The 55,121-nt window shown below is 70.1% G+C and carries 54 protein-coding genes and 1 pseudogene (2 of these 55 only partly in view); 20 read left to right on the top strand and 35 right to left on the bottom strand.

The genetic code is table 11. From position 1 onward, the window contains the following. Positions 1-717, top strand: the 3' portion of a protein-coding gene (locus QTI68_RS02965) for a c-type cytochrome (protein WP_286519576.1). 444 nt of this gene lie to the left of the window's left edge; only the last 717 of its 1,161 coding nucleotides appear in the window; its start codon lies beyond the left edge, outside the window; the stop codon is at positions 715-717. A gap of 41 nt (positions 718-758) precedes the next feature. Further along, positions 759-1,721, top strand: a complete 963-nt coding sequence (locus QTI68_RS02960; protein WP_286519575.1) for an ABC transporter substrate-binding protein — start codon at positions 759-761, stop codon at positions 1,719-1,721. On the opposite strand, the gene QTI68_RS02955 is transcribed toward QTI68_RS02960, so the two are convergent. The 16 genes from QTI68_RS02955 to QTI68_RS02880 all read right to left on the bottom strand — a co-directional run bounded on the left by QTI68_RS02955 (position 1,718) and on the right by QTI68_RS02880 (position 16,751). Beyond that, positions 1,718-2,344: a GntR family transcriptional regulator gene (locus tag QTI68_RS02955; protein ID WP_286519574.1), complete on the bottom strand. Its 627-nt coding sequence runs from the start codon at positions 2,342-2,344 to the stop codon at positions 1,718-1,720. The two genes, QTI68_RS02960 and QTI68_RS02955, sit on opposite strands and share 4 nt — an antisense overlap. A gap of 69 nt (positions 2,345-2,413) precedes the next feature. Next, positions 2,414-3,235 (bottom strand): HpcH/HpaI aldolase/citrate lyase family protein, encoded by an 822-nt coding sequence (locus QTI68_RS02950; protein ID WP_286519573.1) that lies wholly within the window; start codon positions 3,233-3,235, stop codon positions 2,414-2,416. Beyond that, on the bottom strand, positions 3,232-3,813 hold the full coding sequence (locus QTI68_RS02945; RefSeq protein WP_286519571.1) for a cysteine hydrolase family protein: 582 nt from the start codon (positions 3,811-3,813) through the stop codon (positions 3,232-3,234). Before QTI68_RS02945 ends, QTI68_RS02950 begins: the two co-directional genes overlap by 4 nt. Before the next feature lie 60 nt (positions 3,814-3,873). Beyond that, positions 3,874-5,079: a CaiB/BaiF CoA transferase family protein gene (locus QTI68_RS02940; protein ID WP_286519570.1), complete on the bottom strand. Its 1,206-nt coding sequence runs from the start codon at positions 5,077-5,079 to the stop codon at positions 3,874-3,876. Then, on the bottom strand, positions 5,076-6,242 hold the full coding sequence (locus QTI68_RS02935; RefSeq protein WP_286519568.1) for a CoA transferase: 1,167 nt from the start codon (positions 6,240-6,242) through the stop codon (positions 5,076-5,078). The genes QTI68_RS02940 and QTI68_RS02935 overlap by 4 nt, the downstream gene beginning before the upstream one ends. Before the next feature lie 35 nt (positions 6,243-6,277). Beyond that, a complete protein-coding gene (locus QTI68_RS02930) occupies positions 6,278-7,498 on the bottom strand; it encodes an FAS1-like dehydratase domain-containing protein (protein ID WP_286519567.1) in 1,221 nt (406 codons plus the stop codon). A 98-nt stretch (positions 7,499-7,596) separates the two neighbouring features. Beyond that, complete coding sequence (locus QTI68_RS02925) at positions 7,597-8,592, bottom strand: Bug family tripartite tricarboxylate transporter substrate binding protein (RefSeq protein ID WP_286519566.1); 996 nt, start codon at positions 8,590-8,592, stop codon at positions 7,597-7,599. 23 nt (positions 8,593-8,615) lie between these two features. Further along, a complete protein-coding gene (locus QTI68_RS02920) occupies positions 8,616-9,539 on the bottom strand; it encodes an SMP-30/gluconolactonase/LRE family protein (protein ID WP_286519565.1) in 924 nt (307 codons plus the stop codon). 17 nt (positions 9,540-9,556) lie between these two features. After that, the gene (locus QTI68_RS02915) at positions 9,557-10,312 is read right to left on the bottom strand and encodes an ABC transporter ATP-binding protein (RefSeq protein WP_286519563.1); all 756 of its coding nucleotides are present in this window, start codon (positions 10,310-10,312) and stop codon (positions 9,557-9,559) included. Further along, a complete protein-coding gene (locus QTI68_RS02910) occupies positions 10,305-11,087 on the bottom strand; it encodes an ABC transporter ATP-binding protein (RefSeq protein ID WP_286519556.1) in 783 nt (260 codons plus the stop codon). The genes QTI68_RS02915 and QTI68_RS02910 overlap by 8 nt, the downstream gene beginning before the upstream one ends. Then, positions 11,084-12,076 (bottom strand): branched-chain amino acid ABC transporter permease, encoded by a 993-nt coding sequence (locus QTI68_RS02905; protein ID WP_286519555.1) that lies wholly within the window; start codon positions 12,074-12,076, stop codon positions 11,084-11,086. Before QTI68_RS02905 ends, QTI68_RS02910 begins: the two co-directional genes overlap by 4 nt. Then, positions 12,069-12,947 carry a branched-chain amino acid ABC transporter permease gene (locus tag QTI68_RS02900; RefSeq protein WP_286519554.1) on the bottom strand — a complete coding sequence of 293 codons (879 nt, stop codon included), beginning with the start codon at positions 12,945-12,947 and terminating at the stop codon, positions 12,069-12,071. The genes QTI68_RS02905 and QTI68_RS02900 overlap by 8 nt, the downstream gene beginning before the upstream one ends. Positions 12,948-12,951: 4 nt before the next feature. Further along, entirely contained in the window at positions 12,952-13,878 is a 927-nt protein-coding gene (locus tag QTI68_RS02895) for an NAD(P)-dependent oxidoreductase (protein ID WP_286519553.1), read from the bottom strand. Between the two features lie 13 nt (positions 13,879-13,891). Continuing rightward, positions 13,892-14,638: an SDR family NAD(P)-dependent oxidoreductase gene (locus QTI68_RS02890; RefSeq protein WP_286519551.1), complete on the bottom strand. Its 747-nt coding sequence runs from the start codon at positions 14,636-14,638 to the stop codon at positions 13,892-13,894. A 51-nt stretch (positions 14,639-14,689) separates the two neighbouring features. After that, complete coding sequence (locus tag QTI68_RS02885) at positions 14,690-15,529, bottom strand: HTD2 family dehydratase (protein WP_286519550.1); 840 nt, start codon at positions 15,527-15,529, stop codon at positions 14,690-14,692. A 10-nt stretch (positions 15,530-15,539) separates the two neighbouring features. Continuing rightward, positions 15,540-16,751 carry an ABC transporter substrate-binding protein gene (locus tag QTI68_RS02880; protein ID WP_286519549.1) on the bottom strand — a complete coding sequence of 404 codons (1,212 nt, stop codon included), beginning with the start codon at positions 16,749-16,751 and terminating at the stop codon, positions 15,540-15,542. Positions 16,752-16,925: 174 nt separating this feature from the next. On the opposite strand from QTI68_RS02880, the gene QTI68_RS02875 reads away from it, so the two are divergent. From QTI68_RS02875 to QTI68_RS02860, 4 genes are all read left to right on the top strand, one after another. Beyond that, on the top strand, positions 16,926-18,155 hold the full coding sequence (locus QTI68_RS02875; RefSeq protein ID WP_286519548.1) for a CaiB/BaiF CoA transferase family protein: 1,230 nt from the start codon (positions 16,926-16,928) through the stop codon (positions 18,153-18,155). A gap of 41 nt (positions 18,156-18,196) precedes the next feature. Then, positions 18,197-19,177 carry a Bug family tripartite tricarboxylate transporter substrate binding protein gene (locus tag QTI68_RS02870; protein ID WP_286519546.1) on the top strand — a complete coding sequence of 327 codons (981 nt, stop codon included), beginning with the start codon at positions 18,197-18,199 and terminating at the stop codon, positions 19,175-19,177. A gap of 277 nt (positions 19,178-19,454) precedes the next feature. Beyond that, the gene (locus tag QTI68_RS02865) at positions 19,455-19,871 is read left to right on the top strand and encodes a GFA family protein (RefSeq protein WP_286519544.1); all 417 of its coding nucleotides are present in this window, start codon (positions 19,455-19,457) and stop codon (positions 19,869-19,871) included. Between the two features lie 152 nt (positions 19,872-20,023). Continuing rightward, complete coding sequence (locus tag QTI68_RS02860; RefSeq protein ID WP_286519542.1) at positions 20,024-20,476, top strand: hypothetical protein; 453 nt, start codon at positions 20,024-20,026, stop codon at positions 20,474-20,476. A 42-nt stretch (positions 20,477-20,518) separates the two neighbouring features. Here QTI68_RS02860 and QTI68_RS02855 read toward each other — a convergent pair whose 3' ends face one another. Together QTI68_RS02855 and QTI68_RS02850 are read right to left on the bottom strand one after the other, a co-directional pair. Next, positions 20,519-21,964 carry a coniferyl aldehyde dehydrogenase gene (locus QTI68_RS02855; protein WP_286519540.1) on the bottom strand — a complete coding sequence of 482 codons (1,446 nt, stop codon included), beginning with the start codon at positions 21,962-21,964 and terminating at the stop codon, positions 20,519-20,521. Continuing rightward, positions 21,961-22,866, bottom strand: a complete 906-nt coding sequence (locus tag QTI68_RS02850; RefSeq protein WP_286519539.1) for a sterol desaturase family protein — start codon at positions 22,864-22,866, stop codon at positions 21,961-21,963. Before QTI68_RS02850 ends, QTI68_RS02855 begins: the two co-directional genes overlap by 4 nt. A 115-nt stretch (positions 22,867-22,981) precedes the next feature. Between QTI68_RS02850 and QTI68_RS02845 the strand changes: the two genes are divergently transcribed. Beyond that, positions 22,982-23,926 (top strand): LysR family transcriptional regulator, encoded by a 945-nt coding sequence (locus QTI68_RS02845; RefSeq protein WP_286519538.1) that lies wholly within the window; start codon positions 22,982-22,984, stop codon positions 23,924-23,926. Here QTI68_RS02845 and hmpA read toward each other — a convergent pair. Beyond that, on the bottom strand, positions 23,890-25,080 hold the full coding sequence (hmpA, locus tag QTI68_RS02840) for an NO-inducible flavohemoprotein (RefSeq protein ID WP_286519537.1): 1,191 nt from the start codon (positions 25,078-25,080) through the stop codon (positions 23,890-23,892). The two genes, QTI68_RS02845 and hmpA, sit on opposite strands and share 37 nt — an antisense overlap. Positions 25,081-25,228: 148 nt before the next feature. Here hmpA and norR point away from each other — a divergent pair, with 148 nt between their 5' ends. Further along, positions 25,229-26,812: a nitric oxide reductase transcriptional regulator NorR gene (gene norR / locus QTI68_RS02835; RefSeq protein ID WP_286520206.1), complete on the top strand. Its 1,584-nt coding sequence runs from the start codon at positions 25,229-25,231 to the stop codon at positions 26,810-26,812. A gap of 4 nt (positions 26,813-26,816) precedes the next feature. Here the strand turns inward: norR and selD are convergent, their stop codons facing one another. Further along, positions 26,817-27,896, bottom strand: a complete 1,080-nt coding sequence (gene selD / locus QTI68_RS02830) for a selenide, water dikinase SelD (RefSeq protein WP_286519535.1) — start codon at positions 27,894-27,896, stop codon at positions 26,817-26,819. Positions 27,897-27,979: 83 nt separating this feature from the next. On the opposite strand from selD, the gene QTI68_RS02825 reads away from it, so the two are divergent. From QTI68_RS02825 to mnmH, 5 genes and pseudogenes are all read left to right on the top strand, one after another. Beyond that, the gene (locus QTI68_RS02825; protein WP_286519534.1) at positions 27,980-28,837 is read left to right on the top strand and encodes a putative selenate ABC transporter substrate-binding protein; all 858 of its coding nucleotides are present in this window, start codon (positions 27,980-27,982) and stop codon (positions 28,835-28,837) included. 97 nt (positions 28,838-28,934) lie between these two features. Further along, positions 28,935-29,603 (top strand): annotated as a pseudogene (locus QTI68_RS02820) (phosphonate ABC transporter ATP-binding protein); the annotation flags it as partial. Further along, entirely contained in the window at positions 29,600-30,427 is an 828-nt protein-coding gene (locus tag QTI68_RS02815; protein WP_286519531.1) for a PhnE/PtxC family ABC transporter permease, read from the top strand. The pseudogene QTI68_RS02820 and the gene QTI68_RS02815, both read left to right, overlap by 4 nt. Continuing rightward, positions 30,424-31,224: a phosphonate ABC transporter, permease protein PhnE gene (gene phnE, locus QTI68_RS02810; protein WP_286519529.1), complete on the top strand. Its 801-nt coding sequence runs from the start codon at positions 30,424-30,426 to the stop codon at positions 31,222-31,224. The genes QTI68_RS02815 and phnE overlap by 4 nt, the downstream gene beginning before the upstream one ends. Further along, entirely contained in the window at positions 31,217-32,296 is a 1,080-nt protein-coding gene (mnmH, locus tag QTI68_RS02805) for a tRNA 2-selenouridine(34) synthase MnmH (protein WP_286519528.1), read from the top strand. Before phnE ends, mnmH begins: the two co-directional genes overlap by 8 nt. A gap of 18 nt (positions 32,297-32,314) precedes the next feature. On the opposite strand, the gene QTI68_RS02800 is transcribed toward mnmH, so the two are convergent. Genes QTI68_RS02800 through QTI68_RS02780 form a run of 5 tightly spaced genes read right to left on the bottom strand, consistent with a single transcriptional unit; the run spans position 32,315 to position 38,448 of the window. Next, a complete protein-coding gene (locus tag QTI68_RS02800; RefSeq protein WP_286519527.1) occupies positions 32,315-33,127 on the bottom strand; it encodes an enoyl-CoA hydratase in 813 nt (270 codons plus the stop codon). Between the two features lie 11 nt (positions 33,128-33,138). Next, positions 33,139-34,575, bottom strand: coding sequence for an aldehyde dehydrogenase family protein (locus tag QTI68_RS02795; RefSeq protein WP_286519525.1), 1,437 nt, complete (start codon positions 34,573-34,575; stop codon positions 33,139-33,141). Positions 34,576-34,581: 6 nt separating this feature from the next. After that, positions 34,582-35,376, bottom strand: a complete 795-nt coding sequence (locus tag QTI68_RS02790) for an enoyl-CoA hydratase/isomerase family protein (protein ID WP_286519523.1) — start codon at positions 35,374-35,376, stop codon at positions 34,582-34,584. Beyond that, positions 35,363-37,489 (bottom strand): acetate--CoA ligase family protein, encoded by a 2,127-nt coding sequence (locus tag QTI68_RS02785; RefSeq protein WP_286519522.1) that lies wholly within the window; start codon positions 37,487-37,489, stop codon positions 35,363-35,365. Before QTI68_RS02785 ends, QTI68_RS02790 begins: the two co-directional genes overlap by 14 nt. 8 nt (positions 37,490-37,497) lie before the next feature. Further along, complete coding sequence (locus QTI68_RS02780; RefSeq protein WP_286520204.1) at positions 37,498-38,448, bottom strand: tripartite tricarboxylate transporter substrate binding protein; 951 nt, start codon at positions 38,446-38,448, stop codon at positions 37,498-37,500. A gap of 129 nt (positions 38,449-38,577) precedes the next feature. On the opposite strand from QTI68_RS02780, the gene QTI68_RS02775 reads away from it, so the two are divergent. After that, positions 38,578-39,480: a LysR substrate-binding domain-containing protein gene (locus QTI68_RS02775; protein ID WP_286519520.1), complete on the top strand. Its 903-nt coding sequence runs from the start codon at positions 38,578-38,580 to the stop codon at positions 39,478-39,480. On the opposite strand, the gene QTI68_RS02770 is transcribed toward QTI68_RS02775, so the two are convergent. From QTI68_RS02770 to QTI68_RS02745, 6 genes are read right to left on the bottom strand one after another with little or no spacing between them, the layout of a single operon-like run. After that, complete coding sequence (locus tag QTI68_RS02770; RefSeq protein WP_286519519.1) at positions 39,477-40,100, bottom strand: N-carbamoylsarcosine amidohydrolase; 624 nt, start codon at positions 40,098-40,100, stop codon at positions 39,477-39,479. The genes QTI68_RS02775 and QTI68_RS02770 overlap by 4 nt on opposite strands. Continuing rightward, positions 40,090-41,145 (bottom strand): 2,5-dihydroxypyridine 5,6-dioxygenase NicX family protein, encoded by a 1,056-nt coding sequence (locus QTI68_RS02765; protein ID WP_286519518.1) that lies wholly within the window; start codon positions 41,143-41,145, stop codon positions 40,090-40,092. Before QTI68_RS02765 ends, QTI68_RS02770 begins: the two co-directional genes overlap by 11 nt. 25 nt (positions 41,146-41,170) lie before the next feature. Then, positions 41,171-41,992 (bottom strand): alpha/beta fold hydrolase, encoded by an 822-nt coding sequence (locus QTI68_RS02760; RefSeq protein ID WP_286519516.1) that lies wholly within the window; start codon positions 41,990-41,992, stop codon positions 41,171-41,173. Positions 41,993-42,006: 14 nt separating this feature from the next. Further along, on the bottom strand, positions 42,007-42,759 hold the full coding sequence (locus QTI68_RS02755; RefSeq protein ID WP_286519515.1) for a maleate cis-trans isomerase family protein: 753 nt from the start codon (positions 42,757-42,759) through the stop codon (positions 42,007-42,009). A gap of 31 nt (positions 42,760-42,790) precedes the next feature. Beyond that, entirely contained in the window at positions 42,791-43,762 is a 972-nt protein-coding gene (locus tag QTI68_RS02750; protein WP_286519514.1) for an amidohydrolase family protein, read from the bottom strand. 41 nt (positions 43,763-43,803) lie between these two features. Then, entirely contained in the window at positions 43,804-44,511 is a 708-nt protein-coding gene (locus QTI68_RS02745) for a pirin family protein (RefSeq protein WP_286519513.1), read from the bottom strand. Between the two features lie 137 nt (positions 44,512-44,648). On the opposite strand from QTI68_RS02745, the gene QTI68_RS02740 reads away from it, so the two are divergent. After that, positions 44,649-45,122 carry a MarR family winged helix-turn-helix transcriptional regulator gene (locus QTI68_RS02740; protein ID WP_286519512.1) on the top strand — a complete coding sequence of 158 codons (474 nt, stop codon included), beginning with the start codon at positions 44,649-44,651 and terminating at the stop codon, positions 45,120-45,122. 20 nt (positions 45,123-45,142) lie between these two features. On the opposite strand, the gene QTI68_RS02735 is transcribed toward QTI68_RS02740, so the two are convergent. From QTI68_RS02735 to QTI68_RS02720, 4 genes are read right to left on the bottom strand one after another with little or no spacing between them, the layout of a single operon-like run. Beyond that, positions 45,143-45,667: an aromatic-ring-hydroxylating dioxygenase subunit beta gene (locus tag QTI68_RS02735; protein ID WP_286519511.1), complete on the bottom strand. Its 525-nt coding sequence runs from the start codon at positions 45,665-45,667 to the stop codon at positions 45,143-45,145. Positions 45,668-45,672: 5 nt separating this feature from the next. Continuing rightward, positions 45,673-46,962, bottom strand: coding sequence for an aromatic ring-hydroxylating dioxygenase subunit alpha (locus QTI68_RS02730; protein ID WP_286519510.1), 1,290 nt, complete (start codon positions 46,960-46,962; stop codon positions 45,673-45,675). A 13-nt stretch (positions 46,963-46,975) separates the two neighbouring features. After that, positions 46,976-48,256 carry an NAD(P)/FAD-dependent oxidoreductase gene (locus tag QTI68_RS02725; RefSeq protein WP_286519509.1) on the bottom strand — a complete coding sequence of 427 codons (1,281 nt, stop codon included), beginning with the start codon at positions 48,254-48,256 and terminating at the stop codon, positions 46,976-46,978. Positions 48,257-48,266: 10 nt separating this feature from the next. Further along, complete coding sequence (locus QTI68_RS02720; RefSeq protein ID WP_286519508.1) at positions 48,267-48,572, bottom strand: non-heme iron oxygenase ferredoxin subunit; 306 nt, start codon at positions 48,570-48,572, stop codon at positions 48,267-48,269. Between the two features lie 261 nt (positions 48,573-48,833). Between QTI68_RS02720 and QTI68_RS02715 the strand changes: the two genes are divergently transcribed. The 5 genes in view from QTI68_RS02715 to QTI68_RS02695 are tightly spaced (at most 53 nt apart) and all read left to right on the top strand, a layout consistent with a single transcriptional unit that may run on beyond the window. After that, positions 48,834-49,928 carry a TRAP transporter substrate-binding protein gene (locus QTI68_RS02715; RefSeq protein WP_286519507.1) on the top strand — a complete coding sequence of 365 codons (1,095 nt, stop codon included), beginning with the start codon at positions 48,834-48,836 and terminating at the stop codon, positions 49,926-49,928. Between the two features lie 53 nt (positions 49,929-49,981). Further along, positions 49,982-50,545: a TRAP transporter small permease subunit gene (locus QTI68_RS02710; RefSeq protein WP_286519506.1), complete on the top strand. Its 564-nt coding sequence runs from the start codon at positions 49,982-49,984 to the stop codon at positions 50,543-50,545. After that, entirely contained in the window at positions 50,542-52,029 is a 1,488-nt protein-coding gene (locus QTI68_RS02705) for a TRAP transporter large permease (RefSeq protein WP_286519505.1), read from the top strand. Before QTI68_RS02710 ends, QTI68_RS02705 begins: the two co-directional genes overlap by 4 nt. A 26-nt stretch (positions 52,030-52,055) precedes the next feature. Beyond that, positions 52,056-54,431, top strand: coding sequence for a xanthine dehydrogenase family protein molybdopterin-binding subunit (locus QTI68_RS02700; protein WP_286519504.1), 2,376 nt, complete (start codon positions 52,056-52,058; stop codon positions 54,429-54,431). A 10-nt stretch (positions 54,432-54,441) separates the two neighbouring features. Further along, positions 54,442-55,121 carry the 5' portion of an FAD binding domain-containing protein gene (locus QTI68_RS02695; RefSeq protein ID WP_286519503.1) on the top strand. The gene runs 160 nt beyond the window's last position, so 680 of the gene's 840 nt are visible here — the first part of the coding sequence; its start codon is at positions 54,442-54,444; the stop codon falls past the right edge of the window.

Raw genomic sequence — 55,121 nt, 5'->3', positions numbered from 1 at the left:
GACGGGCGCGGCCAGGGCCCGCTCGCGGCGGCGCAGCCGGTCTGGCCGCCGGACCTGGCCGGCCCGCTGCTCTGGCGGCGCGCCGATGGCGAGCTGCTCTGGCATCTGCTGCACGGCATGAAGGATCGCCACGGCGCCGCGACCATGCCGGCCTTTGCGCAGCTCGGCGACAGCGACGCCTGGGCGCTGATCGACTTCATGAAGGCCCAGGCCGCCGGCCAGAGCCTGCGCGCCACCGGCGCCTGGGCCGGGCCCATCCACCTGCCCGATGTCGAGGTGCGCTGCGAATCCCGGCCGCCGCGCCGGCTGTCGGGCTGGCGCGGCCAGCGGCTGCGCATCGTGGCGGCCGGCACGCCCCAGGCCGCGCTGCGCGAGGACCCGCGCGTGGTCACCGTGCTGCTGCGCCGCGAGGACGAGAGGGCGTCAAGCCCCGCTGGCGAATGCGTCGCCGAGTCGACGGCCGCCTGGAACGCGTTCGCGTTGATCGCCGGCACCGACCAGCTGGCTGGCACGCAGTGGCTGGTCGATCGCGACGGCTGGCTGCGCGCCCTCGGTTCACCGGGCCAGGCGGCCTGGTCGGAAGACGACCTGCTGTGCCGCACCGAGGCCGGCGACCGCGGCGCGCCGACGGCGCCGCCGGACGACAGCCTAGGCGCGCTCATCGCGCGCATGGATGCCGAGCCGGTGCGCTTCCTCAAGGGCGGTTTCGTCCGCTGAGTCCCTTCATCCGCGTTCCAACCTTCAAGGAGTTTTTCATCATGATCCGCGCACCGCGCCGCCAGTTCATCACCCATTCGCTCGCGACCGCTGCCGCGCTGGCCTTGCCGGCCGCCGCCCTGCGTGCGCAGCCGCGCCCCGTGCTCAAGGCCGGCGACCAGAAGGGCGGTCTGCGCGCGCTGCTCGAGGCCGCGGGCGGACTGGAGGGCCTCGGCTACGACATCCAGTGGTCGGAGTTCCCGGCCGCCGCGCCGCTGGCCGAGGCGCTCAATGCGGGCGCCGTCGACTCGGGCCCGATCGGCGACGCGCCGCTGGTGTTCGCGCTGGCGGCCGGCACGCGGGTCAAGGCGATCGGCGCGAACCGCTCCGATGCCTACGGCACCGCGGTGCTCGTGCGCCCCGATTCGCCGCTGAAGTCCGCGGCCGATCTCAAGGGCAGGAGCATCGCGACCAACCGCGGCTCGATCGGCCACTACGTCACCCTCAAGGCCATCACGACGGCCGGATTGAAGCCGGAGGACGTGACCCTGCGCTTCCTCGCTCCGGCCGATGCCAAGCTGGCCCTGACCCAGGGCGCGGTCGACGCCTGGGCCACCTGGGAGCCCTACACCGCCATGGCGGAAACCGGTGGGCATGCGCGGGTGCTGGTGAGCGGGCGCGGGCTGTTGCCCGGCCTGAGCTACCTGGCGGCGACCGATGCCGCGATCGCGGCCAAGCGGCCGCTGCTGCAGGACTTCCTGCGCCGCGTGGTGAAGGCCCAGGACTGGTCGTACCGCAACGTCGACGCGTTCTCGGCCACGCTGGCGAAGATCATCGGCATTCCGCCCGAGGCCGCCAAGCTGCAGTTCGAGCGGCGCCAGCAGAAGTGGGTGCCGATCGACGCCAAGGTGATCGTCGACCAGCAGCGCACCGCCGACTTCTACCACCAGGTGGGGCTGATCCCGCGGCCGCTGGATGTGCGGCCGACCTTCGATACCGGGTTCGCGCTCGAGGATCGGGCTTAGACCGACTTCAGCACCGTCCACCCCGACTCGATGTGCTTGCGCATCGCGAACATGGCGGCCGATGCGTCGCCGGTCGTGAGCGCCTGCAGGATCTCGTCGTGCTCCTTGACCGCCTCCTGGCCGCGGCCTTCGACCGCGTTGATCAGGTCGAAGGGATAGCGCGCCCACAGGATCTGCACGAAATGCAGGGTCTGCGGCATGTTGGCGCAGTCGTACAGGCGCCGGTGGAAACGGTAATTGACGCCGCGGGCCGTGGCCCGGTCGCCGGTCTCGAAGGCCTGGGCGAATTCGTCCGCCAGCGCGCGCAGCTCGGCGATGTCCTTCGAGGTGACTTTCTCGACCGCGCCGCGCACCAGTTGCGCTTCGAGCATCAGCCGCAGGTTGAGGATCTCGCCGGAGGCCGCGGCATCGAAGGGCACGACACGCGAACCGCGGTAGGAATCGCCGCTGACATAGCCCTCGGCCGCCAGCAGCTTCAGGGCCTCGCGCACGGGCGTGATGCTCAGGTGCAGCTGTTCGGCGATCTCCGCCTGCTTGAGGCGCGAGCCACGCGAGTACACGCCCGAGATGATCCTCTCGCGCAGGTAGTCCGCGACCTGCTCTTCTTTGGTTCGATATTCCATCTGCTGCAGCCTGACTGGAGCTGCCGGGCAGGCCGCCCCGGGCAAGCAACCCCTCCTGGTGGGCGGATTCTAAGCGGCCCCGCCGGCCTGGCTGTCGGCCACGATCCGCTGCGCGCGCTCGACCACCGGCTTGTCGATCATCTGGCCGGCCAGCGAGGTCGCGGCGCCACCGCTGGCCTCGAAGGCGGCCAGCACCTCCAGCGCCCACTGGTGCTCTTGCGGCGTGGGCAGGAAGGCCGCGTTCACGGCGCCGACCTGGCGCGGATGGATGCACAGCTTGCCGCCGAAGCCGAGCTGGCGCGAGCGCAGCGCGTCCGCCCGCATGCGGGCCTCGTCGGTGAAGGCCAGGCTCACGCCGTCGACCGGCGCCGCCAGCCCGGCATGGCAGGACTGCAGCACGATCTGGATGCGCACGGGCGTCAGTGCCTCGCCTTCGTCGGCGATGCCGCTCTCGGTGGCGAAGTCGACGCTGCCGAAGGCGAAGCGCTCGAGGCCGGCGACTTGCGCCATGGCCGCCAGCGACAGCCAGCCGGCCACGGTCTCGACCAGCGCGATGACCCGGCGCCCGGGCAGGGCCCGGACCGTGCGCGCCAGCGAATCCGGATCGGCCTTGGGCAGCATCAGGCCCGCCGCCGGTGCCGCCTGCAGCATGCGCAGGTCGTCCGCGTGCCATTCGGTCGGCAGGGCGTTGACGCGCACGAAGGCCTGGCGGCCGCCCGCCAGCCAGGCGGCGACATGGCCACGCGCCTGCGCCTTGTCGGCCGGCGCGACGGCGTCCTCGAGATCGAGGATCAGCGCGTGGCTGCCGCTGTCCGCGGCCTTGTCGAAGCGCTCCGGGCGGTGGCCCGGCACGAACAGCAGGCTGCGGTCGATGCGCACCGCGGACCTCACTCGAACACCACGTCCTGCGACGTCGTCAGGCGGCAGAAGCGGCGCAGGCCCTGGATGGCGCCGTCGTGCTCCTCGGCCGACAGCGCGCAGCAGCAGTCCTCCAGCACGACGATCTCGTAGTCGCGGTCGTGGCCCTCGCGCACGGTGGCCTGGACCACCGCGTTGGTGGAGATGCCGGAGCAGTAGATCCGCCGGATGCCCCGGGCGCGCAGGATCGCCTCCAGGCTGGTGCTGTAGAACGGGCTGACCCTGTGCTTGACGATGTCGAAGTCGCCGGGCTGCTGGCCGAGGTCGGGGTGGACCTCGGTGCCCCAGCTGCCGAGCTTGAAGATGCCGTTCTTGCGGGCGCCCGAGAAGATCGGTGAGTCGGGCGGGCATTCGCGGTAGTCCGGCGAGAAGCCGACCCGCACGAAGCCGACCGGCACGTTGGCGGCCCGGGCCTTGTCCAGCGCCGCGCGGGTGTTCTCCAGGATGCGGCGGCCGCGCACCTGCTCGCCGTAGGCGGCCTTGCCATTCGGCCCGTCCGCGTGGACCAGGTCGTTCTCCATGTCCAGCACGAGATAGATGGACGAAGTCATTTCTTGCATTCCTCGGGTTCGTTGAAAGAGGGCGCACGAGCGCCGCGCGCCAGGCGGTTTCTACAGGATCACCTCGCGCTCCACCAAGTCGGCGCGCCGGGCCGAGTCGATGCCCAGCAGTTCGCCGAAGACATAGTCTTCGTCCTGCCCCAGCGTCGGCGTCAGGCGTCGGATGCCGACGCCGTCCGAAGCAGAGAAGCGTCCGGGCGCGCCCACGGCCAGCCGCGGCTGGATGTCCGGCGCACTGACCTCGACCAGCGCGCCGCGCTCGCGCAGGTGCGGATCGTCCGCCACGTCCTGCATGGTCCATGACACATGGGCGCAGACACCGGCCTGCTGCAACTGAGCTGCGGTCTGGTCGGCGTCGCGATCGGCCAGCCACCGGGTGAGCAGGACGTCGATCTCGGCGCGCCGGGCGCGGCGTGCCGGCGCGGTGGCGAAGCGCGGGTCGCGCGGCGGCACCTCCGGTGCGAGCACCCCCAGCAGCGCGGCCCATTCGGGGTCGTCGCGCACCGCCAGGGTCAGCCAGCGATCGGGCTGGCCGGTGGGGTAGACGCCGTGCGGCGCCATCGCCGGGTCGCCGTTGCCGGGCCGCAGCGGTGTGCTGCCGCGGCTGGCCTGCACCAGCGCGTCGCCGATCATGGCCGAGGCCACCTCGCGCGCCGCCAGGTCCACATGCTGCGCGCGGCCGGTGCGGCGGCGCTGGTGCAGCGCGGCCAGCGTGGCTGCCGCCGCATGGACGCCGGCCGAGTGGTCCATCACGTGGCGCATCTCCATCGGCGGCCCGTCGCTGTAGCCGCTCATCCAGCCCAGCCCGCCCCAGGCGCCGAACAGCGGCGCGTAGCCCGCGAAGTGCGAGTCCGGGCCGCTCTGGCCGCAGGACGACAGCGACAGCAGCACGATGTCCGGCCTGGCCTCGCGCAGGGCCTCGAAGTCGAGGCCCAGGCGCTTCATCACGCCGGGCCGGAAGCTTTCGGCGGCGATGTCGGAGAGGGCGACGATCCGCTTGGCGATCGCCACCGCCTCGGGATGCTTGAGGTTGAGCCGCACCGACAGCTTGTTGGCCGACACCTGGTCGAAGGTTGCTGCCTGCATGCGGCCGTAGACCGCATGCGGCTTGCGAAAGGCGTCCGGCCGCGTGCGGCTCTCGATCTTGATGCACTCGGCGCCGAGCTGGGACAGCAGGTGGGTGCAGAAGGGCCCGGCCGCGTGGATCGTGAAGTCGGCGATCCGCACGCCGGCCAGCGGTGCTTGCGGGCGCGTCATGCGGTCGCCTCCGCCGCCATCTCGCCCAGCGCCGGCACCCGGCCGCTTCGCTGCAGGGGCGTGCAGCGGAACTGGAACGGCGCCAGCAGCACGTCGACCGGCTCGCCGCTTTCGAGCATCGCCGGTGCGAACAGGCCGCGCGCGCGCTCGTGCTCGCCTTCGCTCACCTCCACCGGTGTGCGGTACTTGGCGGCCGGCACGCCGAGCTCCTGGGCCCGCCGCACGATGTCCTCGACCCGGTGCGCCGCCATCCACGCGCGGATGTGGCCGTTGATCTCGGCGCCGCGCCGGCTGCGTTCGAGCGGGTCGCGCAGGGCCTCCTCGCCGGCCCAGGCGGGGCGGCCGAGCAGCTCGACCAGCGCACCCCACTGCCGGTCTTCCAGCGTGAGCAGCTCCAGGTAGCCGTCGAGCGTCTCGAACACGCCGCCGTAGCGGAAGCTGCGGGTGGTCCGGTGTTCGAGCGAGCCGTCGCCCAGGCGCTGCAGCGCGAAGGCGCCCACCGAGAGCACGGCGTCCTGCACCGACACGTCCACGTACTGGCCGCCGGCCTCGGGCACCGTCCACCAGGCGGCGAGCGCGCAGGTGACCGCGGTGCTGCCCGCCTGGTAGCCGGCGAAGTGGCCGTAGATCTTGAGCGGCGGCCGGTCCGGGAACAGCTCGTGTGACAGGCCGTTGGGCAGCAGGAAGCCCTCGCCCCCAGCATGCAGCAGGTTCACCTCCTCGCCGTCCCAGTGCGCCTTCGCGCCGCTGGCGCCGAAGGGCAGCACGCTGACGTGGACCAGGCTGGGGAAGCGCCTGCCGATCGATTCCGGGTCGACGCCCGCGGCAGCCCGCAAGCGCACCGGCGTGTCGTCGATCAGGATGTCGGCCCCGTCCAGCTCGCGCGCCAGCACCGCCTGCCCCTCGGGCGTGAGCGGGTCGCAGACCAGGCTGCGCTTGCCGACGCCGAGGTAGGCGAACAGCGCGCTCTCGCCCGTGTCTTCCAGCAGCGGGGGCGCCTGCCGCAGCGGCGAACCCGCCTCGGGCTCGAGCATGACGACCTGCGCACCCATGGCGGCCAGCAGCCGGCCGGCGTAGGCCGCCGCCACGGTGCGCGACCGTTCCACCACGCGGCAGCCCGCCAGGGGCAGCCCCGCGGATGGCGACGCTTCTTCGAACAGCATGTGAGGTCTTTCGCGGATGTTGCGGGGCCTGGCGCTCAGCGGATCACCGGCAGCTCGAGGTCGATGCCGGAGCCGTCGATGAAGGCCGGCAACCGGACGTCGCGCGACGGCAGCGCCACGGTGGCGATGCCCGGCGTCGTCACTTCGCCGCGCTGGTTTTCGGCGGCGATCTCGATGTCGACCAGCGCCGTCTTGTCCTTCACATACTTGCGCACGACCTTGGCCTTGCAGAAGGTGGTGTCGCCCACGATGTTGAAGCGCCGCATCTCGGTGCGCACACGCTTGATGACGCCGGCGTCGCCCATCCAGTTGGTGACCAGCGTGCACATCCACGACGAGCGCTGCGGACCGTAGTCGTAGGTGCCGGGCACGCCGACCTCCTTGGCCACCGATTCGCGGTGGTGGCCGATGCCGGTGTACTCGACGCCGCCGCCGGCCTCGGGGTTGCGGAAAAAATGGCCCGGGTGCTTGACCGCCGCCTGCAGCACCACGCCGTGCGTGTGGCCGCGGCCGCAGCCGACCAGGAAGCCCATCGTGTCCATCAGCGACAGCGGGCCGCGCGCGATGGTCGGCAGTTCCTCGCCTTCCTGCACCTCTTCCCAGTAGCGCACGTTGGCGCCGCGGATGTTCTTGGGCTCGTCCAGCACCATCTGGTCGATGCGGTCGTGCATCTCGTTGCTGTATTCGTGCTGGACGATCTCCTTGTACTTGCCGGTGTCGCGCGCCGCCTTGCGTTCGTGGCGGGTGCAGGTGCCGAGCGCCCGCGCCACCAGCTCGCCGCGCTGGTTGTAGTAGCAGGCCTCGACGTACTGCAGCACCAGCCGGCCCGAGAACTTGCTCTCCTTGACCTCGACGCCGACCACCCGTTCGATCGGCGTGATGCGGTCGCCCGGGCGCACGTGGCGGATCAGCTCCCAGTCGTTGCCGGCATAGAAGCCATGCACGCCCGGCAGGCCCCAGCGGGTGCGGCCGAGCCAGCCGAAGGCCATCGGGAACATCGGATGCGCGAGCATCGTGCCGTAGCGGCTGGCGGCGCCGTAGCCGATGTCGCGGTACAGCGGATTCAGGTCGCCGATGCCGTTGCACCAGTTGCGCAGGGTGTCGGCCGTGGCGTCCTGCAGGTAGGGGCCTTCGGGGCGCAGGTGCAGGCCGATCATGGCGCGGGCGTCGGCGATCGCCTGGTCGGTGATGAGGCCTTCCGCGGGCGCGTTGCCGACATCGGATTGGGCGGGGAGGGTGGCGGTGGCAGTGGTCAAGGGAAATCTCCTGTGGGCTGGGAATCAATAAAATGCAGAATGCATTCTTTAAGGGAAAAAGGTTCTAGCTGGATGACGTGACATGACCTCCGGGTGCTTCAGTCGACGCGGATGTCCGCGGCCTTGATGACTTCGCCCCACTTGGGGCGCTCTGCCTTCACGAAGGCATCGAGCTGGGCCGGGCCCATGAAGAGGGGCTCGACGCCGATCTCCAGCAGGCGGCGCCGGGTCTCGGCCCCTTGCAGCGCCCGCTGGACATGCTCGGCGACCTTCTCGACGATCTCGGCCGGCGTGCCGCGCGGCGCGAACAATGCATCCCAGGCCACGACGTCGAAGCCCGGCACGCCCTGCTCCGACACCGGCTTGACGCCGGGCAGCATCTCGCTGGCCTTGAGCGAGGTGACGCCCAGCGCGCGCAGCTTGCCGGAAGCGATCAGCGGCCGGGCCGCTGTCACGGTGTCGATGGCCAGCGGGATCTGGCCGCCGAGCAGGTCGGTCATGGCCTGGCCGGAGGACTTGTACTTGACGCCGAACAGCGGCGCCTGCGCCGACTTCACGAACTGCGCGAACACGACGTTGGCCGTGGTGCTGGGCAGCCCGACGTTCAGGGTGCCGGGCTTGGCGCGGGCCCGCGCCACCAGCTCGGCGATGCCGTTGGTGGGCAGGTCGGGCGCCGAGGTGCAGATCACCATCGGCAGCAGCCCCAGCATCGCCACGGCCTCGAAGTCGGTCGCCGGACTGAAGCCGAGGGCGGGGAACAGGAACTCGTTGGCCGCATGCGTGGCGTTGGTGCCGAGCACGAAGGTGTAGCCGTCGGGCGCCGACTTGGCGGCTGCCGCGGCGCCGATGTTGCCGCCCGCGCCGGCTCGGTTGTCGATCACGATGCCCTGGTTGAGCGTCAGCGACAGTTCGTTGCCGATCAGCCGCGCCAGCACGTCCGCGCCCTGGCCAGCCGCATAGGGAACGATGATGCGGATCGGCCGCGTCGGCCACGCCGACTGGGCCGACACCGGCAGCGATCCGGCTGCGACAGCGGCCACGGCGGCGCCGGCCTGCAGGAAGCGGCGGCGGCTCGGACTGGGGAGTTGCTTCATGGGAAGGCCTTTCCTGATGGATGTCACGAAGCGAGTGCCAGGCCGGCACGTGGCCAGCGGGCCGCGAAGAGCTCCCCATGGCCGGACAGCGTGATGTAGGCCGTGCGCCGGTCGGCGCCGCCGAAGCAGATGTTGGTGCAGTAGCCTTCGGGCGCCGCGTGGAACTCCAGCAGTTCCCCCGCCGGCGAGAACACGCTGATGCCGCCGCGCACCAGGGTCGCGACGCAGATGTTGCCGCCCGCCTCCACTGCCAGCGAATCGAAGCGCTGGAAGCCCGGCAGTCCGTGCACCAGGCGCCCGCCGTTGGGCGACGGCCAGGCCTCGTGCCCGAGCTGCCCGCGTCCGGTGACGGGGTAGGCCCAGAGGCGGCTGGTCTCGGTCTCGCTCACGTACAGCGTGCGTCCGTCCGGCGACAGCCCGACGCCGTTGGGCGTGAGCACCGGATGCGCCGCCCGGCGGATGAAGCTGCCGTCGGTGCGGGCGTAGTAGACGGCGCCGCGCAGGATCCGGTCCTCGAAGGTCTTGCCGAAGTCGCTGAACCAGAAGCCGCCGTCGGCGTCGAACACGATGTCGTTGGGCCCGTGCAGCGGCACGCCGTCGCAGTGGGTGTAGAGCATCTCGACCGCGCCGGTGTCGAGGTCGACGCGCTGGATCGCGCCGCCCTCGTAGTCGGCGGCCGGGCCGGTGGGGCGCGTGAAGCCGTCGTCGGTGCGCCAGCTGAAGCCGCCGTTGTTGCAGACGTAGCAGCGGCCGTCGGGGCCGATCGCCGCGCCGTTGGGGCCACCGCCCAACTGCGCGACCGCGCGCAGTTCGCCGCCGGGCAGCACGCGCGTGAGCCGGCCGGCGGCGATCTCGACCACCAGCACGCTGCCGTCGGGCAGCGCCACCGGGCCTTCGGGGAACTGCAGTCCGGTGGCGATCACTTCGCCTTGCAACTTCAGGGTCACGGGCTCTCCTTGGGATGTCATGCGTGGGCCGCCTCGCCCTGGCGTGCGCCCAGGTAGGCGTCGATGGCCTGCTGGCGGCCTTCGCGGGTGCGCAGCGCCTGGGCGTCGAGCTCGCCGACGATGTGGCCGTGGCGCATCACCCAGGCGCGCGAAGCCAGCTTGGCGGCGGCGTGGAAGCTCTGCTCGACCAGCAGCGCGGCGAGCTGCTGCTCCTGCTGGATCCGCGCCAGACGCTCGTAGACGCGGGCCACCAGCAGCGGCGCCAGTCCGAGCGAAGGCTCGTCCAGCAGCAACAGGCGTGGTGCCGACATCAGCCCGCGTCCGATCGCCAGCATCTGCTGCTCGCCGCCGCTCAGCAGGCCGGCCGGCGCCTTCAGGCGGTTCGCGATCTCGGGGAAGAAGTCGAGCACCACCTGGCGCCGCCGCGCCCGGGTGGCGGCATCGACGAAGTAGGCGCCGAGCGTGAGGTTGTCGGCGACCGAGAGGTCGGTGACGATCGCCCGGCCTTCCGGCACATAGGCGATGCCGGCGCGAAAGCGCCGCGCCGACGACCAGCCGCTGATGTCCTGGCCATCGAACAGCACGCGCCCCTGGGCCGGTTCCAGCCCGGCGATGGCCCGCAGCGTGCTCGACTTGCCGGCGCCGTTGGCGCCCAGCAGCGCCGCCACCGTCGCGCTCGCCATGGCGAGCCCGATGCCGTGCACGACCGGCCCGGCGCCGTAGCGCACGGTCAGGCCTTCGACCTGGAGCAGGTCGGGCGTCACGTCACTCATCGTCGTCTCCCAGATAGACGCGCACGACCTCGGGGTTGGAGCGCACCGCCAGCGGGCTGCCCGAGGCCAGCAGCCGGCCCACGTTGAGCACGTGGATCGTGTCGCACACCTCCATGATCAAGTCCATGTCGTGCTCGACCACCACCATCACCAGCTGCGGCGAACGCAGCCGCATCAGCGCGGTCGAGAGGTCGCGCGTCTCGACCGAGTTCAACCCGGCCGCGGGCTCGTCGAGCAGCAGCACGCGCGGCTCGCCGGCGATGGCGCGGGCGATCTCGGCCAGCCGCAGCACGCCGGGCGGCAGGCTGGCGGGCGCCTCGTCGGCCACCTGCGCGATGCCCAGCCGGGCCAGTGCCGTCAGCGCGCGTTCGCGGTGCAGCGCGCGCTCGCGCCGGCCGCGCGGCAGCGGCAGGAAGGCGTCGAGCCAGCCAGTGGTCGACTGGCGGTCCAGGCCGATCATCACGTTCTCGGCGATGCTCAGCTCGGGGCACAGCGCCACGTGCTGGAAGCTGCGCGAGAAGCCGAGCGCGGCGCGGCCGGTGGGCGCGATGCCGCCGAGGCCGATGTCGCCCAGCCGCATGCTGCCCTGCTGCGGCGCGTAGAGCCCGGTGAGGCAATTGAAGAAGCTGGTCTTGCCGGCGCCGTTGGGGCCGATCAGTCCGGTGATCTCGCCGGCGCGCATCTGCAGCGCGATGCCCTGCAGCACCTGGATGCCGCCGAAAGACAGGGCCAGGTCCTGCACCACCAGCGAAGGCGCCATCGCAACCGCGCTCATGCGTGGCCCCCTTCGAGCCGGGCCCGCAGCGCCGCCGGCAGCGCATTGACGCCGAGCACCACCGCCAGCAGCGCGCCGCCGTAGAGGATCGGCACCCAGTCGCCGGCGCCGGCCAGCAGCAGCGGCATCAGGGTCAGGAAGACGCCGCCGATCAGGCTGCCCACGACCGACATCGAGTGCAGGCAGACCACCGAGCCGACCAGCAGGAAGATCGAGGTCCAGAGCGTGAAGCTGTTGGGCGAGACGGTGGACGAGCTGAACGAGAGCAGGGCGCCGCCGATCGCGGCGATCGCCGCGCTCAGGGCCATGACCGACAGGCGGGCCCAGCTGCGGCGCACGCCGAAGGATTCGGCGGCATGGGCCGAGGTGCGGATCAGCAGCAGCGCCATCGCCTGGCGCGAACGCCGGAAGTGACGCAGCAGCAGCGCCACGGCGACCAGGCCCAGCAGTGGCAGGTAGTAGCGCTGCAGGTTCTTCGGCACACCCGGCAGCGCATCGAGCTTCACGTACAGGCCTTCGTAGCCGCCGGACACGGCCGAGAAGTGCAGCAGCAGCTCGGGCAGCGCCAGGGCGAGCGCCATGGTGGTGACGGCCAGGTAGATGCCGGACATGTTGCGCGAGGGAAAGGCGAACACCAGCCCCAGCAGCGCGCCAACTACCGCCGCCAGCGGCAGGCTGGCCCAGAGCGACAGGCCGAGGTACTTCTCGACCAGCGCGACCGTGTAGGCGCCGGCGGCGACGAACACGCCGTGGCCGATCGAGACCTCGCCGCCGTAGCGCACCAGGAAGCTGACCGAGATGATCGCGATCGCATTGGCGAAGCAGACGCCGAGCGTGAAGGTCCAGTAGCCGCCGGAGACCAGCGGCAGTGCCAGCAGCACCAGCAGGCCCAGCGCCATGCCGGCCTTGCGCGCCCGGGCCGCGCCGGTGGTGCGGGCCGCGGACGGCGCGGCGGCGGGCGGAATCGAATCGATCGGCAGGCTAGACACGGGCACCCCCTCGAATGGCGAGCACGCCCTTCGGAAACACGTTGAGCACGAGCAGGATCGTGACCAGCAGGTAGCTGTTGTTGAACTCCGCCGACAGGTAGAAGGACAGCAGGTTCATCAGCACGCCGATGAAGATGCCGCCGACCACGGCGCCGGCCAGGCTGCTGAAGCCGCCGACCACGGCCGCCGCGAAGGACTGCAGCATGAACGACGCCACGCTGGTGGACGACAGGAAGGTGGTCGGCACGATCAGCAGCGAGGCGACCAGCCCGAGCAGGCCCGCCACCACCCAGGAGAACACATGCACCGCGCGCAGGTTCAGCCCGCAGACCCGGCTGGCGAAGGGGTTCGCCGACACCGCGCGAAAGGCGATGCCGATGCGGGTGCGTTCGATCAGCAGGTAGAGCAGTCCGATCGCCACGGTGGTCACGGCCAGCACCGCGAGGTCGTAGGCCGACACCTGCAGTGCGCCCAGCTGCATCCGCCAGCGCGGCAGGGGCAGGTCCATCGAGACGACGTTGGAGCCGAACATCAGCTGGGTCAGGCCCTGGATGACCAGGCCCACGCCCAGGGTCGCGATGGTGCTGGTGAGGTCGGACTTGAACACCAGCGGCGCGATCAGCAGGTAGCTGAGCGCCATCACGGCGACCATGATCGCCAGCGTCAGCAGCACGGCCGGCAGCCAGGACATCTCGGCGAAGCTGCCGGCCGTGAAGCCGAACACGAGGAAGGCGGCGAAGCCGGCCAGGTTGCCGTGCGCGAAGTTCACCACGTTGGAGCTCTTGTAGATCAGCACGATGCCGATCGCGCCCATCGCGTAGAGCGATCCGCTGATGATGCCCGCCCAGACCAGGCCGATGAGGTCGGACATGGGTTCAGGCGCCGTGGCCGATCGCGGCGGGCGCCGGACCGAGGTTGCGGTCGATCAGCTCGATCACCGCCGGGAAATAGCGCCCGCCCCAGCCCTGGCGCGCGGTCGCCGTGTAGTAGCGCTGCGCCAGCTCCGTGACGTGGGCCGTGGTGCCGACCTGCGCCGCGAGCTCCAGCATGTAGCCGATGTCCTTGAGCGCGTATTCGGGCGGGAAGGACTTGTCCGGGAACTGGCGCGGCAGCATCGCCTTGCGGCCGTGGTTGCGCAGCACGAAGCTGTCGCCCGAGCCCTTGGAGACCGCGTCCAGCAGCACGCCCGGCTGCACGCCGGCGCGCTCGCCGATCACCATCATCTCGGCCAGGGCCATCGTGTGCTCGAACACCAGGGCGTTGTTGATCAGCTTCACGACCTGGCCGCAGCCCAGCTCGCCGCAGCGGGTGACGTCGGAGCCGATGTAGCGCAGCAGCGGCTCGATGCGCGCGAACAGCGCTTCGCTCGCGCCCACCATCAGGCTCAGCTCGCCGCGCTGCGCGGCTTCGCGGGTGCGGGCCACCGGCGCGTCGGCGAAGGCGACATCGAGCGCGGCAAGGCGCTCGCCGACCCGGCGCGCGCTCTCGACCGTGGTCGTGCTCAGGTCGACGATGACCGCGGGGCGGCGGGCGCCGGCCGTGAGGCCTTGCGGCCCGAGGCAGACCTGTTCGACCTGCGGCCCGCCGGGCAGCGAGAGAAAGACCACGTCGGCCTGGGCCGCCACGTCGGCCAGCGTGCCGACCCGGCGCGCCTTGGTGCCCTCCAGCGCCTGGAAGGCGTCGGCGTTCATGTCGAAGGCGATCACCTCGCCGGCGTGCTTGAGCGCCATGTTGCGGCACATCGGCCCGCCCATCACGCCGAGGCCGATGAAGCCGATCACGGTTGCTGCGTCGTTTGCCATGTGCGGTTCCCCGTCAGTCCATCCACATGCCGCCGCTGATGTCCAGCGACGTGCCCGTGATCCAGTTGGAGGCCGGCGAGCACAGGAACAGCGCCGCCTGCGCGATGTCCTCGGCGTTGCCGTAGCGGCCGAGCGGCACGGTGGTGTTGGCCGACGGCGCCACGCTGCCGCCCGTGACGTTGGCCCACATTGCAGTCTCCACCGGTCCGGGGGCCAGCACGTTGGCATAGACGCCGTGCGGCGCGCCGGCCTTGGCGATCCAGCGCATCATCCCGTGCACCGCGGCCTTCGAGGCCACGTACGCCGGGCCGGAGGCGACGCCGCCGTTCTTGGCCGCGATCGAGCCGGCCGCGAGGATCTTGCCGAAGCCGCGCTCGCACATCAGCGGGAACAGCTTGCGGGTCGGGTTGACCACGCCGCGCAGGTTCACCGACAGGATCGCGTCCCACTCGTCGTCGGTGCTGTCGGCCAGCGGCGTGCGGGCGATGATGCCGGCGCACAGCACCAGGATGTCCACCTTGCCGTGCTCGGCGATCACGCTGTCGACCACCTGGTCGGTGTCGGCGCGCGAAGTCACGTCGTAGCGGCGGTAGGCGATGCCGGCGCCGATGTCCTCGTGCTCGGCGCGGTCGGTGGCGACCACGCGGGCGCCGGCCGCCCTGAAGGCCTGCGCGATGGCGCGGCCCATGCCGCCGGCGCCGCCCGTGATCAGCGCGACCTGGCCTTCGAGGCTCGCCGGTCCGCTCAGGTGTTGTGCCATGTCTCTCGTCTCCTTGTGATGGTGTGGGGTGTGGATGCGAAGGTATCCGCCTCAGTCGAACGCCGCCGTGGCGGACATCGCCAGTTCGCCGTCGGGGCCGCGCGCCCACAACGCGAGGCTGCCGTCGGCCAGCGCTTGGCCCTCGAGGCGGAAGGCCCGGTCGACGAACAGCGGACTGACGCCGCGGAACTCGAAGGCCGCGAGCCTTCGGCCGCCGCCATGCTCGAGCGCCAGCTGCTGCAGCAGCGTCGCGGTCAGCGGGCCGTGCACCACCAGGTCGCGGTAGCCTTCCTCGTGGCGCGCATAGGCCTGGTCGTAGTGGATGCGGTGGCCATTGAAGGTCAGCGCCGAATAGCGGAACAGCAGGGTGGTGTCGGGCTCGAAGTCGCGTCCCCACTGGGCCTCGCCGTCATGGCGCTGCACGACGGGAGCGGCTGCGCCCGGTGGCGTCGCCTCGCGGTAGACGATGTCCTGTTCCTCGACGATGCAGGTCCGGCCGGCGCAGGTGGTCGTGTGCTCGACGGTGACGAACCACAGCGAGCCGCGCTTGCCGACCTTGTTCTCGACCTTCTGGATGCGGCTGCGGCGGGTCGCCTCGGCGTCCACCGGCAGCCCGGCCAGGTAGCGCAGCCGGCTGCCGGCCCACATCCGGCGTGGCAGCTCGATCGGCGGCAGGAAGCCGCCGCGCTTCGGGTGGCCGTCGATGCCGAGTTCGCCGCGCGGCGCGGCCGGGTTGAAGAACAGCCACTGCCAGCCCGGCGGCAGCGGGTCGCCGGCGGCCGGCGAGCGGTCCAGGCCCAGCGTCGCGGCCATGGCCTGCACGGCCGGCGCGAGGATGCGCTGGGTGCGTTCTTCTTCGCGGCCGATCCAGGCGTCGTAGGCAGTGCTCACGTTCGAACCCTCAGGAGATCTTGGCGTCGAAAACTTCGGCCGGGAAAGGCCTGAACTCGCGCAGCAGCTTGAAGCTGCCGTCGGGCATCGCCTGGATGATCCCCTCCTGGCGCACGCCGCGGTGGTCGCCGGGCTTGAAGGTCACGTTGCGCGCACCGCCGATGTTCTGGTTGCTCATCGTCTCCATCACTTCCACCAGGCTCTCGCGCGTCAGCGGCTTGCCGCTGGCCAGCAGGGCCTGGAAGCCCTTGACGAACAGGGCGCCGTTGCTCCAGCCGTTGAGGCCGAAGACCCCGATCGGATCGTTCGGGTAGTGCTTGGCGACGTTGTCGCGGTAGGCCTTGACCTCCGGTTCGTCGGAGGTGACCGGCAGCAGCCACGAGGAGAAGTAGGCGCCGTCCAGCAGCGGGCCGGCCAGCTTGCGGGTTGTCGGGTCGGCCGTGAAGAAGGGGCCCATCCACTTGGCCTCGTAGTTGATCCGCTCGGCCGCCTTGAGCGCCGCGGCGAGGTTGGCGTTGGAGCCGAACAGGATCACGACCTCGGCCTTGGCATTGGCCAGCCGGCGCACGTGGGGCGTGAAGTCGGTGCTGCGAACCTCGAACGGGATCGACTCGGCCGGCTGCTTCTTGCGCGCTTCCATGTAGAGGTCGAAGCCGCGCTTGGCGGAGCGTCCCAGTTCGTCGTTCTCCCACAGCAGGGCGACCCGGCTGGCGTTGAGGCCGCTCAGCGCGTAGTCGAGGTTCGATGCCGCCGACCAGCCGTAGTCCGGCAGCAGCGGGAACACCAGCCGCTCGGAGAACAGGGCGCTGGCGCCGCCGATCGGGCCGATCATCGGCAGGCCCACTTCCTTGGCGTAGGGAATCACGGCCACCGACTGCGCGGTGCCGGTGGCGGCGGTCAGGGCGAAGATCTTGTTCTCCTCGACCAGGCGGCGCGTCACCGCCACGCTGCGCGCCGGCTCGTAGCCGTCGTCGTAGGTGACGAAGTTGATCTTCCAGCCGTTCAGCGCGTTGCTGTCGGAGGCCCACTTGAAGCAGGCATCCGCCGCATGCGTGAGGATCGAATAGAAGGGCACCGGCCCCGTGATCGGCGTGAAGGCGCCCACCGTGACGGTCTTGCTCGCCAGGTCGATGCCCGGCGAGACCTGCTGGGCCTGCGCCCAGCCGGGCAGGGCGATCGAGGCGGCGGCGGCGCCGCCGTAGAGGAATGTCCTTCTGCGCATGACGATGTCTCCTGGATGAATTCGAACGAACCGAGGTCGGCGAAAGAATGCATTGTATAAGTTGACGATTGGCATGCGACATACGGGTTTTCGCTAGTAATAAGTGCGAATTCTTCGTTCGTCTTGCGAAAGTAGATCAAATACAATGCATTCTTGATTCAGGAGACAAGCTTCATGGAGAAATCAGTGCTGGCCGGACGCCGCGTGATCGAGCTGGGCACCATGCTCGCCGCGCCCTTTGCCGCCCACATCCTGTCGCAGCTGGGCGCGGAGGTCATCAAGGTCGAGCCGCCGCGCGGCGACCCGACCCGCAGCCTGGTGCGCGGCGGCCCGAGCGGCACCTTCATCGCCTACAGCCACGGCAAGAAGAGCGTGTGCATCGACCTGTCGAGCCCCGAGGGCCATGCGGCCTTCTGCCAGCTGCTCGCCACGGCCGACGTGCTGGTCCACAACCTCGCCCCGAAGGCGGCGCGCAAGCTGAAGCTGACGCGCGAGGACTGCCGGGCCGTCAATCCCGGGCTGGTCTATTGCCACATCCGCGGCTACGCGGCCGGGCCGCAGGCCGACGACCTGGCGTCGAACCCGGTCGCCGAGGCCTCCAGCGGGGTGATGGAATCCAACCGCATCGACGGCCGGCCCAGCCGGCTCGGGCCTTCGTACCACGACCAGTTCGCCGGCGCCTATGCGGTGATCGGGATCCTGGCCGCCATGCTGCAGGCGAAGGCCGGCCAGGACGCGGGGCCGGTCGAGGTCGGCCTCTACGAGACCGGCCTGCATGTGGCGTCGCGCGACCTGACCGGCGCCCAGCTCAAGATGCAGCTGCTGGGCCGTCCGGAGCGCGAGCCCAACGGGGAGTTCAGCATGCCGGGCTACGGGGCCTATGCCACCCGCGACCAGCGCTGGATCTACCTGTTGATGCTCACCGACGCCCATTGGCTCAAGTTCTGCCGCGCGATGGCGCTGCCGCAGGCGAACGACGACGGCCTGGCGCACCTGCGCGAGCGCAAGAAGGCGCGCGAGCAGGTGGAAGAGATCGTGCGCAGCGCCGTGGCGGCGTGCACTTTCGAGGAAGCGACCGCACGGCTGCAGGCCGGTGGCGTCGGGTTCACTGAGGTGTTGCCGCTGGAGCGCGTGCTCGACGCGCCGCAGGCCCGCCAGCCGGGCAAGCTGCGCCAGGTGCACTATCGCGGGCTCGCCTTCGATGTGCCGGAGTTCCCGCGGCTGGATGCCGCCGGCGATGGCGTGGCGACGCTGCCCCCGCCGGAACTGGGCGAACACACGCTCGCGCTGCTGCAATCCGCGGGGCTGACGCCGCGGGCCTGCGAAGACCTGCTAGCCTGCGGCGCCATCGGTGCGGCCGACCCCGACGCATTCGCCTGGGCCGCGGTGCGCCAGGCGGCGTAGCACCCGCACCGACCCACCCTCCCAACCCGGAGCCGACTGCCATGATCCTTTTCATCCAGCGTGCACGCAGGCTGCTCGCCGCCTGCCTGCTGTGCGCGGCCGGGGCCAGCGGCGCGGCAGACTACCCGGCGCGGCCGATCCGGCTGATCGTCGGCTTCCCGCCCGGGGGTGGGGCCGATTTCGTGGCGCGTCAAGTGGCGCAGAACCTCGCCCAGGCGCTCGGCGCCAGCGTCGTCGTGGACAACAAGCCAGGCGCCAACGGAACGCTCGCCGCCGCCGACGTGGCGCGCCTGCCGGCCGATGGCTACACGCTGCTGCTGGGCGTCAGCGCCAGCCAGTCGATCAGCCCGGTGCTCGGGCCGAAGCTGCCCTACGACCCGCTGCGCGACTTCACGCCGATCACCCAGGTCGGCTACACGCCGCTGGTGCTGGTGGTCAACCCGCGGATGCCCGCCAGGACCGTGAGCGAATTCGTGCGCTACGCGAACAGCGCGAGCGAACCGCTCACCTACGGCTCGGCCGGCACCGGCAACATCACCCACATGGCGGCCGAGCTGTTCGTGCAGTCGACCGGCACCACGGGGCTCAGGCACATCCCCTACAAGGGCAGCAACCAGGTCATCACGGATCTGCTGGGCGGCCACATCGCGGCCTACTTCGACACCTTGCCTTCGTCGCTGCCTTTCATCCAGAGCGGGCAGCTGAGGGCGCTGGGCGTCAGCAGCGACGCGCGCAGCAGCGCGGCGCCCGAGATCCCGACGATGCGCGAGGCCGGCGTGGCCGACTACCACGCCACCACCTGGTTCGGCGTCTTCGCGCCGGCCGGACTGAATGCCACGGTGGCCAACCGCCTCTACCAGGCGATCCACGACAGCATGGGCACGCCCGCTGCCCGCCAGGCCCTGACCGTGCGCGGCGTGGAGCCCGTGCTCGACACGCCGGCGAGTTTCCGCGCCGAGCTGGAGGCGGACATCGCGCGCTGGCGCGAGGTCACGCGCCGCGCGAAGCTCAGCCTGGATTGAAGCGCGGAGGAGCGCCATGCGGAACTGGCTCCGGCGCGCGGCGTCCTCGGTTTGCCGGCTGGTGGCCGATTCGTCTGCGTTGGTGGCGGCTGCGCACGCCGAGCCGCAGCGGGCACCGCTGACCGAAGTCCCAATGACTCATCTCAACGTTGACGGTGATGGCTGCCAGGCGTTCGCGGTCTATAGTGGCACCCAGTCGCCGCCATGATGTGGGTCGGCTCGATTCAGGCGTTGGGCCGCAGGGCCGCTTCGCCTCGCTACCTGGAGGGCGGAACGAATGAACGGTCATTGCCTTTGCGGCGCAGTCAGCCTCACGTCGCCGGATTCCCGAGCGATCGGCGCGTGTCACTGCGGTTTCTGCCGCCGATGGGGAGGCGGGCCACTTCTGGCCGTTCATTGCGGCCCTGATGTTCAGTTTCAAGGCAACGAGAACATCACTGTCTATGCGTCATCGGAGTGGGCACAACGCGCCTTCTGCAGCAAATGCGGAACGCACCTCTACTACAAGCTCTTGGCAACAGGCGAGTATTTCGTTCCAGCTGGCGTGTTCGAGTCTGCCGATTTCGACCTTGCCTCGCAGATCTACATCGACAAGAAGCCCGGCTACTATTCGTTCGCCAACCAGACGCCCATGCTCACCGAGCAGCAGGTCATCGAGCAGTTTTCCTCACCAGGCAGCGAGACGACGGCATAGCTCAACGGCCTTTCCGAGGCCTGCCGGCCATGGTCCGAGATGGAAGATGCGCCTCCGCGACCGACTTGACGGTGCGCGACCTTTCGGCGCAAAGTCGGCTCGCGATCGGAAGCACACGGGGCCTGCTTGGGTTCTGGGAGGGAATCGGGGACATGCGAACGACGCTACGTGTATGGCTGACAGGCTTTCCGCGGCGACTGGCGCGGCAGGCCCTCATCCTCGATGCTGCAGACCACCGCGCGGCGCTGAAGCGGGTTCGTCACGCGCTGTTCGGGCTCCGGCCGACGCCCCTCGACTGCACCGTGAGGGGCGGGCTGACGCGCATTCCCGAGACCTTTTCCGAACGCCAGGCCTACCTGGCGCTGGACCTGGCCACACTTCATCTGAGCAGCCGTGCCCGAGCGCTTCACACGTTGCAGGATTTGGCGCATTCGCGGCTCATGAGCCCGAGCCAAACCGAATGCCTTGCGCAGATGCTCCTGCTCGACCGGCAAGACTTCCTGGCCACGCTGGCCGACGCGATGAAGCCGTGCGCGCTTCGCCATGAGTTGCGTGCCATGCGGCATCACTTTCGGCGCGGCGGCTCGGCTGCCGCCTGGTCTTGAAGGCGAAGGCGGTATCGACCTGGCCAGCCGCCCGGTGCCGCTTCAGGTGATCAGCCTGAGCAGCCGCCCCATCCGTTCGAAGGTCCGTCCATACGGCGGCCGCAGCAGCGCCGTGCCCGACAGCCTCGACTGGTGGAACACCGGCTTCTCCTTGCTGAAGGTGCGAAAGCCGTACGCGCCGTGATAGGCCCCCATGCCGCTCGCGCCGACACCGCCGAAGGGAAGCTCCTCTTGCCCGAAGTGCCACATGCAGTCGTTCAGCGTGACGCCGCCGGAGATCGTGCCCGACAGCAGCCGGTCCTGTTCGGCGCCGCCGGCACCGAACCAGTACAGCGCCAGCGGCCGCTCGTGCGCGTTGACGTACGCGATCACCTCGTCGAGCGTGTCGTAGGCCAACACCGGCAGCAGCGGCCCGAAGATCTCCTCCTGCATGATCTTCATGTCCTCGGTCGTGTCGAGCACCAGTGCCGGCGCCAGCACCCGGCCTGCCGCGCTGCCCGCCATGCCCTCGGCGTGCAGCGGCACGACGCGCGCGCCGCGCTTCTGCGCGTCCGCGAGCAGGCCCTGCAGGCGCGTGAAGTGCCGCTCGCTGACGATGCCCGTGTAGTCCGGATTGCCCGCGAGGCGCGGGTACTGCCGCGCCACCGCGCGCCGCATCGCCTCGACGAAGGGGCCGACCGCGCTGCGCGGCACCGCCGCATAGTCGGGCGCGATGCAGGTCTGGCCGGCGTTGAAGAGCTTGCCCACCACCAGCCGCGCCGCGACCTGGTCCAGGTTGGCGCCGGCACCGACGATCGCCGGCGACTTGCCGCCGAGCTCCAGCGTCACCGGCGTCAGGTTGGCCGCCGCCGCCATCGCGACCTGCCGGCCGACCGCCGTCGAGCCCGTGAACAGCAGGTGGTCGAAGGGCAGGCCGACGAAGGCGGTGCCGACCTCGGTGCCGCCGGTGACGACCGTGAGTTCTTCGGGCGCGAAGCATTCCGCCACCGCCGCCCGCATCAGCTCGGCCAGGCGCGGCGTCAACTCCGACGGCTTGATCATCACGCGGTTGCCGGCGCCGATCGCCGCGATCGCCGGACCCATCGCCAGCTGGTAGGGATAGTTCCAGGGGCTCACCACGCCGACCACGCCGAGCGGCTGCGGGACGATGCGGCTGAAGCCGGGCCGGAAGGCGAGGCCGGTCGGGGCACGCCGCACCTTCATCCACGACTTGAGATGCCGGCGCGCGTGCCTGACCGCGGACTGCACCATCATCACGTCGGCCAGCCGCGTCACGTGCACCGATCGATGGCCGAAATCCGCTGACACCGCGCGCTCGATCTCCGGCGCGATCCGGTCGGTCATGGCCAGCAGGCGATCGAGCCGGTCGATGCGCACGGCGTGCGACGGGTTCATGTCGGCGCCGAAAGCGGCCCGCTGGCGGTCGAAGGCCGCGCGCATGCGCAGCAGCGAGGGGTCCAGGATCTGCTCCCGCACGATCGCGTTCATGGCTTGCCCGCCAGCGCCTGCGGCGCGTGGGTGGATGCATCGCTGTCGACCTCGGCCTCCGCATAGGCGCGGCCGCCGGGCACCAGCGCCGAATGCGCGCGCCGCGAATGGAACAGCGGGTAGAACATCTCGACGAACCAGCGCTCCTTGCCGAACACCAGGTCGTCCTGCAAGCCGACCTTGGCCGGGTAGCGGCGTGTGATCTTGGCGGTGCCGAACAGCAGGTCCCAGACGAACAGCAGGTTGCCGAAATTGCCCTTGTAGTGGCCGATGCCGTCGTCGTTGGTGAGCGCGTGGTGCGCCCAGTGCGTGGCCGGCGTCGAGACGGTGCGCTCCAGCACCCAGGCCAGCGGATGCAGCCACTTGATGCGGTAGAGCGGCGCGTCCCACGGCACCGCGCTGTGGGCGCCCAGGATGACGGTCAGCTTGACGACGATGTAGACCAGGTAGACGTTGCCGAAGCCTAGGTAGATCAGCACGCCCGAGGCCCACAGGCCCGGCATCATCAGGTAGTAGAAGAAGTTGTTGCGGTAGGTGACACGGATGCTCATGTAGTGCGCCGTGTGGTGCGCGCGGTGCAGCGGCCAGAGCAGCGGCGAATGCGACACGCGATGCCACCAGTACTGCGTCATGTCGTCGGCGACCAGCAGGATCGCCCCCATCGCCCACCAGGGCAGATGGGCCCAGGCATCGCGCTGCGCCGGCATCAGCAGCGCGCACAGCTTGCCCGTGACCGCGAAGATGAAAGGCTGCGAGAAGGCCAGCAGCGAGAGGAACATGAACAGTTCCAGCTTGGTGTCGTCGGCGGTGGCGTGGAACTGCCTGTGCTTGCGGGAGCCGACTTCCAGCAGCGCGAAAAAAAGAATGATCGCCACGAGGACGATGTTCTGGACGAGGTTCACTGTCTTGTCTCCTTGCTTTGTGCCCGCAGTGTTCCGTCAATCGGCTATTGAGTCCAATGCATAGTGAAGCTAATCTCAATGCAGTGGCTGCAATTGGCCGCCAAGGAGTGGCGTCATGGACTTGAAGCGCTGGACCCACATCGTCGCGGTTGCCGACCGGCGCAGCTTCATCCGCGCGGCGGAGCAGGTGCACCTGAGCCAGCCGGCGCTGACCCGCAGCATCCAGGCGGCCGAGGCCGAACTCGGGCTGCAGCTGTTCGATCGCGGCACCCAGGAGGTGGTGCCGACGCCGGCCGGCGAGTTCATCGTCGCGCGGGCGCGGCAGCTGGTCTTCGACAACCGCTGCCTGGAGCGCGACATCGCGCTGTACCGCAGCCTGGAGCTCGGCGATACCGCCTTTGGAGTCGGGCCCTTTCCGGCCGCGACCTTCCTGGCGCCGCTGCTGGCCTCGATGCGGCGCGAGTACCCGGCCATCAACCTGCGGGTCGAGATCAGCAACTGGCAGCTGCTGCTGGCGCGGCTGCGCGAGGAAGACATCGAGTTCTTCGTCGCCGACACGCGCGACCTGCCGACCGACAGCAGCCTGGACCTGCGGCCCCTGCGGCGCGAGCCCGGCGGCTTCTACGTGCGCGCCGGGCACCCGTTGGCGCGGCGCAAGCGCGTCGCGTTGCAGCAGCTGTGGGCCTGCGGGGTGCTGTCGGTCCGGCTGCCGGAGGGCGTGCGCGCCATCGTCGCGCAGCTGCTCGGCCTGCACTCGGTGGCCGAGCTTCGGCTGGCGCTCGAATGCGACCACGTCGACTTGCTGAAGGACATCGCGCTCGGCTGCGACTCGGTGCTGGCCGCCCCGCATGTCGCAGTCGCGCCAGAGGTCGAGGCCGGCCGGCTGTGCGCACTCGACATCGAGGGCCTGCCGCCGATGGCGTCCGAGATGGGGGTCGTGACGCTGAACGGGCGCACGCCATCGCCGATGGCGAAGCTGATCATGGGCCGGCTGCCGGGCGGTGAGCGCGCCCAGACCGAGCCTTACTCCAGCGCCGAAGCCGGCCCGAAGAACTCGTAGCGCGCCTGCCGATCCGGCACGCCGAGCGTGCGCAGCGCGCTCTTCACCTGCTGCATGAAGGGCTTCGGTCCGAGAAAGTACGCATCGATGTCGCGTGTCGCCGGCAGCCACTGCGCGAGCTTCTGCGCGTCGAGGCGGCCGACCGCATGCGGCGCATCGGCTTCGGCCGCTCCTTCGCTCACTTCGTCGTAGCAGTAGAAGCGCGCGAGCTGCGGATGCTTGTGGGCCAGCGCATCGATGGCATGGCGGAAGGCATGCGCGCCGCGCGTGCGCGCGCAGTGGATGAAGTGGACCGCGCGCGAGGTCTTCAGCGCGGCCTCGAGCATCGCCAGCGTCGGCGTGATGCCGACGCCGCCGCTGATCAGCACGAGAGGCCGTTCGCCCGGCTCCAGCGTGAAGGCGCCCGCCGGCGGGAACAGCTCGACCGTGCTGCCCTCGGCGACTCCGTCGTGCAGGTGGTTCGATGCCAGGCCGCCGGTTTCGCGCTTGACGCTGATGCGGTAGGTCTTGCCGTTCGGCGCCGCCGACAGCGAGTAGTTGCGGCGGATCTCGTTGCCGTCGACCACCAGCCGCAGGCCGATGTACTGGCCCGGCTTGAAGTCGAGGATCGCGCCGCCGTCGGCCGGCGCGAGGTAGAAGGAGTTGATCTCCTCGCTCTCGACTTCCTTGCGCACGACGACGAAGGGCCGGGCACCGCGCCAGCCGCCGGGCGCATCGGCCCGCTCGTCGTAGGCCTGCTTCTCGGCACCGATCAGGATGTCGGCCAGTTGCCCGTAGGCGGCCGCCCAGGCGGCGATCACCTCGTCGGTGGCGATCTCGGCACCGAGCACCTCGCGGATCGCACGCAGCAGGCAGGCGCCGACGATCGGGTAGTGCTCGGGCAGCACCTGCAGCGCGACGTGCTTGTTGACGATCTGGCCGGCCAGATCGCCGAGCGCTTCCAGCCGGTCGATGTTCTTGGCGTACATCAGCACGCCGTTGGCCAGCGCGCGCGGCTGATCGCCGCTCGCCTGGTGGGCCTGGTTGAACAGCGGCCGCACTTCGGGATGCTCGGCGAGCATGATCCGGTAGAAGTGGGTGGTCAGCGCCTCGCCGCCGGTTTCGAGCAGTGGCACGGTGGCGGTGACGATGGATTTCTGTTGCGGGGTCAGCACGGAAAAGGCTCCTGGAGTTCAGATGGATGCCTTGTTCATCGCAATCTCCGTTCCAGGCGCGGGCCCGAGCAAAATCAACGGCTTGGCGTTGACAGTGTCGTTATGACCTGACGAAAATCGTGTCGATATGACCCATCACCGTGTCCAGATGACTCCCGACAAGCTGCTTGAGGCAGTCGCGCCGCTGGTCGCGGACCTGGGCTCCGGCCTGCCCGCCGAGGAGCTTTATCGCCGCCTGCTGCAGTCGCTGCGCCTGCTGCTGCCCTGCGATGCCGCGGCGCTGCTTCGGCTCGAGGATGGCAGCTTGCGGCCGCTGGCGGTCGACGGCTTGAGCCGCGACACGCTGGGCCGTCGTTTTCGCATCGCGGAGCACCCGCGCTTCGCGGCGCTGGTGGGGGCCGCCGGGCCCTTGCGCTTTCCTTCCGACAGCGCGCTGCCAGACCCCTACGACGGCCTGGTCGAGGGCCTGCATGGCGACCTCCCCGTGCACGACTGCGCGGGCTGCCCGATCCAGCTCAATCAACGGATCTGGGGCTTGCTCACGCTCGACGCGCTGCAGCCCGATCGCTTTTCGCGCGGCGACCTGGCGGCGCTGCAGCTGTTCGCCAACCTGGCGGCCGGCATCGTCACCGTCGCCGGCCGCATCGAGCAGCTGGAGAACCGCGTGGCGCTCGAGAGCCTGCGCGCCGAGGGCTACCGGCTCGCCGCGGCGCCGCGGGCCCGCGAGCTGATCGGCCGCAGCACGGCCATGCGCCGGCTCGTCGCCGACATCGAGACCGTGGCGGCCAGCGAGCTGTCGGTGTTGATCCAGGGCGAGACCGGCGTCGGCAAGGAACTGGTCGCGGAGGCGATCCATGCCGGGTCCCCGCGTGCGGCGCGGCCCATGATCAGCCTCAACTGCGCGGCCCTGCCCGAGACACTGGTCGAAAGCGAATTGTTCGGCCACGTCAAGGGCGCGTTCACGGGCGCCACCAGCGACCGGCCGGGCAAGTTCGAGCTGGCCGACGGCGGCACGCTGTTCCTGGACGAGGTCGGCGAGCTGTCGATGCCGGTGCAGGCCAAGCTGCTGCGTGTGCTGCAGAGCGGCCAGCTGCAGCGCCTGGGCTCCGACCGCGAGCACCATGTGGACGTGCGCCTGATCGCTGCCAGCAACCGGGACCTGGCCGACGAGGTGAAGGCCGGCCGCCTGCGGGCCGACTTCTACCACCGCCTGAGTGCCTACCCGCTGCGGGTGCCGCCCCTGCGCGAGCGGGGCCGCGACGTGCTGCTGCTGAGCGGCTTCTTCCTCGAAGAGAACCGCTCCCGGCTCGGCATCGGCGCGGCCCGGCTCGATGCCAGCGCGCAGGCGGCGCTGCTGGCGTACGACTGGCCGGGCAACGTGCGCGAGCTGGAGCATCTGCTCGGGCGCAGCGCGCTGAAGGCGCGCGCGCGGCATCCGCAGCGGCCGCGGATCCTGAGCCTCACGGCGGAAGACCTGGATCTGGAAGGGCGCCGGGCCGAGGCCGCCCCGGCGATCGAAGCGGTGGACAGCGCGGACACCGCCAGCGACGCGCCGCGCCAGGGCGAGTCGCTCCAGCAAGCCGTCGATGCGCTCAAGAGGCAGCGCCTGCAGGCGGCGCTCGCCGCGCATGGTTTCAACCGGGCGGCGGCGGCGCAGTCGCTCGGCCTCGACCGGGCCAACCTGATTCGGCTGGCGAAACGGCTGGGGGTCGCGCTCGAACCCGTGAAATGAGGCCTCAGGGCAGCACGCGCAAGCCGGCCCGGCCGGCTTCGGTGCGGCCGATCACGGCCGCGGCGCCGAAGCCTTCATCGCGGAAGATCGCCAGCACCGCATCGACCGCCTCGGGCGCGCAGCTCACCAGCAGTCCGCCCGAGGTCTGGGGGTCGCTGACCAGCGCCTGCGCGGTGGCCGGCAGGCCCGCGGCCATCTCGACATCGGCGCCGTAGCCGCTCCAGTTGCGGCCCGAGGCGCCGGTCACGAAGCCCTCGGCGGCCAGCGCCTCGACGCCGTCGAGCCGCGGCACCTTCGACCACTCGATCACGGCCGTCAGCCCGGCGCCGCGCGCCAGTTCGAGCGTGTGGCCCGCCAGTCCGAAGCCGGTCACGTCGGTCAGCGCATGCACGCCGGGAAGCGCCGCCAGCGCGATGCCGGGCGTGTTGAGCCGGGTCGTGCTGTCGATCAGCTGCCGGTAGCCGGCTTCCGACAACTGCTCCTTCTTGAGCGCGGCCGACAGCACGCCGACACCCAGCGGCTTGCCGAGCACCAGCAGGTCGCCGGCCCGGGCGTCGGCGTTGCGCTTGACCTGCGCCGGGTCGACCAGGCCCATCACCACCAGCCCATAGATCGGCTCGACCGAGTCGATGGTGTGGCCGCCCGCGATCGGGATCCCGGCCGCGCGGCAGACGTCCTGGCCGCCGCGCACGATCTCGCCGATGGCCTCGATCGGCAGCTGGGCGACCGGCATCGCGACCAGCGCCAGCGCCATGATCGGCTTGCCGCCCATCGCGTAGACGTCGCTGATCGCATTGGTGGCCGCGATGCGCCCGAACTCGTACGGATCGTCGACGATCGGCATGAAGAAATCGGTGGTCGCGATCAGGGCCTGGCGGTCGTTGAGCCGGTAGACGGCGGCGTCGTCGGCGGTCTCGATGCCGACCATCAGCTCGGGCGGCATCAGGCCGCCGGCGCCACTCTTCAGGATCTGCGAGAGCACGCCGGGCGCGATCTTGCAGCCGCAGCCGCCGCCATGCGAGAAGCTGGTGAGGCGCAGCGGCGCGAGCGGGTTGACGGGGCGGGAGGAGGGCGTGTCGTTCATGGGGCCCATTATCCGAGCGGCGTGCAGGCGCGTCTTTCTACAATCGAAGGTTGTCCGCCTACCGGCCTCCCGGCTGCCCCATCATGAAAAACATCTCCCGCCGCGCCTTCGCGCTGGTCCTTTCAGTCTTCGCCGTCGGTGCCTTCGCGCAGGGCAAGGTGCTGCGCGTCTCCGCCATTCCCGACGAGGCGCCGACCGAACTGCAGCGCAAGTTCAAGCCGCTCGGCGACTACCTGCAGAAGGAGACCGGCATGGAGGTGCAGTTCACCCCGGTCACCGACTATGCGGCGGTGGTCGAGGGGCTGGCCACCAACAAGCTCGACCTGGCCTGGCTCGGCGGCTTCACCTTCGTGCAGGCGCGCATCCGCACCAACGGCGGTGCGGTGCCGATCGTGCAGCGGGCCGAAGACAAGGTGTTCACCAGCAAGTTCATCGTGCCGGTCGACAGCCCGGCCAAGACCCTGGCCGACCTGAAGGGCAAGACCTTCGCCTTCGGCGCGCCTTCGTCCACCTCGGGCAGCCTGATGCCGCGCTACTTCCTGCTGCAGGCCGGCATCGATCCCGAAAAAGACTTCAAGACCGTGGCCTTCTCGGGCGCGCACGATGCCACCGTGGCCTTCGTGGCCGCCAACCGGGCCGAGGCGGGCGTGCTCAACGCGTCGGTGTGGGACAAGCTGGTCGAAGCCAAGAACCCCAATGCCGCCAAGGTGCGCGTGCTGGCGACCACGCCGACCTACTACGACTACAACTGGACCGTGCGCCCGGGCCTCGACCCGGCGCTGGCGAAGAAGCTGACCGACGCCTTCCTGAAGCTCGATCCCGCGAACCCCGCCCACAAGGAAATCATGGACCTGCAGCGGGCCAGCAAGTTCATCCCGACCCAGTCGTCCAACTACGACGGCATCGAGGCGGCGGCCAAGTCCGCGGGCCTGGTGAAGTGATGCGGCGCAGGCCGCCTGCCGGAACGGGCGCGTGAGCTTCTCGCTCGATGCGGTCGGCCTGGTGCATCCGAACGGCCACCGCGCGCTGCAGGGCGTGTCGCTGGCCGCCGCCGGAGGAGAGCGGCTGGCGGTCATCGGCCCTTCGGGCGCCGGCAAGACCACGCTGCTGCGCGTGCTCGGCGCGGCGCTGCGGCCCGGCGAGGGCAGCGTCCGGCTGCTCGACCAGGCACCCTGGCAACTGAGCGCGCCGGCGTTGCGCGGCCTGCGGGCGAGCATCGGCACCGTGCACCAGAGCCCGCCGATCGCGCCCAGGCTGCGGGTCGTCACCGCGGTGCTCGCGGGGCGGCTCGGCCAGTGGTCGACGCTGCGGGCGCTGGGCTCGCTGCTGCGCCCGTCCGACCTGCCGGGTGCGCACGAGGCACTGTCGCGGCTGGCGCTCGAAGACCGGCTGTTCGAGCGCTGCGATCGCCTGTCGGGCGGGCAGCTGCAGCGCGTCGGCATCGCCCGCGTGCTGTACCAGCGGCCGGCCCTGCTGCTGGCCGACGAGCCGGTGTCGGCACTCGACCCCACGCTGGCCGACCTGACGCTGCAGCAGCTGGTGCGGCAGAGCGAGGCGACCGGCGCGACCCTGGTGGCCTCGCTGCACGCGGTGGACCTGGCGCTGCGCTGGTTTCCGCGCATCGTCGGCATGCGCGGCGGGCAGGTCGTGTTCGACCGGCCGGTGGGCCAGGTCGACGAGGCGATGCTGAAGGCGCTGTACGCATGACGGATCCGACCGCGCTGCGCGACCCGGCGGCCCGCCGGCGGCTGGTCGGCGGGCTGGCCGCGCTGGCGATCGCCTGGCCGATGCTGCAGCTGGCCGGGTTCCATCCCGCCGCCCTGTTCGGCGCCGGCAACCTGCAGGTGATCGGCGGCTTCCTGGCCGGCTTCGTGCCGCCGGCCACGGCGCCGGAGTTCCTGGCGCTGCTGGCCAAGGCCACGCTCGAGACCCTGGCCATGGCCACCGCCGGCACCGCCCTGGCCTTCCTGATCGGCGCGCCGCTGGCCTTCGTGACCACCCGTGCGCTGTCGCGGTCGCGCATCGGCCCGGGACCGGGGCGCGTGCGCGCCGCGACGCTGCGGCAGTGCGCACGTTCGCTGCTGATGGTGTTGCGCGCCATCCCCGAAATCGTCTGGGCGCTGATCTTCGTGCGTGCGCTGGGGCTCGGTCCGGCCGCCGGCGTGCTGGCGCTCGCCATCACCTATGGCGGCATGCTCGGCAAGGTCTACGCAGAGGTGCTCGAATCGACCGACACGGCGCCGGCGCGGGCCCTGCTCGAAAGCGGCAGCGGCCGGCTGGCGGCGCTGTGCTACGGCCTGCTGCCGAACTGCGCCCAGGAGCTGACCTCCTACACCGTCTACCGCTGGGAGTGTGCGGTGCGGGCCTCGGTGGTGATGGGCTTCGTCGGCGCCGGCGGCCTGGGCCAGTTGATGGACCAGTCGATGAAGATGCTCAACGGCGGCGAGGCCAGCAGCATCCTGTTGGTTTTCCTGGGCCTGGTGCTGCTGGCGGATGCACTCAGCAATGCCCTGCGGAGATTGCTGCGATGAGCGCGTCGTTCGCGGCCGCGCCGCCGCGCTGCCTTCGCTGCTGGGCCACGGCGCTCGCCATCCTGATCGCGGTGGCGGCCAGCTTCGCCTATCTCGCGATCGACTACGGCGCGCTGTTCACCGGCGAGTCGCTGTCGCTGATGGGCAGGTTCATCGCCGAGTTCTTTCCGCCCGACCTCTCCGCCGCGTTCCTGCAGAAGACCGCCTGGGGCGCCTTGCAGACCCTGGCCGTGTCGGCGCTCGGGACCTTGCTGGCGGCCGCCGGCGGTGCGCTGCTCGCGTTGCCGGCCTCGGGCCGCTCGGGGGCCTGGGTGCAGGGCGCGACCCGCTTCGTGCTGAACTTGCTGCGCAGCGTGCCCGAGCTGGTGTGGGCGGCGCTGATGGTGCTGGCGGCCGGCATCGGCCCCTTCGCCGGTGCGCTGGCGCTGGCGCTGCACACCACCGGCGTGCTCGGCCGCCTGTTCGCCGAGAGCCTGGAGAACGCGCCGCGCGCGCCCGAACAGGCGCTGTCGCAGAGCGGCTCGGGCGCCGTGGCGGCCTTCGCCTACGGCAGCCTGCCGCTGGTGCTGCCCCAATGGGTGGCCTACACGCTGTATCGTTGGGAGATGAACATTCGAATGGCCACCGTGCTGGGCTTCGTCGGCGGCGGCGGCCTGGGCCAGCTGCTCTACTTCCACCTGTCGATCTTCCAGCAGCCACAGGCGATGACCGTGCTGGCCGCGATGTTCGGCCTGGTGGCGCTGGTCGACACGGCGAGTGCCCGGCTGCGCCGCGACCTGGGGCCGGCCTATGCATGAGGACGACAAGCGCTACCGCCCGACCCGGGTGGCCGACATCCCCGGCTTCGACACCCTGATCGACGCCCGCTCGCCGGCCGAGTTTGCGCTCGACCACATCCCTGGCGCGATCAACTGCCCGGTGCTCGACGACGAGGAGCGCCGCATCGTCGGCACGCTCTACAAGCAGACCGGTGCCTTCGAGGCCCGCCGGGTCGGCGGCGCGATGGTCGCGGCCAACCTGGCGCGCCACCTGCGCGAGCAGTTCGCCGACCGGCCCGCCAACTGGCGGCCGCTGGTCTATTGCTGGCGCGGCGGCTTGCGCAGCGGCTCGATGGTGACCTGGCTGCGGCTGGTCGGCTGGGATGCCCAGCAGCTGGCCGGCGGCTACAAGAGCTTCAGGCACCACGTGCTGGCGCAGATCGAGGCCACCTGTCCGCGGCTGCAGCTGCGCGTGATCTGCGGCGCCACCGGCAGCGCCAAGACCCGCCTGCTGCAGGCCCTGGCCGCGCGCGGCGAGCAGGTGCTCGACCTCGAGCACCATGCCAGCCACAAGGGCTCGCTGCTGGGCGCCTTGCCCGGCGTGCCGCAGCCTTCGCAGAAGCAGTTCGAGACCCGCATCGCGACCGCCTTCGAGGCCCTGGACCTGGCCCGGCCGGTGTACGTCGAAGGCGAGAGCGCCCGCATCGGCCGGCTGTCGCTGCCGATCCCGCTGGTCGCGCGCATGCGCGGGGCCGACTGCATCGAGGTGCAGGCCGACCCGGCCGCGCGGCTGGCCTACCTGCTGCGCGACTACGCCTACCTCGGCGACGACCCCGAGGCCCTGGCCGGCCAGCTGGGCAAGCTCAAGGAGCTGCAGGGCAAGGCCGTGGTGGACCGCTGGCAGCAGTGGGCGCGCGACGGCGAACTGGCGCCGCTGTTCGCGGAGCTGATGCTGCTGCACTACGACCCGCACTACGAACGATCGCAGGCGAAGCACTTCGGCCGCTGGGCGCAGCGGATGACGGTGGCGACCGGGGATCTGACGGAGGCCGGGATCGCGGTGTTGGCCGAGGGCGTGCGGGCTTGCGGGGAGCCGACCGGGCGCGCGTGAATTCGCAGAGCGCGTGCGTCAGCGTCCCGAGAAGCGCGCCGGTCGTCGTTCGACGAAATGCGCCACACCCTCGGTGAAGTCCTCGCTCCGGATGCTCTCGACCATCTCGGCGTTGGCGAGCGTCACGGCCTCGCCGAGCGACTGGTAGGGCGCCTCCCAGAGCTGCCGCTTCATGACGCGCACCGAGCGCGGCGACACGTCGACAGAGAGTGTCTTTGCCAACGCCTGCGCCTCGGCGAGCAATCGATCGGCCGGGACGACCCGATTCACGAGCCCCATGCCGAGTGCCTCCTGCGCGTCGATCTTGCGAGAGGTCAGCAGGAGGTCGGTGGCATGCGCATGGCCGACGATGCGCGGCAGCATCCACGAGATGCCGTGCTCGGCGATCAGGCCGCGCTTGGCGAAGGCGGTGGCGAACACCGCCTTGTCGGAGGCGATCCGGAAATCGCTGTAGAGCGCCATCACCAGGCCGAGCCCGGCAGCGGCGCCGTTGACGGCACAGATCACCGGCTTGGGGGCGGCGGGGAAGTACGAATAGCGCGTCTGGTAGTCGGCCCTTCGGTTCATGTCGAACGGCCGCATCCACTGCTCGGCGCGGATGTCCTCCGGCGGCAGCACTTCGAGTTCTTCCATGTCCATGCCCGCACAGAAGGCCCGGCCCGCGCCGGTCAGGACGATGGCTCGCACGTCCTTGTCGCTGCCGGCCTGTTCGATGGCCGTGCGCAGTTCGGCCTCGAGGATCCGTGTCAGCGCATTCATGCGCTCCGGCCGGTTCAGCGTGATCGTCGCGACGTGTCCGTCGACCGTGTAGATGATTTGTTCGAAGTTCATGGTGAGAGGTTTCAGTGGAGGGTCTCGATGAAGGCGGCAGGCAACTGGATGGACACGGGTTCGACGAACTCCTCGAGGCCGTAGCGTCCGTTCTCGCGCCCGATGCCCGATTTCTTGAAGCCCCCGAAAGGCGCGGCGGGGTTGAAAGGGGCGCCGTTGATGTCGACCTGGCCGGCGCGCAGGCGGCGCGCGACAGCCAGCGTCGCCGCCTCGACCGGTCCCCACACGGCGGCTGCCAGGCCGTAGTCGGTGCCGTTCGCGAGGGCGATGCCGTCCTCCACCCCGTCGTAGCCGATCAGGACCAGCACCGGACCGAAGACCTCGTCGCGTGCCACCGCCATGTCGGGCGTCACGTCCGCCAGCACGGTGGGCGCCACGAAAAAGCCGTGCGGGGGCAGATCGGCCGGGCTTCCGAGCTTGCGTGCGCCGGCGGCCAACGCCCCGGCGATCAGGCCTTCGACCTTTTGCTGCTGCGCCTTGGAGGCCAATGGCCCGAGTCTTGTCGCGGCGTCGGCCGGGTCGCCCATCCGGTAGGCGGCCAGGAGGTCCACGGCCGCTGCTTCGGCAGCGCCCAGCAAGGGCCGCGGCACCAGCAGCCTTGTCGTCGCCGAACAGGTCTGGCCCGAATTGAGCATGCAGCCCGCAAGCGTGGTCTTGACCGCGGCCGCCAGGTCGGCGCCGGGCAGCACCAGCGCCGCCGACTTGCCTCCCAGTTCGAGCGCCACGCGCTTGATGGCTTCGCCGGCGATGGCCGCGATGTGGCGTCCCGCGCGGGTGGAGCCGGTGAACGACACCATGTCCACCTCGGGGTGCCGTACCAGGGCCTCGCCGACGTCCGCTCCGCTGCCGTGGACGAGATTGAACACGCCGGCCGGCAGCCCGGCCCGAAGCACCGCCTCGGCGAGCAGGAAGGCGCTGGTCGGAGCCAGTTCTGAAGGCTTGAGCACGACCGTGCAGCCGGCCAGCAGTGCGGGAGCGATCTTTCCGGTGATCTGGTGCAGGGGATAGTTCCAGGGGGTGATGCAGGCCACGACGCCGGTCGGCACTTGCTGCACGAGCGAATGGCCGACGCGCGACTCCCATTCGAAATCGCCGGCAAGGTCGGCGTACATGTCCCAGGCGGCCAGTGGCGCGCCGACCTGGATGCGCGCGGCCAGCTTGCGCGGCATGCCGACTTCCCGCGAGATGGCGGTGGTCAGCGCCTCGGCTTGTTCGCGCAGCGCGGCAGCGATGCGGCGCACGGCCGCGATGCGCTCGGCGGGCGGCGTGGCGGCCCAGCCTGCAAAGGCGCGGCGAGCGGCCATCACCGCGGCATCGACGTCGGCCGCCGAGGCGCTGCGGTAGGAAGCGAAGGCTTCCTCCGTGAAGCTGTCGGTGACAGCGAGGTCGTCGGTTCCGTGCGCGGGCGCCACGGCGCCATCGATGAAGAGCGAGTCGAGACGGGTCATCTGGGGTCAATCCTTGGAGGGTTTCGAAGTCTTCGGGGCGTCGCGTCTGGCCAGGAACTCGCGCATGACGCGCTGGGGTTCGCCGGTGGAATAGCACTCGAGCTGGTAGCGGATGCCTGCGCTGCAGGCGTCGTCGAAGCCCGCTTGGGTGCGCTCGCGAAAGCGTTGCTTGGTGGCGCGCAGCGCGGCGCCGGGGAGGGCGGCCAGTGCACGCGCGCGTTCCAGCGCCCGCGGCAGCACCTGCTCGGGAGCAACCAGGTCGTTGACCAGACCGAGCGCATGCGCGCGTTCGCCGGTGATCAGTTCACCCGTGAGCGACAGCTGCTGGTTGAGCGAATGACCGATCTGCAGCGACATCAGGTAGGAGCCGACGATGCTGGCCAGCCCGGCCTTGACTTCGGGTTGCCCCATTCGCAGCGTCGGGTGTGCCACGCGCAGGTCGCACATCAGCGCCATCTGGAACCCCGCGCCGACCGCGGTGCCGTTGAGTGCGGCGACGATCGGCTTGGAGACGTCGCGCACGGCCTGGTACATCGCATGCTGGCGGTTGAGCCAGCCGGCCAGCGTGTCGGTGTCGATCGTTGCCGACTCGTCCAGGTCCTGTCCACCGCAGAAAGCGCGCTCGCCGCTGCCGGTCAGCACGATCGCCCCGACGGCCGGATCGGCATCGAGGGCACGCAGATGCTCGCCGAGGGCGGCGCGCAACGCCGCGTTGACCGCATTCATCACGGCAGGCCGGTTGAGCCGAACCACAGCCGTGCCGTCCTGGATATCGACCTGAACGGTGTCAGTGCGCTGCATGCGATGCTCCCTGGCGTTCGATGACGGCGTCGACGGCCCAGCCGCCCTGGCCCGCGTCGCCGACGATCAGCGGGTTGAGGTCGATCGATGCGATGGCGAGAGGGTGCGCCGCCGCGAGCTCGCCGAGCGCCACCGCGGTGCGCGCAACCACGTTCAGATCGATGGGCGCTTCGCCGCGGACGCCGGCGAGGACCGGCGCGATGCGCAAGCGGGCGAGTTTGGCGATCACGTCCGATTCGGAGAAGGGATGCAGCAGCACCACGAAATCGCGCAGGGCCTCGACGTACTTGCCGCCATCGCTGACCATCACGACGGTTCCGAACAGCGGGTCCTGACGCACGCCGAGTGCGAATTCGCGGCGCCCGCGCACCCTTTGCGCGACGATGACGCCGTCCAGCGGAAGCCCCATCGCGGCGACGCGTTCGGCGCATGCGGTCCAGGCGTCTCGAACCTGGTCCGCGGTCTGCACGTCGACGAAGACCAGGCCGTGCTCCGACTTGTGGGGAATGCGCGCCGAACACGCCTTGACCACGACCTGCGGTCCCAGGGCTCGCCAGGCGGCGATCGCTTCGTCCGCGCTTCGGCACAGACGGTGCGCGACCGTGGGGATGCCGGCGGCGGCCAGCAGGGCGAGGCTGTCTGCCTCGCTCAGGAGCGGGACATCGCCGTCCGGCAGGGGCTGCGCATCCAGTGAAGGTGCCCGCAGTGCGTGGCGCGCGGCTGACTGTTGCATCAGCATTCCGTGTCGGCTCCACTGGTGCAGCGCGTTGATGGCGTCCGTCTCGTGGGTGAACACCGGAACGCCGGCATCGCGGAAGGCCTGTCGCACCGAGGCCTGGGGCGCGGACACGACGCACGGCTTGTGGCGCGCCGCGGCGAAGCGGGCGGTGTCGCGGGCCATGCCGGGCACGTCGTAGCCTTCTCCGGCGACCGGCACGCCGATGAGGAACATGTCGGCCTGCGGGTCGGCCGCCAGCGCGCCAAGCGTGTCGGCGTACATGCCGCCCTGGGTCATGAGCGAGGCCGTGAGGTCGACCGGATTCTGTGCCGTCGCGAAGCTCGGCATGATGCCGGCGAGGGCGTCGATGACGGGTTGGCCCAGTTCGGCCAGCGGCAATCCGAGCGTTGCGGCCGCATCGGCGCAGAGGACGCCGACGGCGCCGCTGTGGCTCATGACGACCAGGCGCTCGGCGGCCCGGGGCGGCGTGGCGAGGTAGAGCTCGACGGCGTTGACCAGCCCCTGCACGTCGTTGGCACGCCAGATGCCATGGCGCTCGAAAAAGGCGTCGACGACGACGTCGTCGTTGACGATGGCGCCGGTGTGCGAAGCGGCGGCCTTGGCGCCGTGCGCGCTGCGGCCCGACTTGAGCGCGATCACCGCGGCACCGCGCGCCGAGGCGAGCCGTGCGACTTCCGCGAGCATGTCCGGATCGCTCAGGGACTCGATGTACATCAGGACGACGCGGATGTCGGGGTCCGCCGCCGCCGCCAGCGCCAGCTCGCACACCGATGCATCGGCGTCGTTGCCCGAAGCGACCAGGTAGCGCACGCCGACGCCGCGCTCGCGCAACATCGCGTACGGCATCACGCTGGCCGCGCCGCTCTGGCTCACGATGGCCACCGGACCGTCCGCGGGTTCGACTTCCATGAACATCGTGCTGAAGTTCATCACCGCGCCGGTCTGGAAGTTGGCCACGCCCTGCGCGTTCGGCCCGATCAGGCGAATGCCGAGGCGCCGCGCCTGCGCCACCAGCTCCTGCTGGCGCGCGACGCCCTCGGTGCCGGTTTCGCCGAAGCCCGAGCTCATCACGATGGCGCTGCCGATGCCGCGCGCCGCACACTGGTCGATCACGCCGGCGACCGCATCCTGGCCGACCGCGACGATCGCGACATCGGGCGCCTCGGGCGTCGCCGCGAGCGAAGGGTAGGCTGCCAGGCCCTGGACCGTCGCGCGCTTGGGATTGATCGGGTAGACCGCACCCTGGAAGCCGAATCGTCGAAGGTAGTGCAGGGGACGCCCACCGACCTTGTTGCGGTCTTCTGTCGCGCCGACGATGGCGATGCGCCGCGGCGCGAAAGCGCGTTGCAGACGGGGATCGAGGAGGTCGTTCATGGTGTCGCTCAGTCGAGGCTGGCGCCGGAGGCCTTCACCACCGGCGCCCATTTGGCGGTGTCGCTCTTGATGAGTGCGGCGAATTCGGCTGGCGTGGTCGTGCGGGCATCGGCGCCGTCGGCCTCCATGCGCTTCTTCATGTCGTCGGTGGCCATGACCGCGACCATTTCGCGGTTCAGGCGCTCGACCACCGCAGGGGGCGTCGCCTTGGGCGCCAGCACGCCGTACCAGATCGTCACGTCGAAGCCCTTGAGGCCGGCTTCCTGGACGGTCGGCACGGCCGGCAGCAGCGGCGAGCGCTTCGGACCCGTCACGGCGAGCGCGCGCACCTTGCCGGCGGCGATGTTCTGGGTCTGCTGCGCGATCGTGTCGAACATCATCGACAGGCGACCGCCCAGCAGGTCCACCATGGCCGGTGCGGAGCCCTTGTAGGGGACGTGCGTGATCTGGATGCCGGCCGTGCTGCGGAACAGTTCGCCCGACAGGTGATTGGAGCTCCCGTTGCCGGCCGAGCCGTAGGTCAGTTCACCCGGCCGGGCCTTGGCCAGCGCGATCAGGTCGGCCAGGTTCTTTGCGGGGATCCCGGGGCTGGCGACGAGCACGTTCATCGTCGTGGCCATGAGGCTCACGGGCGCGAAGTCCTTCACCGGGTCGTAGCGCAGCCGGGCGTAGAGGCTTGGATTGATCGCCAGCGTGCCGGTGGTGCCGAAGAACAGCGTGTGGCCGTCGGCCGGCGCACGGGCCACGAGTTCGGCCGCGATGCCGCCGCCGGCGCCGCCGCGGTTGTCGATGATCACCTGCTGGCCGAGCCGATCGCCGAGCTTCTGGGCCAGCAGGCGCGCCATGGCGTCGGTCGGACCCCCGGCGGGGAAGGGAACGACCAGCGTGACGGCCTGCCTGGGATAGACCGCCTCCTGGGCATGGAGCAGGGGCGCGGCCAGCAGCGAGGCGGCCGCCATCGCGAACGCGATCGGGTGCTTGATCTTCAAGGTTGTCTCCTTTTGGGTGAGTGCAGCCCGAGGTTAGGCCGCGCTGTGAGTTCCAGAAAGAGCAAGTTATGGATTTCTGATTTCCATTAAAGTGAAGTCATGAAGCTCAAGCAACTGGACACCTTCCTGCGGGTTGCAGACATGAAGTCGCTGTCGCGGGCGGCGCTGGCCTCGGACATGGCCCAGTCGCTGGTGAGCCGGCAGATCGCCATGCTGGAAGCGGAGTGGGGGCGGCGGCTGTTCGACCGCACCGGTCGCGGCATGGCGCTGTCCGACTTCGGCCGGCGCATCTACCCGGAGGTCCAGCGCGTTGTCGAGCAGGTACGCCAACTCGACGCCGCGGCCACCGAGGCGGCCGGCGTGCTGACCGGCACGGTGCACGTGGGCGTGCTGCCGTCGTTGTCGCGCCAGTTGCTGCCGATGCTGTTGGCCGACGTGCGCGAACGGGCGCCGGCGCTGCACCTGCACGTGATGGAGGGATTCAGCGGCACGCTCGACGAGCAGCTCGCATCCGGCCGGCTCGACATGATCGTGGTGAATCGCTATGGCTCGTCGGCGCTGCGCGGCGAGGACGTGCTCGGCAAGGTCGAGACCTTCCTGATCGGCAAGACGGGCCGGCCCGAACTGCAAGCCAGAACGGTTCCGTTTCGCGCCCTGGGCGGCCTCCCGCTGGTGTTGCCCGCGGCGCCGAACGGACTGAGAACCACGCTGGACGTGCTCTCGCGGCGCCACAACGTCGCGCTCGACATCGTCATGGATGTCGACACGGCCACGGCGATGAAGGACGTCGCAGCGAGCGGACACGCGTTCACGCTGCTGCCCATCACCGCGGTGACGCAGGAGATCGAACTGGGCCTGCTGTCGGCCTGTCGCGTGACGAGCCCCGGCATCCGGCGGACGATCGCGCTGAGCCTGACGCGGCAACGGCCGCTGTCGGAAGGCGCCCGGCTCGTCGCTTCGCGGGTGCGGGTGCTGGTCTCGGGCCTGCTGGCCGATCTCTAGATCGCGTCCAGCGCTTCCAGCGCGGCGTCGCGCGCCATCACCGCGGCGTACTTCTGCCCCATGTCGAACAGGTTCGCTTCGTGCGGGCCGAGCGCCCGGTCGCCGACGCAATCGGAGACCACCAGCGGCCTGAAGCCGTGCGACATCGCGTCGACCACGCTGGCACGCACGCAGCCGCTGGTGACCGCACCCGCGACCACCAGCGTCTGCACGCCGCGCTGGCTCAGCCAGGCCGCCAGCGAAGTGCCGAAGAAGGCCGAGGGCACGGTCTTGCGCACCACCAGCTCGCCCGCCTGCGGCGCGAGTTCGGGCACGATCGCGCTGTTTGCATCGCGCTCCTTGAGGCCGAGCATGCCCGGCACCTTGAGCGAGAAGATGTTGTGGTCGGCGCCATCGTCGGCGTAGACGATCCGGCTGTGGGCGATGGCCCATCCGCGCGCGCGCGCGGCGGCCAGCAGCGGCACCGTGCGCGCGATGGCCTGGGGGATGTTGCCGCCGCCGAACACCGCCGGATCGGCGAAGCCGTTGACGAAGTCGACGATCAGCAGGCCGACCGGGGCGCGCAGCGGCAGCGTGCTGCCGAAGCCCTGTCGTTCGTAGGTCTCGATCTCAGCATGCATCGTGGTTCTCCCGGCCGTCCAGGACCTGGCCTTCGCGGACCATGTCCACGCCATCGAGGCGCACCGTGCACTTGCGCAAGGGGATGTCGATGTGGCAGGCCGTGTCGCGGCTGCCGCCAGCCTCGTTGTTGGGGCCGAGCGAGAACAGGAAGTTGCCCTCGTAGGCACGGGCGTCCATGCCGATCGTCGCTTCGCGGTCGTACAGGCCCAGGGTCGACCAGCGCGCGCGCGGCTGCAGTCCCCAGCCGATGTGGGAGATCGCATAGGCCTCGGGATCGCGGAACGAGGCCATATAGTCCTCGAGCAGTTCGGCATCGACGCCGCCCTCGATCTTCACCGCGTAGCCGTTGTCCACCGTGAGCACGATGCGGTCCGACGCATAAGCCTTCTGCGGCAGCAGGATGTCGCCGCGGTCGATCACGATGCGGCCACTGGCGCCGCCCTCGTCGGGCCAGGTCAGCGCGAAGCCGCTCGGCCAGTGGTCCCAGCGCCCGGGCTCGTCGACGAAGCCGTACTCGCTGATCGCCGGGTACTGGCCCAGCTTGCAGCGCAGGTCGGTGCCGGCGGCCGACACCACGTGCATCTCGCGCGCGGCGCCGATGCGCGCCGCGGCGGCCTTGACGCGGGCGCGGTCGGCCAGGGTCGGCACCATGCGCACCAGCACCTCGGGCGGCTCGACCGCCAGCAGGATCCTGGTGCCGGACGCCAGGATCTCGTGCTGCTCGGGCGAGAACAGCAGCGTCATCAGGTCGAGCACCAGGTCGCTGGCCTTGAGGGCCGCGATGGCCGCCGGGTTGCCGGTCAGCGGCGTGGTGCCGAGATAGGCCAGGCTGTCGCGGCTCAGGGCCTTCTCGGCGTTGACCGGCGGCAGGTCCAGCCGATTGACGATCGCGCCCATCGCCTGCGAGGCGATCAGCGCGCACTGCAGGGTCTGCGGATGCGTGGCGGCGCTGGTCAGCACGGTGACGCTCTGGCCGGCCTGCAGCTTGCTGAGGGTGAGCACCTGTTTCCAGGCCTCGATCATTTGGTGGTCGCTGACGGGCATTGCATGCTCCTTTCCGGGTTGGGGGTCAGTCCGAAGCCGCTGCCATCGGCTGGCCGAGGAAGTCGCCGAAGGCGCGGTAGAAGCCGGGCTCGTCGTCCCATGGGACCATGTGGCCGGCGCCAGGCACCTGGGCCACCCGCAGCGCCGGCATCAGGCGCCGGAGCTCATCCTGGTCCTCGGGCCGGATCACGTCGCCGCGGCCGGCGACCATCAGCAGGGCCGGCACTTCGATGTGCGGCAGGTCGGCGTGGATGTCGTCCTGGTGGAAGCCCTCGTAGGCGGCGACGATCGCGCGCTCGTCGCAGGTGTGGAGCCATTCGGCGCGCAGCCGCAGCTGGGCCTCGGTCCAGGTCGGCGAGAAGGCGCGCAGCGCCTCGAAGCCGGCGCCGTCGCGCATCAGGCGGATCGAGTCGATGTACCAGGGCAGGTTGGCCGGGTAGGCGCGGCGGCCGGGACCGGACACCGGCGGGTCGATCAGCACCAGCCGCTCGAGCCCCGCAGGGCACAGGCGCGCGGTCCGGATGCCGATGCGCGCGCCCATCGAATGCCCGACCAGCGCATAGTCGCGCAGGCCGAGCGCCTCGGCGAAGGCGCCGACGTCGCGGGCGCAGGCGTCCAGGCCGTAGTCGAGCGCGGCGGACGACTCCGAGAGGCCGCGGCCACGGACGTCGAGCACATAGGTGTCGAAGTGGCGTCCGAACTGCTCGGCCACGAAGCCCCAGGTGATGGCCGGGCTGGTGATGCCCGGCACGATGACCACGGGGCGGCCCTGGCCGCCGTAGCGGAGGTAGTGCTGGCGGATGCCGTTGGCGCGCAGGTTCGCGCCGTGAAGAAAGGTGCTGCGCATGGGCGTGCTCCGGCTCAGTAGGCGCCCGAGAGCAGCGCACCGGCACCCGGCACCACCGGTTCGAGGTCCAGCGCCTTCAGCATCGCGTAGGTGGTGGCGATCGCCGCCGTGACCACCGGCTTGCCGGTCATCGCCTCGACCTTGGCGACCGAGGGCAGCGAGGGCATCTGCACGCAGGCCGACAGCACGATCGCATCGACGCCGCGGGTGTCCATGCCGGCGACGATCGCGGGCAGCAGGGCCGGGTCGTGGCGGCCGACCTCGAGGTTGTCGGGGATCTCGAGCGCGCGCCAGTCGCTGACTTCGATGTCCTCGTGGCGGATGTAGTCGACCACCAGTTCGGTCAGCGGCTTCATGTAGGGTGCCACCAGCGCGATCCGCCGGGCGCCCATCACCTTGAGCGCGTCGACCAGCGCGCCGGCGCTGGTGACCACCGGCGCGGCGCCGCCGTTGTCGGCGGTGCGGGCATGCAGGCGCGCCTGCGAGCTGCGGTGGTAGCCGTGGCCCATCGACATGATCGCGACCAGGCAGGCATAGCCCAGGACATCGACGCGCGCATCGCTGAGCTCCAGCGCGCAGCGGTCGGATTCGGCGTCCATGGCGGCGAGCTCTTCCTTCTTGACCGTCTTCATGCGCATGCGGCTCGAGTGGAAGGTGAAGCGCTCGGGGCGGACCGCCTGGCGGGCCAAGAGCATGGCCGGGATCTCGGTCTCCATCGTGGTGTTCGAGCTCGGCACGATCTGGCCGATGCGGTAGGTGCGGGTCATGGGGTTCTCCGTTGATTGAAGGGAAAAACGCTCAGGCCAGGTCGAGCTTGAGCAGGCGTTCGGCATTGCCGTGGCAGACCAGCGCGCGCGTGCGCTCGTCCAGCGGCGCCGCCTCGATGAAGTCGGCGGCGACCGCGGTCGACTCGTAGGGATAGTCGACCGAGAACATCACGGCCTCGGCGCCCATCTCGGCGATGGCGCCCGCCAGTGCGGCGGGCGAGCAGACGCCGGAGGTGGTGATCACGATGTTGCGGCCGATGTACTCGGACGGCGCGCGCTGCAGCGTGAGGCCGTGCGGATAGGCGGCGAAGCGGCTGTCGAAGCGCCAGCGCTGGAAGGGCAGGCCCTCGCCCATGTGGCCGAGGATCAGCTTGAGCCGCGGGAAGCGGTCGAAGACGCCGCCGAAAAGCAGGCGCAGCGCATGGGTCGCGGTCTCGACGCCCCAGCCCCAGGTGGCGCCGTTCAGCTCGGCATGGCCTTCGAACGAGACCGGCACCGACGGGAAGTCGATCGGGTGCAGGTACAGCGGCACGTCGAGGGCTTGCAGGCGGTCCCACAGTTCGTCGTAGGCGCGGTCGTCGTAGTAGCGGCCCTGGGTGTGGCCGTTGACGAGCGCGCCCTTGAACCCGAGCTGCTGCACCGCCCGCGTCAGCTCCGCGGCGGCGGCCTTCGGATCCTGCATGGGGAGCGCGGCGAAGCCCGCATAGCGGGTCGGATGGCGCGCCACCTGCTGCGCGAGGAAGTCGTTGTTCTCCTGCGCGCTGCCGATGGCGAGCGAGGTGCTGGCCTCGCCCTGCACGCCGGGGCCGGTCTGCGACAGCACGGTCACCGCGATGCCGGCCCGGTCCATCTCGCCGAGGCGGATCTCGTCGAAGTCGGCCAGCCGGCGTGCGAGCTCGGCGTAGACCGCCCGGTCGATGTGCTGCAGGAAGGACTTCGAGTAGCGCTCGAAGCCGGGCGCCATGAAATGCTCTTCGAGCGCGATCTTGCGAATTCGGGTCATCCTGGGGTTCTCCTGGTGGGGGTGTGGAAGGGAGGGCCGGGCTAGAGGTCGAAGAGCAGCAGCTCGCTGCCCTCCGCCTCGGCGACCAGCGCCAGCGTTTCGTGGTGGGTGAAGCGCAGGCCGTCGCCGCTGCGCAGTTGCAGGCCCGGCGCGACCGCGATCGCGCCGGCCACCACGTGCAGGTAGCCGAGCCGGTGCGCTTCGAGGCTGAAGCCGAGTGCGCTGCCGCGCGCCGGCCGGCCGACGAACAGGAACGCCCGCTGCCGCACGGTCGCCGAGCCGTCGCGACCGTCGGGCGATGCGATCAGCCGCCAGCCGTCGCGCGCGCCCGCGGCGTCGATGCGCACCAACTCGCAGCCGGGCGCGAGCCCGCGGGTCTGCGGGTAGAGCCAGATCTGCAGATGCCGCTCGGGCGCGACGGCCGAGGCGTTCATCTCGGCGTGTTCGATGCCGCTGCCGGCCGTCATGCGGTGCAGCTCGCCCGGGCCGAAGACATAGTCGTTGCCCAGGCTGTCGGTGTGATGGATGCGGCCTTCGATCGGATAGGTCAGCGACTCGATGTCGCGATGCCCGTGCCATGCGAAGCCCCTGCCGGCGGCGACCTGGTCCTCGTTGAGCGCTCGCAGCGAGCCCCAGTGCGTGTGGTTCGGATCCTGGTAGTCGCCGAAGCTGAAGCTGAAGCGCGCCTGCAGCCAGTCGTTCTCCATCGCGCCGCGCTGATGGGCACGGCGGACATTGCGCTCGCTCAAGCTTCGGGTCTGCGGACGTGGTGGCGATTGCACGGCGTCTATACAATTCTCAGTGTGCTAACAAACGGGGAGCCCAGGTGTCGTCGAAGAAGCGTCAGTCCGGTCAGGAGCCCGCGCTCGAAGACCTCGAAACCCCCATGACCACGGTCGATCCCGCCAAGGAACTGCTCTTTGCGCGGCCGGGCTTCCTGGTGCGCCGGCTGCACCAGATCCACGTCGCGATGTTCTTCGAGGAGTGCAAGTCGCAGAACGTGACGCCGGTGCAGTACGCGATCCTCACGGCGGTCTCGGTGCTGCCCGACCTCGACCAGACCTCGCTCGGCCAGGAGGTCGGACTCGACCGCACGACCACCGCCGACGTCGTCAAGCGGCTCGAGGACCGCGGCCTGGTCGAGCGGCGGCCGAATCCCTCCGACAAGCGCACGCGCCACGTGCGCCTGACCGCCGAAGGGCAGACGGTGGTGGACGCGCTGCGCGGCGACATGGCCCGCGCGCAGGAGCGCCTGCTGGCGCCTTTGCGTCCGGCCGAGCGCACGATGCTGATGGACCTCATGAAGATCCTGGTCGAGGCCAACAACCAGTACAGCCGCACGGTGCTTCGCGCCATCTGAGGGCATGCGAGGCGGGCCGTTCACAGCGGGTAGACCAGGTCGTTGGCGATGATCGTGGTGTCGTAGATGGCCTGGCGCTCCTTGAGCAGCAGGCGGCCTTCGATGCGCACGAAGCGGTCGTAGTAGGTGCCGGCCATGTGCAACGTGCTCGGGCCCTCGACCAGGGTCTGCAGCAGCAGGAAGTTGGCCTGCGCCTCGACCTCGCCGTCGGCCGATTCGCGGCTGACGCGGGTGTTGGTCACCAGGTGCAGGTTGTAGCGCGGCGCGAACATCTGCGTCTTGGCGATCGCCACCGCGCGGTCGTGCATCATGCCGCGGCCCTGGGCATACACCAGGCCGACCGGCATGCCGAGCTCGGCGTTCTCGCGCGCGGTCACGCGGTAGATGCCGTCGGCGGCGAAGAACCCGGGCCAGGCCTCGACCTGGCCGGCGTCGAGCACGGCGCAGTAGTCGGCGTTGAAGTCTTCGATCTCGTGGCGCAGCGCGGTGGCGCGGGCGGGGGCGATGTCGCGTGGGCGAAAGAGGCTTTGCGTGGTGGCTTTCATGGCGTTCAGAACCCCATCACTTCGCGGTAGTAGCCGTACATGGCGCGGATCGCGGCTTCGGAGATGAGCGAGCTCGAGGTGCCGACGTTGCCGGCATCGAGCTTGAGCACGTTGGTGTCGGTGCTGGAGCGGCGCACGCCTTCCTGCACGAACTTCATCGCCTCGTTGTCCTCGAGGCCGAGGAAGCCGGCCGGGCCCATCAGGTTGCCCTGGCGCAGGCGGTGCTGGGTCATCTCCTCGGTGTCGTCCTCGTAGCCGAACATGGTCCACAGCATCAGCATGCTGTTGGGGCCGTTGGGCACGATCTGGCGCACGCCCAGCGTGTTCATCTCGCGCTGCACGATCAGGTTGGGCCAGATGGTCTGCATGGTCACCGACCAGGGCGAGTCGAACTCCTTGACGAAGTCGAGGAAGCGCTCGTCCTGCAGGCGCATGCCCTCGTGGTAGGAGCGCATCTCCTTCTTGTTCTCGTCGCTGACCGCGGCGTACTTGTCTTCCTTCTTGGCCGAGGCCATGGTGCCGTGGCGGCCGTGCACCGGGTCGGCGATCATCGCGGCGTCGTTGCCGGCCACCAGCAGGCCGAAGACGACCAGGAAGGAATGCAGCAAGGTCGCGTGGTAGGGGTCCTTGAGGTTCTCGTGGTACATCTTCCAGTTGCAGGGCAGCTCGTTCTTGTAGTAGCCGTGCACCTTCAGGCGCTTGCCGTTGAAGACCACGTCGAAGTCCTTCAGGATCTCCGGCGTCATGTAGTCCTCGAGCGATTCCATGTCCGCCGCATACGAGGCGAAGACGACACCGTTGCGGGTCGCGACATGCAGCTTGCGCAGCCCGTGGTCCTCGTTGCGGAAGTCCTTCGGCATGCCGCCTTCGCGGTTCACGCCGCGCTTGAAGGGCACACCCTGCAGGTTGCCCTTGAGGTCGTAGGACCACTGGTGGTAAGGGCACACGAACTCGGTCGCATTGCCCTGGCTGTGGCGGCAGAACTCGGCGCCGCGGTGGGCGCAGCGGTTCTCGAACACGTTGATCGAACCGTCGGCGGCGCGCGACACCACGACCGGCGTGGCGCCCACGTAGGAGCGCTTGAAATCGCCGGTGTTCGGCACCTCGGCCTCGAGGGCGACGAAGTTCCAGGAGCGGCCGCGGAAGATCTTGTCCATCTCCTGGTCGTACACGGCTTCGCTGGTGTAGACCCAGTCGGGGATGAAATGCGCCGCGTCCTCGGGCCATTTGCAGGCGGCGAGTTCGGCGTCCTTGGCCTTCGGGGTGCGGTTGATGACCGCGTGGGTGCTGTGCATGGCGGGGGTCCAGTCAGGAAAGTGAAGGGCTGGCCGCGGCGGACAGTGCGTCGCGCACCAGTTGCCGCGGGGGGATCGAGACGTCGCGCAGTTGCGCGGGGTCCCAGGGGATGCGCTGCCCGACCAGCGCGCGCAGGGGGCGCAGGTCGCCGCCGGCGTTGACCGCGATCGCGTACCCGAGGCGATGGTCGGCATCGAGGCCGAGCAGCATGAATTTCGGCGTGCCGTCGATCGCGGCTTCGCCGCGCAGGTGGTAGGTGGTGGCCGCGGAGGGCAGCCCGAGCATCTGGATGTTGCAGCCGAACTGGTCGCTCCAGAACCAGGGCGTGGCGGCCGCCTCGGTCGGCACGCCGAGCATCGCGGCGGCGGCGATGCGCGCCTGCTCGTTGGCGCTCTGCCAGGATTCGAGCCGCAGTTCCTCGCCGGCCAGCGGCTGGACCTGGCTGGCGCAGTCGCCGGCGGCGTAGATGCCCGGCGCACTGGTGCGGCACTGCGCATCGATGCGGATGCCGCCGTTGTGCGGATGCAGGGCCAGGCCGCAGTCGCGGGCCAGCGCGACCTCGGGCGTCTGGCCGATCGCCACCACCAGCAGCGGGGCATGAAGGGTGCTGCCGTCGTCGAACGCCAGTGCGACGCCGTCGGCCTTCGATTCGATCGAGGTGCAGCTACGGCCGAGCCGGAGCTCGACGCCCGTGGCCGCCGCACGCCCGGCGAGCCAGGCCGAGAACTCGGGCGGCACCGCGCGCGGCAACAGCCGTGGCGCGGCCTCGACGACGCTTACCGCGAGCCCTGCCGCGCGCGCCGTGGCCGCCACTTCGAGTCCGAGGAAGCCGCCGCCGAGCACGCACAGCGAGTGCAGGCCGGCCATCGCGGCGCGCAGCGCCTGCGCGTCGGCCAGCGTGCGCACATAGTGCACATGCGGCGTGCCGGGCGGCAGCGAGGGCAGGGTGCGGGCCCGCCCGCCGGTCGCGATCAGGCAGCGGCCGAAGGCCAGTTCGCTGCCGTCGCCGAAACGCGCCAGTCGGCGGGCGGCATCGATCGCCACGACGCCGGCGCCGAGCCGAAGCTCGATCGCCTGCGCATCATGGAAGCCCGCGGGGTGGATGTCGATGCGCCCGTCCATCCCGGCATCGGCCAGGACCGCCTTGGTGAGCGGCGGCCGCTCGTAGGGCAGCGAGGCCTCGTCGCCGGCGAGCACGATGCGCCCGCCGTGGCCCATGCTGCGCAGGGCGGCGGCGGCGGTCGCGCCGGCCTGGCCCGCGCCGACGATCAGGAAGGGCGCGGCTGCGGTCATGGCGGCGCGCTCAGGCATCGACCAGGACATCGCCGCCCTCGACCCGCACCGGATAGATCCTGATTGCCCGGGTCGCGGGCGCGCACAGGGCAACGCCTGTGCGCAGGTCGAAGCGCGCCTGGTGCAGCGGGCATTCGACGCAGCCGTCTTCGACGTAGCCATCGGACAGCAGCGCGTACTGGTGGGTGCAGACGTTGTCCGTCACGTGGAATTCGCCGGCACTGCGGAACAGCGCGAGCTGGGTCTCTCCAAGCGCGATCGGCATGACTTCGTCGTCTTGCAACTGGTTCGCGGCAGCGATTCGGGTCCAGGCCATGGTGGGCGTCCTTTGAAACGTACACTGAGTTGATATTGTCAGTGTACTGAAGAAATTCAGAAGGACGCAAGCGGTTTTGAGTTTCGTGTCGGGTGACCAGGGTTTGCACTTATTCAGTGCGGTTGCCTCTGAAGATGCACCGATATTGGCACTGGAAGACCAGATCCTGGTGCACGGGAAAACACGAAGAAAATGTCGTTGACACGAAATAATCAAGTCAGCATACTGATGATTATTAGCCCCACACCCCAGGAGTCATTCATGCAAAGACGTCGCTTTTTCGAGAAGACCGGAGCCCTGGCGGGCCTCGCCACGCTGGCGGTCCCCGCCTTCGCCCAGACCGCCCCGACCGTCAAGTGGCGCATGTCCACCAGTTGGCCCAAGAGCCTGGACACCATGTACGGCTCGGCCGAGCAGATGTGCAAGCGGATCGCCGAGCTGACCGACGGCAAGTTCGAGATCCACGCCTTCGCCGGCGGCGAGATCGTGCCGCCGGCGCAGAACATGGAAGCGGTCAGCAACGGCACGATCGAATGCAACCACGTGCTCGCATCCGCCTTCATCGGCAAGAACACCGCGTTCGCCTTCGACACCGGCCTGCCGTTCGGGCTCAATGCGCGCCAGCACAACGCCTGGATGCTGTACGGCGGCGGCATGGAGGCCATGCGTGCGCTCTACAAGAAGTACAACGTGGTCAACTTCGTCTGCGGCAACGTCGGGGTGCAGATGGGCGGCTGGTACCGCAAGCAGATCAAGACCGTGGCCGACCTGGACGGCCTGAAGATCCGCATCGGCGGCATCGGCGGCATGGTGATGTCGAAGATGGGTGCGGTGCCGCAGCAGATCGCGGCCTCCGACATCTATCCGGCGCTCGAGAAGGGCACCATCGACGCGGCCGAGTGGATCGGCCCGTACGACGATGCCAAGCTCGGCCTGCACAAGGTGGCGCAGTACTACTACGCACCCGGATGGTGGGAAGGCAGTGCGTCGATCACTGCGATGGTCAACGACAAGGCATGGGCCGCCCTGCCGCCGGCCTACAAGGCGGCCTTCGAATGCGCCGCCAACGAGCAGACCACCAAGATGCTGGCCGACTACGACGCCCGCAACCCCGAGGCGCTGAAGAAGCTGATCGGCCAGGGCGCGAAGCTGGCCTATTTCCCGAAGCCGGTGATGGAGGCGGCGTTCAAGGCGTCCGCAGAGCTGCTGGCCGAGCTGTCCGAGAAAAACCCCGACTTCAAGGCGGTGCTTCCGCAGTGGACCAAGTCGCGCCGCGACCAGGCCAGCTGGTTCCGGGTCGCCGAGGCGGAACTCGACAACTACACCTTCTCCGCGGTGGTCAAGGGCGCGCAATGACCCACGGCGAGTGCGGCCGACCGGGCCGCACCGACTGACAAGAACCAGGAACCATGATGAACAAAGCGATGCCGGGCGCCGGCACACCGTACGCCTGGGTGCGTGCCATCGATCGACTCAGCGACTTCTTCGGCGGCATCGCCAAATGGGCGCTGCTGGCCGCCTGCGTGATCAGCGGCGGCAACGCGATCATCCGCTACCTCGTCGGCTACAGCTCCAATGCCTGGCTGGAGATCCAGTGGTATCTGTTCGCCTGCGGCGTGATGCTGGGCGCGGCCCAGGTGCTGCGCCTGAACGAGCACGTCCGGGTGGACGTGTTCTATGGCCGATGGCCGGCCCGGCGGCAGGTCTGGCTCGACATCCTCGGGCTGGTCTTCTTCCTGCTGCCGATCATGGGTCTGCTGGTCTATCTCTCGTGGCCGCTGCTGGTCGAGATGCTGGTCTCCGGCGAGAGTTCCTCGAACGCCGGCGGACTGGTCCGCTGGCCCGCGATGCTGACGCTGCCGCTGGGCTTCGGGCTGCTGGTGCTGCAGGGCCTGGCCGAGATCTGCAAGCGCGCGCTGTGGCTGCAGAACCGCTATGACATGGACCTGCACTACGAGAGGCCCGTGCAATGAGCCTCGAGCTGTTTCCGCCGCTGATGTTCGCGGGGCTCGTGGGGGTCCTGCTGCTCGGCTTCCCGGTGGCCTTCTCGCTGGCCGCCCTGGGCGTGGTGTGCGGCGGCATTGCCGTGGTGATGGGCTGGTTCCCGGCCGGCTTTCTGGCGGCCTTGCCGTTGAACGTGTTCGGCATCCTGTCGAACGACCTGCTGCTGGCGATTCCGTTCTTCACGTTGATGGGCTGCATCCTCGAGCGCTGCGGCCTGGCCGAGGACATGCTGGATTCGATGGGCCAGTTGTTCGGCCCGGTGCGCGGCGGTCTCGGCTATTCGGTGATCATCGTCGGCTTCATCCTGGGTGCCATCACCGGCACCGTGGCGGGCCAGGTGATCGCGATGGCGATGATCTCGCTGCCGGTCATGATGCGCTACGGCTACAACATGCGCTATGCCACCGGCGTGCTGGCCGCCTCGGGCACCATCACGCAGCTGGTGCCGCCGTCGCTGGTGCTGGTGGTGCTGGCCGACCAGCTCGGCCGCTCGGTCGGCGACATGTACAAGGGCGCCTGGGGCCCGGCGATCCTGCAGGTGCTGCTGTTCGCGCTCTATACCTTCATCCTCGGGCGCCTCCGCCCCGACCACGTGCCCGGCGTACCCAAGGAAGCCCGCACCCTGCGGGGCTGGAGCCTCTGGCGCAAGTGCCTGCGCGGCATCTTGCCGTCTGCCGTTCTGATCTTCGCGGTGCTCGGCTCGATGGGAGGCCTGCCGGGCATCGACCACGCCATCGCGACGCCGACCGAGGCCGGCGCGATGGGCGCGCTCGGCGCCCTGCTGCTGGCCGCGCTGCACGGCAGGTTGAACCTCCAACTGTTGAGCAACGCGACCGCATCGACCATGCGGATGACCGCGATGGTCGTGTTCATCCTGATCGGATCGCGTGCCTTTTCGCTGGTGTTCCAGGGCGTCAATGGCGGCGTGTGGATCGAGCACATGCTGGCCGGTCTTCCGGGAGGGCAGCTCGGCTTTCTCATCGCCGTCAACATCTTCATCTTCTTCCTGGCCTTCTTCCTCGACTTCTTCGAGATCGCCTTCATCATCCTGCCGCTGCTGGCCCCGGTGGCGGCCAAGATGGGCATCGACCTGGTGTGGTTCGGGGTGCTGCTGTGTGTCAACATGCAGACCAGCTTCATGCATCCGCCGTTCGGGTTCGCTCTGTTCTACCTGCGCGGCATCTCCGACACACTGAGCAAGAACGGCACGCTGCCGCGCAAGATCGAATCGCGGGACATCTACCTCGGGGCCATCCCGTGGGTGGCGATGCAGCTGCTGCTGGTCGCGATCGTGATCTTCGTGCCGGAGACCGTGACGGCCTTCCTCGACAAGGAGAAAGTGGTCGACGTCGACAAGATCGAGATCCAGGTCCAGCCCTCCGCAGGCGACGACGCAGTGGCGCCGGAGCGCGAGGATCCGTCGAAAATGTTCGGCGGCGGCGAACCGAAATGAACCGGCCGGACAAAAGTGGGATCCCTATGAAAAGCTCCGAATCAGAAAACGGCACGGCCCAGGGCGTCGGCGCCCGCGTGCTGCGCAAGGAAGACGCGCGCCACTTGCACGGCAAGGGCAATTTCGTGGCCGACATGAGCCTGCCCGAGCTCTGCGAGGTCGCCTTCCTGCGCAGCCCGCTGGCGCACGCCCGGATCGTCTCGGCCCGACGGCCCGCAACGGGCAGCGAGTGCGTCGTGCTGCGCGAGGACATGGCCGATGCGCTCGACATCGTGGCCGACTCCACGCTGCCGACCTACCAGTCCTCGGCCCAGCCGCCGCTGGCGGCGGGCAAGGTCCGCTTCGTCGGCGAGCCGGTGGCCATGGTCTTCGCCCGCACCCGCGCCGAGGCCGAAGACCTGGCGGAGCAGGTCGAGCTCGAATACGACGAGCTGCCGGTGTACGCCGATGCCGACACCTCGCGCGCCGCCACCGGCGAGCGCATCCACGCGCAATGGCGCGACAACACCTTCGTCACGCTGCACGCCGACAAGGACTTCGAGGCCCATGCCGCCCAGGCCTCGCTGGTGGTGCGGCGCGAGGTCTCGCTGGCGCGCCAGTGCATGGTGCCGATGGAAGGCAAGGCCGTGCTCGCCTACTGGGACCACCAGGCCGACCAGCTGGTGGTGGTCAGTGCGACCCAGGTGCCGCACATGATCCGCACCGTGCTGGCCCAGTGTCTCGGGCTCGACCAGGGCCGGGTGCGCGTGATCTCGCCCGACGTCGGCGGCGCCTTCGGCTACAAGTGCGTGCTGCAGCAGGAAGAGCTCTGCGTGGCATGGCTGGCCAAGACCCATCGCAAGCCCTTCCGCTACATCGAGGACCGGCGCGAGCACCTGATCGCTGGCGCCAACACGCGCGAGCACAGCTACCAGATGACCGCCTACGCGGACGCCCGCGGCCGGCTGCTGGCGCTCGACGCCCGGATCACGATCGACGGCGGCGCCTATTCGGTCTGGCCGTTCACGATCGGGCTGGAACCCGGCCAGGCCGTCGGCAACCTGCCCGGCCCCTACGCCTTCCGCGGCTACCGCTGCGTGACCGAATGCGTGGCCACCAACAAGCCCGGCTTCGTGCCCTACCGCGGCGTGGCGCGCACCGGCGTCTGCTTCGCGATGGAACTCACGCTCGACGCCATCGCGCGCGCGGTGGGCCGCGAGCCCTGGGAGGTCCGGCTCGAGAACCTGGTCCCGGCTTCGGCCATGCCCTATGTCAACGTCGCCAACAAGCATTTCGACAGCGGCGACTATCCGGCCAGCCTGGTCAAGGCACGCGACATGATCGGTGTCGAAGCGGTGCGCCGCCGCCAGGGCGAGACACGGGCCGACGGCCGGCTGCTCGGTGTCGGCTTCGCCACCTACACCGAGCAGTCGGCGCACGGCACGTCGGTGTTCGCGTCCTGGGGCACGCCGGTGATTCCGGGCTTCGATTCCGCGGCCGTCCGGATGACGCCCGACGGCGGGCTCGAGATCCGCGTCGGCGTGCATTCGCATGGCCAGGGCATGGAGACCACCTTCGCGCAGATCGCGCACGAGATCCTCGGCGTCGACATCGGCCTGATCAAGCTGGTGCACGGCGACACCGGGCAGACGCCGTTCTCCACCGGCACCTATGCGTCGCGCTCGCTGGTGATGTCCGGCGGTGCGGTGGCGCGGGCCTGCAAGGCGCTGGCGCCGCGCATCCTCCACATCGGCGCCCACCTGCTGGGCGCCACACCCGACGCCGCCGTGCTCGCCGGCGGACGGATCGTCGTGGGCGACCGCAGCGTGCCGGTGGCCGAAGTGGCGCAGGCCTGGTATCTGCGGCCCGACCGCCTGCCGGCCGACGTCGATGCGGCCGGGCTCGAAGTCACGACCGGCTTCAAGCCCAAGGTCGACACCGGCGCCTTCACCTATGCGACCCATGCGGTCACGGTGGCGGTCGACCCGGAGACCGGCCATGTGGACATCCTCGACTACGTGATCGTCGAGGACTGCGGCACCATGATCAACCCGATGGTGGTCGAGGGCCAGACCTACGGCGGCGTGGCGCAGGGCATCGGCACCGCGCTCTACGAGGAGACGCCGTACGACCGCAACGGCCAGCCGCTCGCCTCCACCCTGGCCGACTACATGCTGCCGGGCGCGACCGAGGTGCCGGCCATGCGCATCCACCATTTCGAGACCCCGTCTCCGCACACCGAGTTCGGCGCCAAGGGCATGGGCGAGGGCGGGGCGATCGCGCCGCCGGCCGCGATCTTCAACGCGGTCAACGACGCGCTGCGGCCGCTGGGCGCCGAAGTCTCGCGCACGCCCCTGACTCCGCGCCGCCTGCTCGAGGCCATCGAGGCGGCGCAGGTGGTCGACAACCGGAAAGCCGCATGAGGAGCCCCCGATGAAAGCCGCGAGCTTCGACTACCAACGCCCCGCCACCCTGAAGGACGCCTTGCGCGCGCTGGCCGATGGCGGCGGCGGCGCCAAGGTGATGGGCGGCGGCCAATCGCTCGGCCCGATGCTGAACCTGCGCCTGACGCGGCCGAAGCAGGTGATCGACGTCTCGGCGCTGGCCGAGCTGCGGCAGGTCACGGCCGAGGGCGACCAGCTGCGCATCGGTTCCGCCGTCACGCATGCCGAGATCGAGGACGGCGTCCACGCCTTGCTGCGCGACGGCCTGCTGCAGTCGGTGGCGGGCGGCATCGCCTACCGGGCGATCCGCAACCGCGGCACGCTCGGGGGCAGCCTGGCGCATGCCGACCCGGCGGCCGACTGGGTGCTGACCATGGCCGCCCTGGGCGCACAGATCGAGATCGCCTCCGCCACCGGCATGCGCCGGGTGCCGATGGAGCGCTTCATGCAGGGCGCCTACACCACCGACCTGGCCGACGGCGAACTGCTGGCGGCGGTGCTCGTTCCCAGGCTCGGCCTCGCGGCCCGCTGGGGGTATTTCAAGTTCTGCCGCAAGACCGGCGAGTTCGCCGAAGCCAGCTGCGCGGCGGTGTTCGATCCGTCGCGCAAGCTCGCGCGCATCGTGCTCGGGGCGCTCGATGGCGCACCGCAGGCCTTGCCGGCACTCGC

Origin of the sequence: Variovorax sp. J31P207 (assembly GCF_030316965.1) — a bacterium.
Taxonomy (GTDB): Bacteria; Pseudomonadota; Gammaproteobacteria; order Burkholderiales; family Burkholderiaceae_C; genus Variovorax; species Variovorax ginsengisoli_B.
The sequence above is the reverse complement of the archived record's forward strand: the minus strand, read 5'-3'. Positions and strand labels throughout refer to the sequence as shown.

Coding starts and splice junctions, on each gene's coding strand:
- QTI68_RS02710 (WP_286519506.1), top strand. CDS start 49,982: ATGATGAACAAAGCGATGCCGGGCGCCGGCACACCGTACGCCTGGGTG.
- QTI68_RS02925 (WP_286519566.1), bottom strand. CDS start 8,592: ATGAAGCAACTCCCCAGTCCGAGCCGCCGCCGCTTCCTGCAGGCCGGC.
- QTI68_RS02800 (WP_286519527.1), bottom strand. CDS start 33,127: ATGAACTTCGAACAAATCATCTACACGGTCGACGGACACGTCGCGACG.
- QTI68_RS02900 (WP_286519554.1), bottom strand. CDS start 12,947: ATGTCCGACCTCATCGGCCTGGTCTGGGCGGGCATCATCAGCGGATCG.
- QTI68_RS02895 (WP_286519553.1), bottom strand. CDS start 13,878: ATGGCAAACGACGCAGCAACCGTGATCGGCTTCATCGGCCTCGGCGTG.
- QTI68_RS02875 (WP_286519548.1), top strand. CDS start 16,926: ATGGAGAAATCAGTGCTGGCCGGACGCCGCGTGATCGAGCTGGGCACC.
- QTI68_RS02700 (WP_286519504.1), top strand. CDS start 52,056: ATGAAAAGCTCCGAATCAGAAAACGGCACGGCCCAGGGCGTCGGCGCC.
- QTI68_RS02945 (WP_286519571.1), bottom strand. CDS start 3,813: ATGACTTCGTCCATCTATCTCGTGCTGGACATGGAGAACGACCTGGTC.
- QTI68_RS02790 (WP_286519523.1), bottom strand. CDS start 35,376: ATGCAGCGCACTGACACCGTTCAGGTCGATATCCAGGACGGCACGGCT.
- QTI68_RS02780 (WP_286520204.1), bottom strand. CDS start 38,448: ATGGCGGCCGCCTCGCTGCTGGCCGCGCCCCTGCTCCATGCCCAGGAG.
- QTI68_RS02880 (WP_286519549.1), bottom strand. CDS start 16,751: ATGCGCAGAAGGACATTCCTCTACGGCGGCGCCGCCGCCGCCTCGATC.
- QTI68_RS02775 (WP_286519520.1), top strand. CDS start 38,578: ATGAAGCTCAAGCAACTGGACACCTTCCTGCGGGTTGCAGACATGAAG.
- QTI68_RS02865 (WP_286519544.1), top strand. CDS start 19,455: ATGAACGGTCATTGCCTTTGCGGCGCAGTCAGCCTCACGTCGCCGGAT.
- QTI68_RS02815 (WP_286519531.1), top strand. CDS start 29,600: ATGACGGATCCGACCGCGCTGCGCGACCCGGCGGCCCGCCGGCGGCTG.
- QTI68_RS02750 (WP_286519514.1), bottom strand. CDS start 43,762: ATGACCCGAATTCGCAAGATCGCGCTCGAAGAGCATTTCATGGCGCCC.
- QTI68_RS02935 (WP_286519568.1), bottom strand. CDS start 6,242: ATGCTGTTCGAAGAAGCGTCGCCATCCGCGGGGCTGCCCCTGGCGGGC.
- mnmH (WP_286519528.1), top strand. CDS start 31,217: ATGCATGAGGACGACAAGCGCTACCGCCCGACCCGGGTGGCCGACATC.
- QTI68_RS02915 (WP_286519563.1), bottom strand. CDS start 10,312: ATGAGTGACGTGACGCCCGACCTGCTCCAGGTCGAAGGCCTGACCGTG.
- QTI68_RS02730 (WP_286519510.1), bottom strand. CDS start 46,962: ATGCACAGCACCCACGCGGTCATCAACCGCACCCCGAAGGCCAAGGAC.
- QTI68_RS02860 (WP_286519542.1), top strand. CDS start 20,024: ATGCGAACGACGCTACGTGTATGGCTGACAGGCTTTCCGCGGCGACTG.
- QTI68_RS02735 (WP_286519511.1), bottom strand. CDS start 45,667: ATGAAAGCCACCACGCAAAGCCTCTTTCGCCCACGCGACATCGCCCCC.
- QTI68_RS02910 (WP_286519556.1), bottom strand. CDS start 11,087: ATGAGCGCGGTTGCGATGGCGCCTTCGCTGGTGGTGCAGGACCTGGCC.
- QTI68_RS02890 (WP_286519551.1), bottom strand. CDS start 14,638: ATGGCACAACACCTGAGCGGACCGGCGAGCCTCGAAGGCCAGGTCGCG.
- QTI68_RS02845 (WP_286519538.1), top strand. CDS start 22,982: ATGGACTTGAAGCGCTGGACCCACATCGTCGCGGTTGCCGACCGGCGC.
- QTI68_RS02755 (WP_286519515.1), bottom strand. CDS start 42,759: ATGACCCGCACCTACCGCATCGGCCAGATCGTGCCGAGCTCGAACACC.
- norR (WP_286520206.1), top strand. CDS start 25,229: ATGACTCCCGACAAGCTGCTTGAGGCAGTCGCGCCGCTGGTCGCGGAC.
- selD (WP_286519535.1), bottom strand. CDS start 27,896: ATGAACGACACGCCCTCCTCCCGCCCCGTCAACCCGCTCGCGCCGCTG.
- QTI68_RS02770 (WP_286519519.1), bottom strand. CDS start 40,100: ATGCATGCTGAGATCGAGACCTACGAACGACAGGGCTTCGGCAGCACG.
- QTI68_RS02855 (WP_286519540.1), bottom strand. CDS start 21,964: ATGAACGCGATCGTGCGGGAGCAGATCCTGGACCCCTCGCTGCTGCGC.
- QTI68_RS02795 (WP_286519525.1), bottom strand. CDS start 34,575: ATGACCCGTCTCGACTCGCTCTTCATCGATGGCGCCGTGGCGCCCGCG.
- QTI68_RS02725 (WP_286519509.1), bottom strand. CDS start 48,256: ATGACCGCAGCCGCGCCCTTCCTGATCGTCGGCGCGGGCCAGGCCGGC.
- QTI68_RS02825 (WP_286519534.1), top strand. CDS start 27,980: ATGAAAAACATCTCCCGCCGCGCCTTCGCGCTGGTCCTTTCAGTCTTC.
- QTI68_RS02765 (WP_286519518.1), bottom strand. CDS start 41,145: ATGCCCGTCAGCGACCACCAAATGATCGAGGCCTGGAAACAGGTGCTC.
- QTI68_RS02940 (WP_286519570.1), bottom strand. CDS start 5,079: ATGACGCGCCCGCAAGCACCGCTGGCCGGCGTGCGGATCGCCGACTTC.
- QTI68_RS02955 (WP_286519574.1), bottom strand. CDS start 2,344: ATGGAATATCGAACCAAAGAAGAGCAGGTCGCGGACTACCTGCGCGAG.
- QTI68_RS02870 (WP_286519546.1), top strand. CDS start 18,197: ATGATCCTTTTCATCCAGCGTGCACGCAGGCTGCTCGCCGCCTGCCTG.
- QTI68_RS02715 (WP_286519507.1), top strand. CDS start 48,834: ATGCAAAGACGTCGCTTTTTCGAGAAGACCGGAGCCCTGGCGGGCCTC.
- QTI68_RS02720 (WP_286519508.1), bottom strand. CDS start 48,572: ATGGCCTGGACCCGAATCGCTGCCGCGAACCAGTTGCAAGACGACGAA.
- phnE (WP_286519529.1), top strand. CDS start 30,424: ATGAGCGCGTCGTTCGCGGCCGCGCCGCCGCGCTGCCTTCGCTGCTGG.
- QTI68_RS02785 (WP_286519522.1), bottom strand. CDS start 37,489: ATGAACGACCTCCTCGATCCCCGTCTGCAACGCGCTTTCGCGCCGCGG.
- QTI68_RS02960 (WP_286519575.1), top strand. CDS start 759: ATGATCCGCGCACCGCGCCGCCAGTTCATCACCCATTCGCTCGCGACC.
- QTI68_RS02760 (WP_286519516.1), bottom strand. CDS start 41,992: ATGCGCAGCACCTTTCTTCACGGCGCGAACCTGCGCGCCAACGGCATC.
- QTI68_RS02740 (WP_286519512.1), top strand. CDS start 44,649: ATGACCACGGTCGATCCCGCCAAGGAACTGCTCTTTGCGCGGCCGGGC.
- QTI68_RS02705 (WP_286519505.1), top strand. CDS start 50,542: ATGAGCCTCGAGCTGTTTCCGCCGCTGATGTTCGCGGGGCTCGTGGGG.